The organism is Niabella digestorum, assembly GCF_036409055.1.
Lineage (GTDB): Bacteria > Bacteroidota > Bacteroidia > Chitinophagales > Chitinophagaceae > Niabella > Niabella composti.
This window is the reverse complement of record NZ_JAZGLY010000003.1, coordinates 288,357-346,027: the sequence shown is the minus strand read 5'-3', so window position 1 is coordinate 346,027 and position 57,671 is coordinate 288,357. Positions and strand designations below refer to the sequence as shown.

Here is a 57,671-nt window from a genome sequence, read left to right as displayed (position 1 = left end):
TTGTTAGAAGCCCAGCCTCCAATCATAATACCATACACGCCTAAGCTCACCACACCAAACACATATAGAATGCCGATATTGATATCTGCTACTTGTAAAGGTACCGTTCTGCCACTGATGACAGCAGGTGTACCCCAAGGAATAACGGCACTGGTAAGCAGTGCTGTAACCATAGCCAGTATCGGCCCTAGGATAAACAAAAACTTGGAGGAAGCCAGCGGAATAATTTCTTCTTTAAAGAACAACTTACCACCGTCGGCTAAAGGTTGCAATAATCCAAAGGGACCGGCACGGTTAGGCCCAATACGATCCTGAATAAACGCGGCTACTTTTCTTTCGGCATATGTTGCATACATGGCAACAATCATGGAAAGCGTCACCACAAGTGCAATCAGAATCAGCTTTTCCAATATAAAAATCCAGTCTATTGCGAGTAAGTACATATTGCGTTATAATAATTTGATTTCAGGTTCTGCTTAAGAACTGCTGTCGATTATTTACTATTATTCCTGCTCTTTCTTTCCGTTTCCCAGATGCTTTTGATTAAATACGGCACCTGTGGCCGGTCCGGGAATTTTGCTTAAATCCACTCCGGGTTGGTTTACATCGCTTACCTCGTGAATATCCATCAGCAATTTGGGTTGACGACCAATTACAGCCGGAATAGTTTCTTTGGGTTGTTCTAATCGCTGATAATGATTTACGCCAATAACCGAATGACGTGGCACAGCAGTAGGTCCTTCAATCACCCAATCGCTTACATTCTTCTTTTCAAAGCGACATTCATTACAAATCCAACCAGTTTTTCCGTCGTAGGACTGAATTTCTCCCCACTGATCTTTACGAGCAGTGACACGCAACACTTCATCACCACGTCTCCACAAGGTTACTTTACCACAGCATTTGTCACAATTCCTGTGGGCGTCTACTGGTTTGGTAAACCACACACGGTTTTTGAAACGGAAGGTTTTATCAGTTAATGCACCTACCGGGCAAACATCAATGACGTTTCCAATAAAGTCGTTATCCAACGATTTTTCGATATAGGTAGCAATTTGTGCATGATCGCCACGATCTAGTACGCCATGCTGGCGCTTGTTGGTTACTTGGTCTGCAGTAAACACGCAGCGATAACAAAGTATGCAGCGTGTCATATGCAATTGGATATAGGGCCCTAAGTTATGAGGTTTAAATGTTCGTTTTTTAAACTCGTATCGTGTGCCGGCTTTGCCATGCTCATAACTCAGGTCCTGCAGATGACACTCACCAGCCTGATCGCATATAGGACAATCTAACGGATGGTTCAGCAAAAGAAACTCAACCACACCGGCGCGTGCATTGAGCACCCGATCACTGGTGATATTTTTAACTTCCATGCCATCCATTACGGTAGTGCGACAGCTGGCTACCAATTTGGGCATGGGGCGTGGATCTTTTTCTGAGCCTTTGCTTACTTCAACCAAACAGGTGCGACATTTACCGCCACTTCCCTGAAGCGGTGTATAATAACACATTGCAGGTGGGGTAACATCGCCACCAATCATTCGAGCCGCCTGTAGTATTGTGGTACCCGGATCCACCTCAATAGATATATTATCTATTGTGACTTTAAACTTTTGAGGTGCTTCCTTTTTTATTTCGTCTGCCATGATTTAGTTTCACGCAAAGCTGCTAAGAGCTGTGTTGTTTTTATTGTGTTATAGATTACTTTCTGTTCCAAATCTACAATATCCATTCGTAGGAGCTATACTGCTATCCGCGATTAGGCAGGTATAGGCTGAATGGGATCGGCATAATGAGCCAAGCCAAAGTTTCTTACCTGTGCTTCTTCTGCATGTGTAACATGCCACTCAAATTCGTCGCGGAAATGGCGAATGGCCGCAGCTACCGGCCAAGCTGCCGCATCACCCAGCGGACAAATGGTATTGCCTTCAATTTTGCTCTGGATCTCCCACAGCAAATCGATATCACTCATTTTGCCTTGTCCGTTTTCTAACCTCCATAAAAGTTTTTCCATCCATCCAGTGCCTTCTCGACAGGGAGAACATTGGCCGCAACTTTCGTGACGATAGAAGCGCGCCAGAGTATAAGTGTGTTTTACGATACACTGATCTTCGTCGAATACGATAAAGCCTCCGCTACCCATCATAGAACCTGTCTGAAATCCACCATCGGAAAGACTTTCATAGTTCATCATTCTTTGCTCGCCTTTGGCAGTTTTCAATAATAGATTGGCAGGTAAAATGGGTACCGAGGAACCTCCTGGGATGCAGGCTTTTAATCTTTTACCGTTAGGAATACCACCACAGTATTCATCGCTATAAATAAACTCCTCAACGGAGATGGTCATGTCTATTTCATATACGCCAGGTTTATTGATGTTGCCACAAGCAGAGATCAATTTAGTTCCTGTGGATTTCCCAACACCAATTTTGGCATATTCTTCTCCTCCCAGATTAATAATAGGTACTACAGCGGAAATACTTTCCACATTGTTCACCACGGTAGGGCGATCCCATGCGCCTTTTACGGCCGGGAACGGAGGTTTGATACGCGGGTTACCTCTTTTGCCCTCGAGCGATTCCAGCAAGGCGGTTTCCTCGCCACAGATATAGGCTCCGGCACCTCGTTGTACATGGATGTCACAATCGAAGCCGCTATTTAAAATGTTCTTACCCAGAAAACCATTATTCCTAGCTTCCTGTATGGCCTGCTCGAGAATGTCTACGATCCAAGCATATTCACCACGTATGTATATAAAAGAGGTATTGCTACCCAATGCATAAGATGCTACTATAATTCCTTCGATGAGCAGATGCGGAATGTGCTCCATCAAGTACCGGTCTTTAAAGGTACCTGGCTCACTTTCATCAGCATTAACGATCAGGTGGCGGGGCACACCTTCCGGTTTTGCCAGAAAGCTCCACTTCATACCTGTAGGGAATCCGGCTCCTCCGCGTCCGCGCAAACCTGACTTTTTTACTTCTTCCACTACATCGTCAGGCGACATGGTCTTCAGTACTTTTTCTACACTTCTGTACCCCCCCTCACGCCGATAGGTATCAAAATACCTAATGCCTTCTACATGTACTTTCTCTAATAATAGTTTTCTACCCATTTATTAAAGTCGATAAATATTTTTAATGATCGTTACTGTCTGCAAGTAGTCTGAAAATTATTTCAGACTTATTGAACCGCAGCCTCTTTATTTCTACATTCCTCAATAATGGCATCTACTTTTTCTTTGGTAAGATGCTCTTTATAGTATTTACCCATCTGCATCATTGGGGCATAGCCACAAGCTCCAAGGCATTCAACTGTTTTTAAAGTAAACATGCCATCTGCGGTAGTTTCGCCAGGCTTGATGTTGAGCTTTTGACTAATATATTCGATGATTTCATCACAACCTCTGAGCATGCAGGGACCCGTTTGGCAAACTTCAAATACGTATTTACCCACGGGTTTCAAATTAAACATGGTGTAAAACGTTGCCACCTCATATACTTCAATGGGTTCAATATTCAGCAACGAGGCAACATAGTCCATCGTTTCTGCACTCAGCCATCCAAACTGCTCCTGCGCCAGATGTAAGACCGGAATCAGTGCACTCTTTTGCCTGCCTTCTGGGTATCGGGCGATAATCTTATTTACCTTTTCTAAGTTTTCCTGAGAAAATTGAACCATATTGATTGTATATTAAAGTCAAAATTAAAAATCGCTACTGCATTAGCAGGCAGGTTTTAATTTATCATTTTAGTATTAAGCATCCATTTCACCGGCAATCAAATTCAGCGATGACATTACAATGATGGCATCACTGAGCATACCACCTTTTACCAGCTCTTCATACGCCTGATAGTAAATAAAACAAGGACGTCTGAAATGCAGGCGGTAAGGAGTGCGGCCTCCGTCACTAATAATATAGAATCCTAACTCCCCATTGCAAGCCTCTATGCTGTGATATAACTCGCCTTGCGGCATATTGATTTCTCCCATGATGATTTTGAAGTGCCATATCAAAGCCTCCATTTTAGTATACACATCCTGTTTGGGAGGAAGATAGTATTCCGGAACATCTGCATGATATACGGTGGCTTCTTCGCCTTTCAGTTCATTGAGTTTTTGTAATGCCTGTTCGATAATGCGCATGCTTTGCCACATTTCGGCGTTGCGCACGAGAAAGCGGTCGTAACAGTCACCGGTAGAACCTATAGGGATGTCAAACTCAAATTCTTCATAACTACAATACGGCGATACTACACGTACATCGTAGTCCACGCCGGCCGCCCGCAGGTTAGGGCCGGTGAATCCGTAGTTCAACGCGCGTTCGGCACTGATAGGCCCTGCACCAATCGTACGCTCCATGAAGATGCGGTTACGATTGAACAGGTTTTCAAACTCTTTGAGTACTTTGGGATATTCGTTTAAGAATTTTTCAATTTTTTCGAAAGCCGTATTAGAGAAATCTCTTTCAAAGCCACCGATACGGCCAATATTGGTAGTCAGGCGGGAACCGCAAACCTCTTCATAAATTTCGTAAATCAGCTCTCGGTACTGCATTACATACAGGAATCCGGAGAACGCACCACTGTCCACACCCACGATAGAGTTGCATATCAAATGGTCGGCAATTCGCGCCAACTCCATAATGATGATGCGCAGGTAATCTACGCGTTTAGGCGTTTGAATACCTAACAGCTTTTCGCAGGTAAGATGCCATCCGATATTGTTAAGGGGGGCCGAACAGTAGTTCAACCTGTCGGTAAGCGGGGTGATTTGATATAATGACCTACGCTCTGCAATTTTTTCAAATGCTCTATGAATATATCCTACTGTTTGGGTGGCTGCTACAATTTTTTCACCATCCAATTCCAGAATATTTTGAAATACACCGTGTGTAGCAGGGTGTGTAGGACCTAAGTTAAGGGTAGTGGTTTGTTTTTCGATACTACCCGCCGGCAGATTTATATTTTGATGTATATCTGACATTTCGAAAATGTTGTTCTATTTTAGGGTTACAACTACAATTTTGGCCTCAGCAAAATGCGTCGTACAACTTTATTTACAACGATTATTTTTCATTTTCGACAACTGAATCCTGTAATCTTTTTCCTAGGTCGAAATGATCCGAACCTCCACGCCCGAACATCTCATCGTCCTTATCGATACGCGACTGGTCTTCCAGCGGATATTCTTTTCGCATAGGGAAGTAATCCATTTCGTCTACATTGAGGATTCTCTTAAGATTCGGGTGGCCTATGAAAATGATGCCATAAAAGTCGTATGTTTCGCGCTCCATCCAGTTGGCAGCTTCGTAGATGCCGGTGGCGGTATACACCTCGGGTTTATTGATATCGGCAAAAACCTTAAAGCGCAATCTTACGTTCTCTTTTATATTATGTAGATGGTATACTACTGCGAGTTCGGCGCCTTTCTGATCGGGATAATGAACGCCACAGATGTCGGTAAGAAAATTGAAACCAAGTGTTTCATCTTCTTTAAGGAAGGATAAAATTTTGAGATTAATTTCCTTATCGGCATGAAAGCTTAATAGGCCAAATTGTTCTTCGAATGCGAAAACCTGGTCTCCGAATTTATCAATCAGCTTTTGTTTTATAAACTCGTTTGTTAATGCCATAGCTCAAACCCTGAAACGGGTATTTATATTGTTATAATGCTTCTATATAGGGAAGCATAAGATTATTGTATTCCGTAGCTTTCCAGTAGCCCTTTGTATCTTTCACTGTTTCTTCTACGCAAACTTTCTTTACCTACAAGGTCCTGAACCCGCATCACACCATCCAGAATAGCTTCAGGGCGGGGCGGGCATCCGGGAACGTATACATCCACCGGAATAATTTGGTCTATTCCTTGAAGTACGCTGTATGTGTCGAAAATACCGCCACTACTAGCGCAAGCACCCACGGCAATCACCCAGCGAGGTTCGGCCATCTGGAGGTACACTTGTTTTACTACCGGGGCCATTTTTTTGGCAATGGTTCCCATTACCATCAACAAGTCGCACTGGCGGGGGGAGAAGCCTACACGCTCACTTCCGAACCGTGCCAAATCATATGTTGCGGCCATGGTAGCCATGAACTCGATACCGCAGCAGGAGGTTGCAAACGGTAGCGGCCATAACGAATTTTTTCGGGCAAGTCCTATTACACTGTCAAGCGTTGTGGCAAAGAAGCCCTGTCCCTCATATCCCGGGGGCATTTCAGCCATCATGAGGCTGTCGTTTACGTCAGCCTTTTTGGGTTTTATATTAAAAGATACAGGTCTCATTGAAGTTTGAATTTGAATTTGAACCCTTGCGGATATCAAATCATAAGTTTAAAAATTAGAAACATCAAAATGTCGTTAATCTTCCCATTTAAGAGCGCCTTTCTTGATGATGTAAATGAAGCCGCATAAAAAGAAAGCAACGAACATCAATACTGCATAAAAACCATCCCAGCCCAAAGACTTAAAATTAACAGCGTAGGGGTAGAAGAAAATAACTTCTACATCAAATAAAACGAAGAGAATGGCTGTTAGAAAGTACTTGATGGCCATGGGCTGGCGGGCATCTCCGTGCGAGCGGATACCACTTGCAAAGTTTTCGAGCTTGTCTTGTGTTCTACGTTTAGGACCCAGTAAGTGAGTTACCACGGTAAGGGTAACGATGAGTCCTGCCGCAAAAATCAATTGCAATCCAATCGGCAAAAATGATTGTGCAGTATTTTCAGCAACAACGGTTTTAAGTAAATCAACCATATTTAACACACTAATAAGCAAAAATAAGACAGGTTCCTCAATTAACCTTAATATGGAGCGTAAAATAAATATTATTAAAAAAACAGCCCGCCATATAGCGGGCTATTTTTTATTTGTAGGATTTACTTATAATTTTTTAGCGCTTGGGTCCTGAGCTGGAACTATTGCGTGCAGGAGCGGTAGCTGCTCCGTTTTGGGTAGAATCGGCACCAGTACCAGGTGCTGTGGGAGCTCCTGGTGTACCACCCAATGCTTTAATGTATTGCGCAATTTGTTCTTTTGCAGTAGGATTATCTGCATTGTTGTAAGCTAATTGCAGATATTTCAAAGCACTTTCGTTGTCTTTTTTCACATTAGCGCTGTAAATAGCCAGATCTGCTGCAGTTTTGAAAATTTCGCCACGTTTTGCTGCTACTTCGGTTGTATCATCAGGTGACTGAAGGAATGCTATGTATCTATCTCCATCAGTAACCATTATATTCTGGGCATTAGTAGAGTCGAATATTTTACTGCTTGCATAAGCCAGCATGTAGCCATAGTTCCATTTAGGGAATCTGTTACGTGCCGCATCGAATATTTTCCAAGCTTTCTCGTATTCTCCGGCTTTGTAGAACCCAGTATAACCTGCGTAGAAGTAGTCATTGATGGTGTGCTTGTCTGACGGCTTTATTTCCAGAATTTTTGCATACAATTCACCGGCCAGAGCGCTCTTGCCAGCATCAGCGAACATTTTTGCTCCGTTAGATAGGATCTCTACCTTACCAGCAATACTAGTATCAGCTGCAGCTGCGTCCAGATAAGTTTGTACTACTTCTGCTTCTTTACCTGGAGTTGTAGAGTAAGCTGTTGCTTTTAAGCTATAGTCTTTCGGAACGATGTTGTCCTTAACCTGAGTTTTAAAATAATCTTCTACATAAGGAATTGCAGATGCGGTATCCTTATTTTCAATAAGGCTATAGGCCACTAATTTGTAAACCAGAGGATTGGTTTGTTCTCGGGCTTGCGCAATAATGTTTTTACCGATATTGATAGCCTCACTGTAGTTTTTATTAAAGTAAGCGGCTACACCTTTAAAGTACTCGTTATTAGGACTTGGCGGTAATAAAGACAAAATTTTATCGCCGTAAGGTTTTGCCTTATTCAAATCTCCTGCAGAGAATGCATAATATTCATATAAATCTTCCAATGCAGGAAGGAAAGATGGATTCGCTGCAATAGCTTTTTCCAGAGATTGAATGTAAAGGTCTACGTTATTCTGAGATTTAAAGATTTTAGATTTTCTGTATTCGGCCAAGGCAAAAGAAGGTTCTGTTTCCAATGCTTCTTGATAATAAGTAAAGGCAGCGCTTCCTTCGCCCGGATTGGCTTTAAGAGTAGCATCAGCCAAGTTGGTATAGATGCTGGCGATCAACTTGGGGTCTCTCTTTTTGCCTTTTAAATTCATCACTAGGTTTTTAGCCTCAGTAAGTTTTGCAACGGCAAAATTGATGTCACCCACTCTGTCAATATTATTATAGGCACGGGCGAGGGCAAAGCCTACAGCATTGAGTACCTTTGCTTTTTCTACATCGTCTTTACCTAGTGCATTTAATGCTGCATTGAACTGTTGTTGCGCCTCAGCTCCTTTTTTTTCTGCAATCAGCAACTGACCCTTGGCAGCTAGCAGATAAGGATCTGCAGGCTTGGCGGCTAGTGCTTTGCTGATTACGGCATCTGCCTGTGCATTTTTTCCTAATTCGTAATAAGACTCTGCAAGCCAGTAAGCAGCATCTGCTTTATCGGCATGTTTTTCTAAAATACTCACTGCAGAAGCATAGTTGCCATTGTAATAAGCTTTTACACCATCCTCTACGGACTGTGCATACACTCCGGCATTCACCAATACTCCAAGTGCAAGTAGACGGATTGCTTTCTTCATCATCGTTTTTTTATTGTTTATTTTAAAAGTTTAAAGCGGTTTGTTAATAAACCGTAAATATAATTTTTATTTTAAATAGAATCTTCATTTAATCGAACCGGCCGGAAGATGAAAAATCTTCTTCCCGGCATAAGATAAGCCCTCTTGAAGATCAACTGACCGATTTCTCCTCTTAAAAAACTAGCGAACCCATTTCCTAGGCCCACATGGGTTTCTTTAAGAATATAGGTGAGATCTCGGGTCATCGGATATTTCCGGTCATATAGATTAGCCTGTACTGGTAAGATATATTTTTCGTCGCTATTGTTGCCTTTGAGGTAGGCAATTTTAACTTTTTTTAAGAAACTTCTTTGCTTGCTATCTTCGGGATTGCCTATCCAGCTTACTCCAATAAATCCCACAGCATTAGGTGTTTGAGCTACATAATTGATAACAGAGTCGCTCGTTGATGCTGCTACTGCCGCAGGATTGAGTGTTTCGCCACGCAATACGGAGTCCAGTATATATCGTATAGTACTCGTGGTTTTAATACCATCAAATACCGGAATCAGCGGTCTTGAATAAGTGCCCGTAAGGATACTTTTGATTTCGTTCATGTCGAACAGAGAATCGGGAGACATCGGGTTTACAATTACCGCAATGGCATCACGGGCGATAGGCAACTGATCTACCACTACATTCATAGAATCGGCAAGTGTTGCTTTTTCCGACTCGGTGAGCGCAATGGTAGAGATAACCATTCTGATACTGTCGTTCCAAAGATCTTTTACACAATCTGATTCGGGCTTGTATTGTACATTAATTTTCGTGCCAGGATTATTCGACTCGAAAACTTTTATCTGCTCATCTATAACAGGCTTGAAAGAAATATCAGCGCTAATAGTAATACTACCGCTTGTTGGCGTATCTGTAAAATCTGGTCTCGTGCGTTTGTTAGCTTCACAGGCTGTTAATAATATTAATAAACACCAGCACAGCCAGGGGTATGCTTTTCGCACCTTCACGTTATTTAAAATAATTTTTTTTATAAGCACGGTATATACGCCAACTTCCATATAAAATAACAATTACTCCATATACCTTATCCCAGACGTCTGGTGGATATATTTTATTGAGCCGAAAGTCGAAGGCTCCTCTTGCCAGAAGAAAAACTCCGATAAACACAATTAGCGCTCCCATAATATAGTCCAGTGCAGATCTCATCTTAGATACCTGCCGGTTGCGCTGCTGTTCATAATCTTCGTTTGATTTCAGAGTCATCCTATATATGTGATGCGGCAAGATAAAATTTTTTCTTTTGAGATGCAAAATGTTTGAAAGTTCACACACGAACAATGTATATAGAATGTTAATAATAGTCAACGCAAACAAATCCTACCTTTGAGCTGTATGTATTTTGTTAAAACGCCGCGATGGCTTAAAAAAATATACGGCAATTACATTTGGGATATTAAGGCGGATACTCCTACGCTTTATCTTACTTTTGATGATGGGCCTCATCCCGAAGTCACTTATTTTGTGCTGAATGAATTGGAGAAATACAATGCAAAAGCTACATTCTTCTGCATAGGCAAAAATGTGCTATTATATCCTCACGTGTATAAAGCAATATTAGATAAAGGTCATGCAATAGGCAATCACACACATAATCATTTCAATGGCTGGAAAACGCCTTTGCAAGCTTATATAGATAATGTAGCACAATGTGAGCAGTATGTACAATCATCTTTATTCAGACCTCCCTATGGGCGCATCAAAAACAGTCAGGCCAAATACTTGCGCAATAAGGGTTTCAGCATTATCATGTGGGATGTACTTAGTGGTGATTTTGATACAAGTATTGATGGGAACAAATGTTCGTCGAATGTTATCAATAATGCTGCAAGCGGCTCCATTATTGTGTTTCACGACAGCGAAAAAGCATTTGAAAGACTGAAATATGCATTACCCGCGACTCTCGACTATTTTAGTAGGAAAGGATACAGTTTTAAACCGTTGGATATAATATAATGTTAGATGGTTATTTAATAAAAAAGGGCCTTGGGTAAACACCCTGGCCCGATTTTTAATCCGTACCCTATGAAAACTTGCGATGAAGTTAGTGTTTTTTGTGCATATCTACAAAGAAATATTTTATATTATAGAAAAAATTTAAATAAAGGGGTAATTTTTTGAAAAATGTATATCGATAGTCATTCTCACATTTATTCTAATGAATTTTTTAATGATACATTTGAGATGTTACAAAGGGCAGGGGCGGCAGGTGTGACTACCATATTAATGCCCGCCATCGATTCTGAAACCCATGAAAGAATGTTCGAATTGGAGCAAACTGCTCAGGTGCGTTGCCTGAGCATGATAGGATTACATCCTTGTTCTGTAAAAGAGGATTATGAAAAGGAGCTTAAGATTATTGAACAGCACCTGCAACAGCGGAAGTTTGTTGCTATTGGGGAAACCGGATTAGACTTTTACTGGGATGTTTCCTATAAGGAGCAGCAATACCGAGCCTTGGAAAAACAGATTCAATGGGCGTTGGAGTATCAGTTGCCATTAGTGATACATAGCCGCAATGCTACGCAGGAATGTATAGACATGGTGGCCCAATATGTTCCGGAAGGATTGCGAGGGGTATTTCACTGTTTTGGAGGTTCTATCGAAGAAGCGCAGAAAATTATGAACCTAGGTTTCTTTCTGGGCATTGGAGGGGTGGTTACTTTTAAAAAATCCGGACTGGCGGAGGTGATAAAGAATATTGGTTTGGAATATGTGATTTTGGAGACGGATGCCCCATATCTGGCTCCGGTACCACATCGCGGCAAACGTAATGAACCTGCTTACATACCGCTGATCGCTCAAAAGATTGCCGATGTACTGGAAATGCCTGTGGAAAAAGTGGCTGCAGTCACTACCGAAAATTCAAAAAAATTATTCTCTTTATAGCGAGAGAAGCCCTATTTTTGCAGCCCGTTTGGATAACGGCAAGGAGACGTGTCCGAGTGGTTGAAGGAGCACGCCTGGAAAGTGTGTATACGGGCAACCGTATCGCGAGTTCGAATCTCGCCGTCTCCGCAGAAAATGTTTAGCGGTATAAAAATTGGTAATCGATTTTTATATCGCTTTTTTGTTACACAAGTTTGCCGATGGCATTGTTGTAGGGGGTGTTTTAACACATCTTTTATCAATTTCCTGGAAGATCTGCGTCGCTACGGTACTCCTTCCCGCTTCAAATAATTACATTTGTAGATATGAATCAATCATCGGCAGGCTTCCGTTTTCGCGAAGCCATGAAAAAAGAGCATCCTTTACAAATCGTAGGCACCATCAATGCTAACCACGCACTACTTGCTACACAGGCAGGCTTTAACGCTATTTACCTATCCGGCGGCGGCGTAGCAGCAGGTTCGCTGGGCATCCCCGATTTAGGAATTACTAATCTTGAAGATGTTCTAATTGATATTCGCCGTATTACAAACGTAACGGATACGCCGCTAATGGTGGATGTAGATACGGGTTTTGGCCCTTCGGCTTTCAATATTGAGCGTACTGTAAAATCTTTAATTAAGGCAGGAGCAGCTGCGTTGCATATCGAAGACCAGGTAGGTGCCAAACGGTGTGGACACAGACCGGGAAAGGAGCTGGTGAGTAAGGAAGAAATGGTTGATCGGCTGAAAGCCGCTGTGGACGCTCGTTTTGATGAATATTTTGTAATAGGTGCCCGAACAGACGCTTTGGCCAATGAAGGATTGGAAGGGGCCTTGGAAAGGGCCGTAGCGTACAAAGAGGCCGGAGCAGATTTTATATTTGCTGAGGCTGTAAAAGATTTAAACGACTACAAAAAGTTTGTAGAGGCTACCGGATTGCCGATATTAGCCAATATTACCGAATTTGGGATGACACCTATGTACACCATCGATGAATTGCGCGACGCCGGCGTATCATTGGTATTGTATCCGCTGTCTGCCTTTAGAGCTGCAAACAAAGCAGCACAAAATGTCTATGAGCATATACGCAAAGATGGTACGCAGCAAAATGTACTGCATACTATGCAAACCAGGGAAGAATTATACGCCAGCATTAACTACCATGCGTATGAAAAAAAATTAGATCAATTATATAAAAAATAAAAGACGATGGCTGCCAATACCGAACCTACTTTTAAGCCCAAAAAAAGTGTGGCACTTTCAGGAGTGTCTGCGGGAAATACCGCCTTATGTACTGTGGGCAAGAGTGGTAATGATTTGCATTACCGTGGATATGATATTCATGACCTGGCTACAAAGGCTACATTTGAAGAAGTGGCTTATCTCCTAATACACGGGCATTTACCTATACGCCCGCAGTTAAATGCTTATCGTGAAAAACTGAAATCGTTGCGGGGGCTTCCTGAAATGGCGCAGGAAGTGCTTAAAAAAATTCCTGCTGCCGCCCACCCGATGGATGTGCTGCGTACCTACACTTCGATATTGGGAACTCTTCTTCCTGAGAAAGAAGATCATAATGTGGCCGGGGCTAGAGATATAGCCGATAAGTTATTAGCTTCTTTCGCTTCGGCATTGTTGTATTGGTACCATTATACACACAACGGTAAAGAAATTGATGTTGAAACAGACGATGAAACAATAGGGGGACATTTTTTACATCTGCTGCATGGCAAGCGTCCTACGGATATATGGATAAAAGCCATGGAAGTGTCCTTGATATTATATGCAGAACATGAGTTTAATGCTTCTACATTCACAGGAAGGGTAATTGCGGGTACGGGTTCCGATATTTATTCTGCCGTAACTGGTGCTATCGGTGCTTTGCGCGGGCCTAAGCATGGAGGTGCTAATGAAGTGGCTTATGATATTCAAAGCCGTTATGCTAATGCCGATGAAGCAGAAGCAGATATTAAGGCAAGACTGGAGCGTAAAGAAGTGATTATAGGATTTGGACATCCCGTATATACTGTAGCGGATCCCAGAAATGTTATTATCAAAAAAGTTGCGGAAGATCTTTCGAAGCATGCAGGAGATATGCTTCTTTACTCGATTGCGGAAAGGCTGGAAAGAGTAATGTGGGATGAAAAAAGAATGTTCCCGAATCTGGACTGGTATTCTGCAGTTGCGTATCACATTATGGGTGTACCTACCTTAATGTTTACGCCTCTGTTTGTGATATCTCGTATTACAGGATGGAGTGCTCACATCATTGAGCAAAGACAAGATGGAAAAATTATTCGTCCCAGTGCCAACTATGTGGGGCCAGAAAATTTAGAATTTGTACCTATTGATAATAGACAATAAATGTGGATTTATAGATATTGATACATTATTATACCAAACTTTTAAAGCGAAAGATTACACATGTCATCTCAGATTTACAATGAAAGACCACAGCCTGATAAAGTGCTGGTGGATATAGCCGATTATGTTCTCAATTATGAAATAAAAAGTGAGCTGGCGCTGCAAACGGCTCATTATTGCTTATTAGATACCTTGGGTTGTGGATTTGAAGCTTTGACTTACCCTGCTTGTACCAAGTTGCTTGGTCCTGTGGTGCCCGGAACAATTGTTCCTAATGGAGCCCGGGTTCCTGGTACGAATTATATTTTAGATCCTGTTCAAGCTGCATTTAATATAGGGGCTATGATTCGTTGGCTGGATTTTAATGATACCTGGCTGGCGGCAGAGTGGGGGCACCCTTCGGATAATTTAGGTGGTATATTGGCCACTGCAGATTGGCTTTCACGAACCAATATTGCCGAAGGTAAATCACCTCTTACGATGCTGCAGGTATTGCACGCCATGATAATGGCGCATGAAATCCAGGGGGTGCTTGCATTGGAAAATTCATTTAATAAGGTAGGATTGGATCATGTGATTCTGGTAAAAGTGGCCTCTACTGCGGTGGTTGGAAAATTATTAGGATTGAACAGAGAGGAACTGATTAATGCACTTTCTCATGCATTTCTCGATGGGCATTCATTGAGAACTTATAGGCATGCTCCTAATACCGGAAGCCGCAAATCTTGGGCGGCAGGGGATGCTACTTCGAGAGCGGTACGCCTAGCATTGATTGCTAGGACAGGGGAGATGGGGTATCCATCTGTTTTAACTGCAAAGACATGGGGATTCTATGATGTATTGTTTAGAGGCAATGAGTTTAAATTTCAGCGGGACTATGGAACATACGTAATGGAACATGTATTGTTTAAGATTTCTTATCCCGCAGAATTTCACTCTCAAACCGCAGTGGAAGCGGCCATGAAGCTGCATGATATTTTGAGAGCAAAGGGTAAGACCAGTGACGATATTAAAAAAGTTACTATTCGTACACATGAAGCAGCTATCCGTATCATTGATAAAAAAGGTCCTTTGAATAACCCCGCCGATAGGGACCATTGTATTCAATACATGGTGGCTGTTCCATTAATCTTTGGACGGCTAACAGCAATGGATTATGAAGATGACGTGGCTGCCGATAAAAGGATTGATGCGCTACGCGACAAAATCGTGTGTGTAGAAGATCCGCAGTTTACGTTGGATTATCATGATCCTGAAAAGCGCTCCATTGCAAATGCACTTACGATAGAATTGAATGATGGAGAAATATTGGATGAAGTGGTTGTAGAATATCCTATCGGGCATAAGCGAAGAAGACAAGAGGGTATTCCTAAATTGTTAGAGAAGTATAAAATCAATCTGGCTCGTATCTTCGATAAAGTGCAACAAGACCAAATATTAGAGGCTAGCTTGGATTATGACAAATTGGTAAATATGAGCGTGAATGAATATGTAGATTTGATGGTAAAACCATAGAAAAACAAGCAAGAATTACCAATCGGGTTTTCAGCATCTACGATATGCATGTAAAACCCGATTTTTGCTATTACTAAAAATCTGTTTGTGCATTGCGTATGTTTCGCATCATATTCTTGTTGGTGATGGGCATATTGGTTGGGTTGAATATGCAAGCACAACATCCTGCTCCTAATCTTCGTAGTAATTATAGAGAAAAGTTGGTTCCAGTGATTCCGGGCCAGCCTTATCAGCTTGATACGCTCAGTATTATCCCCTCTTCATTTTCTATAAACGGTGTTGATACTTCATACTATTTACTGGATTATGTGAATGCTGTTTTATATTGGAAGAAATCGCCGTCCGATTCTGCGGTGAAAGTAATGTATCGGGTATTCCCCGTATCATTAAATATAAAAACTCAGGGAAGAAATTTTGATAGTATTGTCTATTACGCTGCAGCGCCTATTCCCCCGCCTGTTTCGGAAAGGGTAGGGGGTGGTGGTTTGTTTAACTTCGGAACTATCAATGCGCAAGGAAGTTTCGGTCGGCAAATAGGTTTTGGATCTCATCAAGATGTGGTGTTGAATTCAGAATTGAACGTTCAGTTGAGTGGTATGCTAGCAGATAGCATCGAGTTGCAGGCTGCTATTACAGATAATAATATAGCCATACAACCAGAGGGGAATACGCAGCAATTGAATGAGTTTGATGAAGTGTATATACGCTTCAAAAAACGAAACTGGCAGTTGAATATTGGGGATATGGACCTGAAAGAGGAAAAAAGTTATTTTCTGAACTTTTATAAAAGATTGCAAGGGATTTCCTTTCAGACTATCAATAACATCTCGCGCAACACTCTTGCGCATACGCTTGTAAGTGCCTCTATTGCTAAAGGTAAGTTTACGCGTAATGTATTTCAAGGACTGGAAGGTAATCAAGGTCCTTACCGCCTTTCGGGGGCTAATGGCGAATTGTTTTTTATCGTACTGGCCAATACGGAGCGTGTGTTTATTGATGGCGAATTGCTGAAACGAGGAGAGGACCAGGATTATGTAATCAATTATAATACCGCTGAAATTACCTTTACGCCCCGACGTATGATTACAAAGGATTCGCGTATTCAGATAGAATTCGAGTACGCAGATCGCAATTTTTTAAATACCAATCTGTATGCCATGCAGCAGGTGAATTTTGGGGAAAAATTGCGGCTAAGTATTGGCTACTTTAATAATACAGATGCGAAAAACTCTTCTATTAATCAGGTGCTCGATGCCCAGCAAAAGCAGTTTCTGTTTAATATAGGAGATAGTGTGCATAAAGCTTATTATCCATCTGCGGTGCACGATACGCTTGGACCGGGAAAAATTTTGTATGAGTTGGTGCAGGATACAGTGGGAGGAGAGGTAAGGAGTTATTATCGTTATTCCACGGATCCCGGTAAAACACTGTACAGCCTTTCATTTACAGAAGTGGGATTAGGTAAAGGGGATTATATTCCCGATAATGGCAATGCTAATGGAAAAGTATTTACATATGTGGCTCCGGTGAATGGCGTGAAGCAAGGAAGCTACGAGCCGGTAATATTATTAATAGCACCGCGTAAGCAGGAGGTGCTTACCCTCGGTGCAGATTACAATATTTCTACCAACACACTGCTTCGGGCCGAGGTAGCGGCTAGCAATTACAACATCAATACTTTTTCTACCTTACATAAAGGAGATGATAAAGGATATGCTGCAAAAGTAGGATTGACGAATCGACATCAGCTCCGGGAGCGGGATATGTTACATCTGGAAACAGCGATCGATTATGAGTATGTGCAACAAAGGTTTCAGCCTTTGGAACGTTTGCGGAATGTGGAGTTTACCAGAGATTGGGGTTTATCTTTGACCGAAAGTCGAGCTACAGAAAGTATCATCAAAGCTTCGGCCGCTTTGCGCAATGAAAAAGGGAATGCAGTAGAGTATAAGTTTACTAATTATAAACGCAGCGATGATTACAATGGCTTTCAGAATGCCATTACGCAGTATACCCAATGGAAGAACTGGAGCTTCAATAATCAGTTAGTATTGACGAATTATAACACTACGGTGGATAAGGGGTATTTTTTACGGCCTATAATTGATGTTAGCAAAACATTGCCTTGGCTGGATAATTGGAGAATCGGTGCTCGATATACACTGGAAGAAAATCTAAGCCGTAATAAGACAACAGATACTTTAAATCTGACTGCTTTTTCATTCGATACATATACCGCATATTTAAGATCGAAGGACGGGGCAAGAAACAGATACGCAATTAATTTTTATACAAGAAGCGATAAATACCCGCTGGGCAAGGAGTTAGTTCGAGGAGATAGAAGTTATAACCTGAACTTGCAAGCTGAAATATTGTCCAGTGCTAAACGGCAGTTATACATCAATACTACTTTTAGAAAACTGAAAGTGTATAACCAAACGATAAGTCCGCAGCAAGAAGACAATACTATTCTTGCTCGTATGGAGTATCAGATGAACGAATGGAAGGGCGCTCTCACCGGAAATGTTTTATATGAAGTAGGTTCGGGACAGGAGCAAAAAAGAGAATATGCCTATCTCGAAGTGCCGGCGGGAACGGGCCAGTATACTTGGATAGATTACAATGAAGATGGCATTCAGCAATTGAACGAATTTGAATTGGCAGCATTCCCGGATCAGGCGAAGTTTATCAGGATATATATACCCACTAATGAGTATATCAAGGCTAATTATACTACACTCAATTATACACTATATTTTACTCCTAAGCAGTTCTGGCAGGGTAACGAACTTTCCTCTTTTCAGAAATTTATATCGCGATTTATTTTGAATAGTTCATTGCAGGCAGCAAAAAAGAATATGGCTACAGGATTGTTTGAGTTTAATCCCTTTGAGTATAGCTTAAGCGATAGTAATCTTATTACCCTAAATACTGTTTTTACCAACACTTTATCCTTTAATCGACAAAGTAGTAAGTGGGGGGCTGATCTGAGCAATTTGCGTAGTCACAATAAAGCTTTTCTGACATATGGGTATGAAACCCGCTTAAATAATGAATGGGGGCTGCGTGTACGCTATTTTATTTCTAGTTCATTTACCTTGAATTTGAATACTGCTACAGGAAAAAGTGGGCTGTATACGGCAGATGCTTCTTTTCAGAACAGGAACTATGAGATTGAAAGAAATAGTGGCGAAATGCTTCTGTCGTATGTGCGAAGCACCTCTTTCCGTCTTACCGGAGGATATAAATATGAGGTGAGAAACAATGCTCAGCAATACGGCGGAGAACAGTCGGTGTCTAACGCGATAACGCTTGAAACGAAATATAATCTCTTACAAAGTGCTTCTTTGATAGGAAAGTTTACATACAACGGCCTTAATTATTCTTCTGCTGATGTGCAAAGCACAGTGGGATACACAATGTTGGACGGATTATTGCCGGGCAAAAATCTGTTATGGAATGTGATGCTTACGAAAAGGCTTTTAAGTAATCTGGAGTTGAATTTTCAATACGACGGACGCAAATCAGGGAGCGCACGAACTGTACATACAGGAAGGGCTACCTTAACAGCGATCTTCTAAAAATGATGGAAATAAAAATCCCGGTTGCTCCTTACAACCGGGACTATATGCGAGTCTGTATTATGCTAAGTTTATGCTACGGCTTTCTTCACTAGTTCGGCTGCTTCGCTTAACAATATTGCAGACTGTACTTTAAGACCACTTTCGTCAATCAGCTTTTTAGCCTCTTCGGCATTAGTACCTTGCAATCTTACGATGATAGGAATATCGATATTGCCTAGGTTTTTGTAAGCCTCAATAACACCAGCTGCAACGCGGTCGCAGCGTACAATACCTCCGAAAATGTTAATCAGAATGGCTTTCACTGCAGGATCTTTCATGATGATTTTAAAGCCTGCTTCTACGGTTTGAGCGTTTGCTGTACCACCTACATCTAGGAAGTTTGCAGGTTCACCTCCGCTCAATTTAATCATGTCCATCGTAGCCATTGCGAGTCCGGCACCATTTACCATACAACCCACATTGCCATCTAGCTTCACAAAGTTTAGATTGTATTTGCCAGCCTCAACTTCGGTAGGATCTTCTTCAGTAATGTCTCTAAGTTCAGCAAGGTCTGCATGACGAATCAGGGCGTTGTCGTCCAGATTCATTTTACAGTCTACTGCAATGATTTTATCATCAGCAGCTTTAAAAAGCGGATTAATTTCCAACATGCTGCAGTCCAGACCCACGTAAGCGTTGTATAAATTAGTTACAAATTTTACGCAGTTTTTGAAAGCCTCGCCTTTCAATCCTAGGTTGAAAGCAATTTTTCGTGCTTGGAAGGGCTGAAGGCCTCCTGAAGGATGCACCCACTCTTTAAAGATTTTTTCCGGAGTTTCATGTGCTACATCTTCGATATTCATTCCTCCCTCGGTGCTGTACATAATCACGTTTTTACCTTTCGAGCGGTCTAATAATATAGAAAGATAAAACTCCTGTCTTTCGCTGGGGCCATCGTAATACATATCTTGTGCTACGAAGATTTTATTTACCACTTTTCCGGCAGGACCCGTTTGCACTGTAACCAGGGTGTTGCCCAGAATGCCTTTGGCAAAAGTTTGTATATCTTCAAGAGATTTAGCAACTTTTACTCCGTTCAAACCGGTTTCTTTAATAGTACCCTTACCACGTCCACCAGCATGGATTTGCGCCTTTACAACGGCAAACTTGCTTCCGGTTTCTGCTTGAATTTTACTGTAGGCCTCTTCTGCTTCCTCTACAGAGCTACATGCATAGCCGTTCTGAACAGGTACATTGTATTTCTTTAAGAGCTCTTTCGCCTGGTATTCATGAAGATTCATAGTCAAAAACTTTTGCCACGAAGATAAGTGAAAATGATATTTAAGAAATGATAAATATGGCCTACACAAGATAAGGGTGTAATTATAGCTTAATTACAACCTATTTTATGTATAGTATAAACAGAAATTTTTGAACTATCGCCTCCTGCAGGAGCTGCCAAAACATAGGGAAGGCTTTTGAGTATAATTTTCTAGGTCTGATTAATCTGTTAACGTTAGTGCAATCTTACCGAGGCATGTCAGCTTTCGCTATATTTGTTCACTTAAACAATCGTTCTTATGGCGGAAGCTATTGTAGAAAAAGTAAATGAAACGGCGGCTTTTTTAAAAACTCAATACGCCGAAATACCCGCAGTTGCTATTATTCTGGGAAGCGGGCTGGGAAATTTTGTACATAATATTAATGTGGAAAAAGAAGTCCCTTACAATGAAATACCCAATTTCCCTATATCTACCGTAAAAGGACATTCGGGTAAGCTGATTTTTGGAGAATTATCCGGTAAGAAGATTGTTGCTATGAGCGGCCGTTTTCACTATTATGAAGGCTATACGCCGCAGGAGGTGGTATTCCCGGTACGTGTATTGAAAATGTTGGGAGTAAAAACCCTACTACTGAGTAATGCGGCCGGAGGTGTAAATCCCGCTTTTGCTGTAGGCGATATTATGCTCATTAAAGATCATATCAGTTTTGCCATAGTGAATCCACTGCTGGGCAAAAACATTGATGAGTGGGGGACACGTTTTCCTGATATGAGCGAACCTTATAAAAAACATCTTATAGAGAAAGCAAAAGTTATTGGAAAAGAGGCAGGTATTAAGTTGCATGAAGGGGTTTATTTTGGAGTAACTGGCCCTACGTTCGAAACTCGTGCCGAGTATAAATTGATACAGATAGTGGGGGCTGATGCGGTAGGTATGAGTACGGTTCAAGAGTGCATAGTAGCAAATCATATGGGTATGGAGGTTTTTGCGGTGAGTGTTATCACCGATCTGGGGATTAGGGAGGAAGAAAACGTTATCACGCACGAAGAGGTTCTGGAGGCTGCTAATGCGGCGGAGCCTAAGCTGGCCCATCTGTTTACCGAATTAATCAAAGTAATTTAAAAATTGTCGATGAAGGGGCTGTTTGCATTTTTATTTCTTCTTATATCCGTTGCTGCATTAGCTCAGGATCCGGTAAGAGGTTTGAGTGACAGATTTCGAGGCCTGCGTAATGTGGGAACCGGTAGCGATACCCTTGCCCGCAGAAATAAATGGGAGGATTCTATTACCATCAGTTATCGTTATCTGGATACTTTAAAAAGTTATAAGCTAGATTCATCTATTCGCGATTATTCGGTGAAGTACCCCATTCCTGCAGATTATTATTATTTGGGCAATACCGGTAGTGCCGCTCAACCTTTTTTATTTGCTCCTTCGATGAAAGCCGGATGGGACGCGGGGTTTCATGCTTTTGATGTTTATAAATATACGGTAGAAAAAGCCCGCTTTTTTACATCCACTCGCCCTTACTCGGAAATTAGTTATTTGTTGGGGACCCGTAGTGAACAAACTATTGAACTGATGCATGCGCAAAATATCAGACCCCAGTGGAGCGCGCATTTTCAATACAGAATGATTAATTCGCCCGGCGTTTTCAAAAACATGAAAACTAGCCATAATAATTATTTATTGACCAACTGGATTCAATCTAAAAATAAACGTTACAATAATTATTTCATTGTAGCGGCAAATAAGTTGAAAGCAGGGGAGAGTGGTGGTATTGATACATCGCAGAACTATATAGATGATCCTGATTATTCGGATAGGTATGCCATACCTACCAAAATCGGAAACGCTTCTTACAGTACCAACTTTTTCAGTACGAATATTGAAACCGGTAATATTTATGAAGATTTCAACGCTGTTATGCGGCAGCAGTTTGATTTAGGGCGTAAAGATTCATTGGTTACAGATAGTACTGTTATCCCTTTATTCTTTCCTCGGGTACGTCTGGAGCACACTATCCGATACAGCACCTACAAGTATATGTTCCGTGATGTGAACGCAACGGCCTCCGCCAGCATTCGTCAGTTTTATCGCGATTATTATAATATTGAGGAGGTGCAATCGCCCTTCAGAAGGCAGGATTTTTGGAAAGAATTATACAACGACTTTTCTATCTACACATTCCCTGATGCAGAAAATACCCAGCAATTCATCAAAGTGGGAGCAGCTGTGCAGAATCTGAAAGGGGCATTTAGAGACGGAGTTACCCAAACCAACGATGATATTCATTACACAGATGATGTCACTACAAGCGGGTATAATATCATAGGGCACGGGGAATATCGTAATCGTACCAAAAACCAGAAGTGGAATATATTGGCTCACGGAAAATTTTATTTCGTAGGAATGAATGCCGGGGATTATGAAGCGGGAGCCAGCATTCAAAGCATACTGGGGCGTAAAATTGGTTCTCTGAAATTAGGATTTGAGAATGTCAATCGCACGCCATCGTATATTACCAACTCCAATAGCTCGTTTTTCTTAATGCCGCAGGCGGTGGATTTAAATAAAGTGAATACTACACATTTGTATGCTGATATTTATCAGCCAGTGTTGAGATTGGGATTGAGTGGGCATTACTATCTGATTAATAATTATGTTTATTACACCAATTATTACACTGTTCAACAGGCTCCTTTGTTTAATTTGTTTCAGCTGGTAGTAAACAAAGCGTTTGTTACCGGTAAAAAAGAACAATGGAAATGGTTGGCCGATGTATATTTTCAGCAAGTGATTGGAAATGGTCCTGTGAATGTTCCCTCAATATTCACTAGAAATCGTTTCATGTATGAGGGTAATTTAGGATTCAATAACCTGAAAATTGCTATGGGCTTTGATACCCGCTACAGAACAGGGTATAAGGCCAACAGGTATTCTCCTATTTTAGGACAATTTTTCTATCAGGATGAAACTACGCTCAATTATAATCTTCCTGATATTGCTGCGTTTGTCCATTTTCGTATAAACTCCTTCCGAGCTTTTGTAAGAGCGGAAAATCTTAACACTTTCAGGTCTTTGAATGGGCAGTATGGTTTTACGAACAACAACTTTGCAGCACCTGAATATCCTTATCCCGGGTTGTTGATACGTTTAGGCATCTCTTGGGGATTTGTAAATTAGTGAATGTTTGTTGGTTCAAGGACAATAAAAAAACCGCCTATCCATGAGGCGGTTTAAAGAGCTCTTGTTACTTGTTAATTGTGTTGTAATTAACCAAATAATCCTTTTCTCAAACTTCTAATTCCTTCTCCAATCTTAAACCCATTGTGATATACTTCGATTTTGTAATCACCAGGTTTAAATCCTTCATCACTTTTAATGGGGAAAGAAACACCTTTACGGGTTCCGGTTTCATATTCCACAGGAACTTTAGCTGTAAAGTTTCTATCTCCATCCTGACGGGTGGTCATAGCTCCCGATCCCAATTCAGGATTTTGAATAATCTTGCCTGAAGGATCTGTAACAATTACATACAAATCGGCAGGGCCTGATGTAGTAATGCGGTTTTCAATGTTGAATGAAATTTTCAGCTTATCCACCCTTCTAGCAAAAGAAGTTTCTTTTTCCTTGCCGTTTTTCTTTTCGTGAACGGGAGTAATAGACATTCCCGATGCCGATAAAGTGCTGGCTATATCCACAGCATTAGCCAACTCTTCATTCTCGGATGTACGAATGGCAAGGTTCTGAGTTAAAACTTCTTTTTCATTGGTGAGATGAGCTGTTCTTGCACGCAACTCCTGATTTTCGCCTTTCAGTCTGGTGACTTCAGCTTCGAGCCGACCTATCTGACCATTCAGCTCACCAATTAACTGACGGGCTTTTTTGAGATCAGCAGCCGTTGCGTTTTTATCAGTTAAGATTTTACTGATTTCGGCTTTTTTCTGATCAATTTCTTTTTGTAAAGCCGTTTTTTCTCCCTGGAGGTTATTATTGGCGCCGGTGATAGAGTCTAGACGCATTTCAGCCAGGATAAACATCTGTTTTAGAGAGTCGATTTCAGACATCGCTGTTTCTGACTGCAATGCATCGGGCGTTCCCGAGTTTGAACCAGAACGCGAACTCTTATCCCACAGCATATAGCCCCAGGTTCCCAACAATGCCGCAATAAGTAAACCAATAATTAAATTCCTGCCTCCTCCGGCACTGCTTGGTGTATTCGAATCTGTTGGATTAGAGGCAGAAGGGTAATTCGTGTTTGCCATAAAAACAATTGTTTTAAAAAATAAAATGCTACAATGATGTGTAGCAGGTTTTAATAAAAATTTGTCGTACCTAAAAAATCACTTACACAGAAAATCATAAACTATGCCAAACCAAAATAAAGCCTCCAAACTGTAATTTTTTTGGTCATATTTTAAGATTTTTGAAATTATATTGCAAATATGACGGTAGATAAAGTAATATCAGATTGGAAGAAAAAGATATATAAACCTGTATATTGGATAGAAGGTGACGAGGAGTTTTATGTAGATATGCTCGTAAATTACGCTGAGCAACATATACTTTCTGAAAGTGAAGCCTCTTTTAATCTTACCATTTTTTACGGAAAAGATGCCCAGTGGGCCGATATTGTTAATACCTGCAGAAAATATCCGATGTTTTCGGACAGGCAGGTTGTGATAGTGAAAGAAGCGCATCAGCTGAAAGATGCTGATATGTTAGCCCCCTATATTGAGTCTCCTTTAGATTCTACTATATTGATTATAGCTTGTAAGGATAAGAAACTGGACGGTCGTTCCAAGTTTGCCAAGCTTGTAAAGGACAATACGGTATATATTCTTACTAAAAAAATTTATGATAGTGCACTACCCGAGTGGGTGAATACTTACGTAAAAGGTCTGGGATACACTATTTCGCCAAAAGCCAACGCGCTGATTGTCGACCATATCGGTAATGATTTGAGCAGAATTAAAAATGAAATTGATAAAATTCTTATCAACCTCGGCGATCGTAAATCGATTACGGAAGAAGATGTGGAGAACTATGTAGGAATCAGCAAAGAGTATAATGTATTTGAATTGCAGGCAGCCATTGCTTCAAAAGATCTAGGAAAAGCCATAAGCATCATTCAATATTTTGGAGCGAACCCCAAAATGGGGCCTATACAAATGGTGCTGCCATCCCTTTATTCCTTCTTCAGTAAAGTGTATATGGTTTTTGGTGTAGGGGGAGGAGAGGATGCGGTGGCCAAGCAGATTGGCGTTTCCCCCTATTTTGTAAAAAATTATACACAAGCTGCCCGCCTGTACGGTGCTCGAAATATAGAAAAGATATTGCTCTTACTGCATCAGTACAATCTGAAAAGTGTAGGTGTTAATACTGCACCTACAGAAGATGCAGAGTTGATGAAAGAAATGGTAGTAAAGGTAATGGCTTAACGTTAAGCCTCCTGTCCCATCCACAAGGCCCCGCCTACACTATCACGATCGGCTCCTGTAACGGAACTCAGTACATTGTACTCTTCGCGCCAGCGCAGTACACCTATCAGCGCCATAATGAGGGCTTCTTTGTACTTTACCAATTGGGGATCTCCCACTACCACCTGAATGTTGAGTTCGTTCAAGTGAAAGGTTAGCCTTTCTATCAGATATGTGTTAAAAGCGCCACCACCTGTAATAAGTATTGGTTGTTCGGAGTGAAGTTCCGCAGCATGCGGTTGTAATGCCTGTTTTATTTGGATAGCTATATGTTCGGTATAGGTGTGCAAGGCATCCGAGGAGCTGAGAGCATATTTTTTAATGAGGGGGTATACAATGTCTGTACCGAATTCGTTTGCCAACGATTTTGGATGCGGTTGTTGATAATATTCCAGTGCATTCAATTCTTCCAGTAATGCAGAATGAAGTTGCCCTTGTCGGGCTAGATGGCCTCCTTCATCAAATTCCACACCCGATTCTTGAGCTAACATGTTGAGTACCCGATTCGCAGGGCATACATCAAATGCGATGTAGGGATCTTTATTAATGGATACATTCGCGATACCGCCGATATTGAGTAAATAAGGATAATTGCTAAAAAAAAGTCTTTCCCCAATGGGAACAATAGGGGCGCCCTGACCTCCGCAGGCCACATCCATTGCCCGTAAATCAGATACTACAGGTAGTTTGGTAACGGCAGCTATAGCCGCTCCGTCGCCAAGCTGAGCGGTCATCTTTTGTGCCGGAAGATGAAAAGTTGTGTGCCCATGCGATGCTACTACTGCTACTTTAAACTGTAAGTGATGGCGGGCAATAAAATCATTAACACATGCTCCAAGGTAATGCCCATAGGCGGTATGCAAAAGCTGATAGTCAAGAGCTGATAGAGATGTAGCATTTTTCAGCTTATCTACCCATTCCTGTGGGTAGGGCATACATTCGGCATGCTGAATGTCATAGCTCCATTTTCCGCCATTTTCCAATATTTCAGCAAAAACAATATCTAGTCCATCCAGAGAACTGCCGCTCATTAAACCAATTGCACGATAAATCATGTATATATGTGAGGTTTAAAATATTAAAAAAAATTAAACAACTTGTTTGTTCAAAATAGTACACATTGCGCCACCCTAAGCCGAAAAGGATATCCAAATACAATTGGATGTATTCAGGAAAAAATATAATGGCGTATGTTTGCCAAAAGTAGTGAAAACTCAAATTCTGAATAAAAACCGCACGTATAAAACCCGAATGTATGATTATAAACTTAAGCCAAAATCATAGCCTGGTGAGTAACTGGGTACGCGAATTGCGTGATGTGGACATCCAACACGATCGCATGCGTTTTCGGCGGAATTTAGAACGCATCGCCGAAGTAATTGCTTATGAAATCAGCAAGGAGCTGCCCTACATGCAGGTAGAAACTCAAACTCCACTGGGCATTTCTAATAGTCTGGTGTTAAAGGAACAACCAGTGTTAGCTACAATATTACGTGCGGGTTTGGCTATGCATCAGGGTTTTCTGAATTACTTTGATAAAGCGGACAATGCCTTCATTTCGGCATACAGAAAGCATCATAAGGACGGAACGTTTGATATTGAAATAGAATACATGAGTACCCCCGATTTAGAAGACAGAATTGTAATTATTTCTGATCCGATGCTAGCAACAGGCGCGTCCCTAGTTAAAACCGTCAGGTTTCTAAAAGAAGAGGGTAAGCCACGTATCATTCATATCGCGGCAGCTATTGCCTGTACAGAGGGGTTGGAATATGTAAGTCGTGAAATCCCTGAAGCGAAAATTTGGTGTGGAGATATTGATGAAGAGCTCACAGCGAAGGGATACATTGTACCCGGTCTCGGGGATGCCGGGGATTTAGCTTACGGCAGTAAAACGCAGTATTAAAACAGTGTTTGAACATTAAAAATAGGAACGAAATGCGGCTCTTATGTAGCCGCTTTTTTTATGCATAATTGGAGATAGAGTCGAGTTATGTAGGTTTTATGCAGATATTGCTACAATGCTGTAAATATTTACGTATTTTTCCAGGCTGAACCTCTATTGATTATTAAGGAACTAAGCAGAAAAAGTATGAACGATCCTATTCAAAATTTTATTGAGATGGTCCGTGCTAAAAACGCGGGCGAGCCAGAATTCCTGCAAGCGGTGAGCGAAGTCGCCGAGTATATTGTCCCTTATGTGGAGGAGCATCCGCGATACAAAAAGGGCAAAATCCTAGAGAGAATAGTGGAGCCGGAAAGGGTAATTATATTTCGTGTACCATGGGTGGATGATCAAGGCGAAATTCAAGTGAATCGCGGATTTAGGGTGCAGATGAACAGTGCCATTGGCCCCTATAAAGGTGGGCTGCGGTTTCATCCTTCGGTAAACCTCAGCGTACTGAAGTTTTTAGCTTTCGAGCAAATATTTAAAAATAGTCTTACAGGTCTTCCCATGGGAGGAGGAAAGGGTGGTTCTGATTTCGATCCTAAAGGTAAATCAGACAATGAAATCATGAGATTTTGCCAGAGTTTTATGACTGAGCTCTATCGCCATGTAGGGGACGATATCGATGTTCCTGCCGGGGATATCGGTGTGGGCAAGCGCGAAATCGGTTATCTCTTTGGTCAGTATAAACGCATTACTGGTACATTTAACGGTGTATTGACCGGAAAATCCTATGAGTGGGGTGGTAGCCTCATTCGTCCCGAAGCTACGGGATACGGGCTGGTATACTTTGTCGAGGAGATGTTGAAGATGCAGGATGATACTTTGCTGGGGAAGAAAATTCTTATTTCCGGCTCCGGCAATGTAGCACAGTTTGCAGCTGAAAAATGCATTCAACATGGTGCCAAAGTGCTGACGATGTCAGATTCTAACGGATTTGTATACGATCCTTCAGGAATCGATCAAGAAAAGCTGGAGTTTATCAAAGATTTGAAAAATAATCGCAGAGGAAGAATTCAAGAATACGCTGCACATTACGGCTGCGAGTATTTTGCTGATGAAAAACCTTGGAAAATTAAATGCGATATTGCCTTGCCAAATGCTACACAAAATGAGCTCGATGGCATCGATGCGGAAGTATTAATCAGCAATGGTTGTTTTTGTGTAGCAGAGGGGGCTAATATGCCTTGTACGCCCGAAGCGGTAGCTACTTTCAAGAAAAAAGGTATCTTGTATGCACCTGGTAAGGCCGCTAATGCAGGCGGGGTGGCTGTATCGGGCTTGGAGATGTCGCAAAACTCTCTTCGTTATTCTTGGAGTAGAACCAAAGTGGACAATAAACTAAAGGAGATTATGAGCGATATTCATGAGCTTTGCGTGAAGTACGGTAAAGATGAACATGGTCATGTGAATTATGAAAAAGGAGCCAATATCGGAGGTTTTGTAAAAGTTGCGGAAGCCATGTTGGCACAAGGTGTAGTATAATTGTATTGATTTTGCGGATAATAGGATGAAGCGGATTGTATCTGCAGCAACATTTCGATTCGCTTCATCTTTTTAAAGAGAAATTTTATGGCAGTTGTATACCTTATACCTACTTTTTTGCATGAAGGAGCACTTCATGTACTGCCTAGTTATATACTGGATGCGGTAGCCGACTGTCAGGTGTTGTTTGTGGAGAATGAACGTTCCGCCCGCCGCTATTTAAAACAGTTGAAGAAAGAAATAGTGATTGATCAATATGAGTGGTTTACTATAGGAAAAGCGGAGGAGGCTATGCGTGATACCTTCCGTAACAAGCTTAAGGAAGGGAAAAATATCGGTATCATTAGCGAAGCCGGCTGTCCTGGAGTGGCAGATCCGGGTCAGCTGTTGGTGGCCGCAGCGCAGGAAATGGGAGTAAAGGTGGTGCCTTTTGTGGGACCCAGTTCTATATTGCTGGCACTAATGGCCAGTGGTATGAGTGGTCAGCAATTTAACTTTGTTGGCTATCTTCCGATAGAACAACATCAACGGATAAAAGCCATTAAGGAGCTGGAGGCCGAGTCCAGAAAGAAAAACTGTACACAGATTTTTATCGAAACTCCTTATCGCAACAATCAAATGCTGGAAGCTTTGTTAAAACACTGCCAGCCAACAACCCAGTTGTGTGTTGCGGTAAACATTACCGGCTCTGATGAAAGAATACACACCCGTACCGTTGCAAAATGGAAGCAGCAAGTACCTAATTTGCACAAACAGCCTGCCATATTTCTTCTAAAAGCCTGATGGCTCAGGAGCATCCCGCATGGAAATAATACTGTCTACAATATATCGAGTGTTGCCTCTCCAAGGTATAACACCATTGTATTCCTTGTAGTGTAAATCCACACGTTTTCCCGAATTCATTTTAAGAATATCGAAGATTTTTTTGTCTTTAATAGAAAACTCAAACTCATTGGATTGGACACCACCTCCCATTACTCCGCGTATGCCCTCTTGTATTAACTTACCTTCGTAAGTTTTGAATATTTGGCCTTTTTCAACAGCAAAGTTCAGGTATCCGGATTTTACGCCATCGGAGGTATAGGGATAATAAAACTTCCAGTAAATGTATATGCCTCCACATACAAGCACCAATAAGATGGCAAAGACAAGGTACTTAAAGCAGCCGCTTCTTTTCTTCGGTTTGGGTGGGGTAACGGTTAATGGTTCTACTGGCATAGCAAAAAATTTTATTGGATAAATTTTAGGATATGAATATGAATATTGTATTATTTTTGCACGTCTAAAATACTATTTGTTTCTAAATGAACCATTGGTTTACTCATACCAAACATTTTGTGTTTCACGCAGGCATTACTACTGGCGTGTATGCGGTTGGTTTTGATGTGTTTACCTTCTCACCTCGTCCGCAGCGTTGTCCTCTTTGCTGACAGGCCTCACCTCTTGCCGAAGGTCCCTGTCAGTGAATCCCTTCTGAAAATGTAGTTGTTTTTTTCAGGGCCGGCACCCACCCATCTTATTAATTTGAACATAGTGGACAATCAGGACATTATAGTAAGAGTAGCAATCTCTGAAGATAAAAAGTATTCTACCCAGATTACCGAAGAAATGGCCGCCTCTGCCGCAGCAAGAGGTACTGGAATTGCAAAGCGCAGCCCCGAGTATATTGAAAAGAAAATAGAGGAAGGGAAAGCGGTGATCGCCGTTACTAAAACCGGGGAATGGGTAGGTTTTTGTTATATCGAGACTTGGAGCCATGGTGAATATGTCGCCAATTCCGGACTTATTGTTGCGCCTCCTTATAGAAAGAGCGGTGTAGCTAAAAGAATTAAGCATACTATCTTTAATCTAAGCCGAACAAAATATCCCGATGCCAAGATCTTTGGGCTTACAACTGGCTTGGCTGTAATGAAGATTAACAGCGAGCTTGGCTACGAACCGGTTACCTATTCCGAGCTTACACAAGACGAGGAGTTTTGGGCAGGTTGTAAAAGTTGTGTGAACTACGATATTTTGATTAGTAAGGATCGTAAGAATTGTATGTGTACAGCGATGCTATACGATCCTAAAGATCACTACGAACCGGAAGAGACTAAGGCTTTTTTCGAGGAAAACAAATCGGGACTGGAAAGATTGCTGCGGTTTAAGCAATGGAAGTTTTTGAAGTCTTTCCGTCGTAAGGAAAAGAACGGAGGTACTGGCTCAGGCATCAAAGTATTTTTGAATTCACTCTTTAAATAAATATTCAATAGGATGAGTAAAAAAGTAGTATTAGGCTTTAGCGGAGGCTTAGACACATCTTTTTGTGTGAAGTATTTGACTGAGGAGCAGGGGTATGAAGTATACAGCATTATTGTAAATACAGGTGGTTTTAGTGATGAGGAGTTGGAGAAGATTGAGCAGCATGCAAAGAATCTAGGTGTGAAATCACATAAAACCGTAAATGCTGTAAAGAACTATTATAATTCAATCATTCGTTATCTGATATACGGCAATGTATTAAAGAATAATACTTATCCGTTAAGTGTTTCGGCTGAGCGTTTGAGTCAGGCTATCCATATTGCTGAATATGCAAAGGAAATACAGGCCGATGCTGTGGCGCATGGAAGCACCGGTGCCGGTAACGATCAGGTGCGCTTCGATATGATTTTAAATATTATTGCACCGGGTACAGAAATTATTACTCCTATTCGTGATTTGAAATTAAGCCGTGAAGCTGAAATCGAATACCTAAAGAGCAAGGGTGTAGAAATGAATTTTGAGAAAGCCGTATACTCAATTAATAAAGGCTTGTGGGGCACCAGTGTGGGAGGAAAGGAAACTCTGAGTTCAAAAGGACTGCTTCCTGAAGAAGCATGGCCTACTCAGGTTACTAAAACAGGTTCTGAGGAAGTAGTGTTAACGTTTGAGAAAGGAGAGCTGGTGAAGGTAAACGATGAGGCCTTCGATCATCCTACTGAAGCTATCCAATATCTGCAGTCCATTGCCGGTCCTTATGGAGTGGGACGCGATATTCATGTGGGTGATACAATTATCGGTATTAAGGGGCGTGTAGGCTTTGAGGCGGCAGCTCCCATTCTTATTATCAAAGGTCACCATGCATTGGAAAAGCATGTGCTTACCAAATGGCAATTACAATGGAAAGACCAGATTGCCCAGTTCTATGGCATGTGGTTACATGAAGGACAGATATTAGATCCCGTAATGCGCGATATGGAAGCTTTCCTTGAGAGTTCTCAACGTAACGTAACCGGTAAGGTGTTTATCCAATTGCATCCTTATCGTTATGAAATAATCGGTATTGAGAGCGATTACGATTTAATGAATAGCGAATTTGGTAGCTATGGAGAAATGAATGCCGGTTATACTGCGGATGATGTGAAAGGATTTACGCGTATCTTCGGAAACCAGACCGGAATCTATCATCAGGTAAAAGAAAAGGCCTATCAAAAGAACGGACAAAGGTTCTAATAGGTTGAGTAAGTTGGATGTGATGCGTATTTTATAAATCTCCTCTAAAACAAAATACATCATGATTAACGTCGGAATAATTGGTGGCGCTGGATATACTGGAGGCGAATTGATAAGACTGCTTATCAATCACCCCGAAGTGGATATTAAATTTATCCATAGTCGTAGTAATGCCGATAAGTACATTCATGAAGTGCATAAAGATTTAATAGGAGATACCGATTTAAAGTTTACAAATCAGCTTTCGCAGGACATTGATTGTTTGTTTCTATGTTTAGGACACGGTGAGTCCACTAAGTTTTTGCATGAAAACGATGTGGCCCCGCACATAAAGATTATCGACCTAGCCAATGATTTTCGTTTGAAGAAAGATCGGGTACAAGCGACACTGAACCGCACTTTCATTTACGGATTGCCCGAGCTGAACAAAGAAGAAATTACTAAGGCATCCAATATCGCCAATCCGGGTTGTTTTGCCACAACCATTCAATTAGGATTGTTGCCTCTGGCTAAAGAAGGCTTATTGAAGGATATCTATACCACAGGTATTACCGGCAGCACAGGTGCCGGTCAAGCCCTTTCAGCTACCTCACATTTTAGCTGGCGGGCTAATAATATTCAGGCATATAAAACGCTTACTCATCAGCATCTGGGAGAAATAGGAGAATCGCTGAGTCAACTGCAACCTAATACCGATTTTGATTTAAGCTTTGTTCCTTGGCGTGGCGATTTTACACGGGGTATTTTTGTGAGCTCTACGATTACCACCGATCTTTCGTTGGAGGAGTTATTCCCTTTGTATGAAAGTTTTTATGAAAGCCATCCTTTTACACAGATTAGCCGCACACCTATATTTTTAAAGCAGGTAGTAAATACAAATAAAGCTATAATTCACCTAGAAAAAGCTGGGAATAAACTTGTGGTGCACTCTGCACTGGATAATCTTTTAAAAGGCGCCAGCGGTCAGGCTGTGCATAATATGAATCTATTGTTTGGCCTTGAAGAAACGACAGGTTTGAGATTGAAGCCTGCAGCTTTCTAACATAGAGCTACGTTTCGCAAAAATTATTCGAAGTATACTTTTACTGTTTGATACAGTAATTGATGCTGCATGATTACTGCAGAATTGTGGGCTTTTTCGGAATAGCCTTTTAAACCGAATAACCCTGCGGCATTTCCCTTATTGATGGCTATTTCTAGATAATCGGCGCTGTTGAAAAGCGCTAATTTTTCACCTTCGGGTACGTCGGCGTAAGACTCACTGATCTTATTGATTACCTCATCTCGTAAGAACACAATTTTAAAAGCTCGTCCCTGTCTTTGTTCTTCAAATTGTTTTTTGGTGATGTTGACCACCACATTTTCAAAATTATCAATAAAGATAATTTGCCCTTCTATGTAGTTATTGGTTTGAATAGGCATTAGCGGATTCTTTTCAATAAAGCTTACATCCGGAATGCCAATTTTTTGTATAGGTTCTCCGTTGGATAAACGGCGTATGGTGTTGGCTATTACTTCGGTGCAATACAATGTATTTTTAGTAGCCGTTTTTTCCAGAGGAATACCCATTACGATATCTGGCCGTTCTTCTAGAATCATATTGAGCAGTCCGTTGTCGGCACAGAAGATGTATTGATTTTTATGAAAAGCCAGCAACAGGTTCTGCGGTTTCTTGTCGAAGAGATTAATCAGTATAATATGATACGTGTACTCCGGAAAATTTTTAAAGGCTCCACGGCATACATAAGACGCCTGCGGATAGTTGAACGGTGCAATGTTATGCGAAATGTCTATCAGTAAAAGGTCAGGATTGGCTTGCAATAACTGGGCCTTTATCGCCCCGATAAGATAATCGTTGTTCCCAATATCGGATGTAAGTGTTACAAAGTTCATTGAGTGAGTACCAGCCTACCTTTTAATTTTGGGTGCAATTTATCTTTTTTTGCTTAATCGTGCATGTATTTACGCTGAATACAGACTTATTTCACCAGTTCTTTATTCTTGAAGTAAAATTTATGTACCAGCTTATCTGCCAGTTTGGGGAAGAATTTGTTCAGCAGCACGGTTTCTTTACCGGTCATTGTTAGTACTAGCGTGCGCTTTTTCTTCATGATAGCTTTGAGCAGATGATCTGCACATTCCTCAGCGCTCATCATTTTATTTTCGTCCATGGGATTTTCTTTTTGTTGCTCACCTTTATCGTTAAGTGCGTGATCCCTGATTTTGGATGAAGTAAATCCGGGGCAAACCCACATTACATGCACTTCGTCGTCCATCAGTTCGGTTCTGAGACATTCCAGAAAGCCCTGTAGGGCAAATTTGCTAGCAGAATAGCCTGTGCGGCCCGGAAGTCCACGGTAGCCTGCTATAGACGATACGCCTACAATAGTACCTTTGGAACTGATTAGAGCAGGCAGCGCGAATTTGGTACAATGTACTGCTCCATAAAAATTGATATCCATTACTTTTTTAATCACCGACACTTCTAGGTCTTTAAATAAAGCCCTCATGCTGATGCCCGCGTTGTTGATAAGGATATCGATTTTCCCAAAAGCTTGTAAGGTCGATTCTATGAACCTTTTACAATCGGCTTCATTGCTTACATCAGCAACCAGTGTATGTAATGGTAATGAGGGGTGTTGTGCTTGTAACTCATAGAGTTTATCATGCTTACGTCCGCAGGTGGCTACTTTGGCACCTAAATGTAATAATTTGCTCACTAGCGCACGACCGATGCCATCGGTTCCGCCGGTAACCACAACAACTTTATCTTTATAGTAATGGTTCATCTGCCCAAGGTGTTGATTATAGAGACAAACCTAATTATAAAACCTCAAAAATCAATACCATTGAGCCTTATGATTTTCGTAAATTGATGTAAAAATTTAGATTATGATTCAAAAGCATGTCCTTTGTCAGGTACTGATAACCTTATCGATGATGTTTTTGTGGGAACGCATATATGCACAGCAGGCCTGGATACGGATAAATCAGCTAGGGTACAGAGAGGCAGATGTAAAAGTGGCGGTAATGGGCAGTAAAGAGCCTATAGAGTGCACTCGATTTGAAGTAGTGGATGCCGCTACCCACAAAGTGGTATATGAGGCAAAAGCTGTAAAGTATTTTGGTAAATACGGTCCTTTTGCACATACTTGGCGATTGAATTTTTCTCCTTTCTCCCGAAAGGGAATTTATTACATCAAAGCTGGCTCCATAAAATCTCCGGAATTTAAGATAGATAATCGTGTGTACGAGGGAACGGCTGATTTTGTGTTGAAGTATATGCGTCAGCAGAGGAGCAAGTATAATCCGTTTCTAAAGGATAGTTGTCATACAAAAGATGGGTTCATCGTTTATCATCCTGATAAAAACAAAGACTCCACATATATTGATGTAGCCGGTGGTTGGCACGACGCGTCGGACTATTTGCAATATTTGCCTACCTCGGCCAATGCTACATTTCAGATGATGTTTGCTTTCATGCAGCATCCGGAGAGTTTTCAGGATAAATACGATGCTTGGGGTAATGAGGGCAGCAATAATATTCCTGATGTGATTGATGAAGCCAAATGGGGACTGGACTGGCTGGTAAAAATGAATCCGAGGAAAGGGGAGTATTATAATCAGATTGCGGACGACCGCGACCATCAGGGCATGCGCCTGCCCACACTGGACTCTGTGGTATATGCTCCCAATAAGGGATTTGCCCGCCCAGTCTATTTCATTACGGGGAAACCCCAGGGCGAAAAGTACAAGAATAAAACTGTGGGGGCTGCATCCTCAGCTGGAAAATTTGCTACAGCTTTTGCCATTGGTGCACAGGTGATGAAACCTTATTATCCGCAGTTTGCTGAAAGCCTCGTACAAAAAGCTATCGATGCCTATGAGTTTGGCAAACAGCATCCCGGCAATACACAAACCATATCTGTCGTATCGCCTTACATCTATGCAGAGGATAATTATGCGGATGATATGGAGTTGGCTGCAATCACATTATTTAAGCTTACCGGAGATAGTGTTTATTTGAAAGATGCCATACAATTTGCCCATATGGAACCTGTAACGCCGTGGATGGGAGCCGATAGTGCCAATCATTACCAATGGTATCCTTTTGTCAATCTGGGGCATTACTTCGGTGCAAAGTTGGATCATCATAATCGGGATACTTATATCCGTTACATGCGTGAAGGGATACAACGTGTGGTAAATCGGGGTAAGAATAATCCCTTCTTGATAGGAGTACCATTTATTTGGTGCTCCAACAATCTGGTGGTAGGTATGCTAACGCAGATGAGTTTGTATCGAAAGATTACGGGTGATAAAAGTTTTGAAGAAGAAGAAGCTGCCTTGCGCGACTGGCTGTTTGGCTGTAATCCTTGGGGCACCAGTATGATTTGCGATTTGCCGGAAAACGGTATTGCGCCTAAAGATCCGCATTCGGCATTTACACATTTGTATAACTATAAAATTTCTGGAGGACTGGTGGATGGTCCCGTATATGGAAGTATTTGGAACAAACTCATCGGCATTAAACTCTATGCGCCGGATGAGTTTGAAGCCTTTCAGTCAGATGTGGCGGTGTATCATGATGATTATGGCGATTACTCTACTAATGAACCTACAATGGATGGTACTGCTAGTCTGTCTTATTATTTGTCCATGCTACAAAGTGATACCTTATCTCGATTGGAATATGATAAGGAGGGTGGTGTAATAAAAATAGATAGTGATAAGAAGCATGTTTATTTATTATTCTCTGCGCACGAATTTGCAGAGGGAGGAAAGCATGTAGTAGAGACGCTCGCCAGAAATAAGGTTAAGGGGAACTTCTTTTTTACGGGAGATTTTTTACGAAATAAGAAGCATTATGCTTTACTGCAACAATTGCATCGACAGGGGCATTATATCGGTTCGCATTCTGATAAGCATTTATTATATGCCGATTGGACAAAGAGAGATTCTTTGCTAGTAAGTAAAGACTCTTTTAAAACAGATTTAGAAAAATCATTGGAACAATTGCGCAAATTGAATATTGAATCCGGGAAATGGTATTTACCGCCATATGAGTGGTATAACAAGCAGATAGTAGAATGGTGCAAGGAGTTGGGATTAACAGTTCTTAATTTTACTCCGGGCACGGGCACCAATGCCGATTATACCTGGCCTGGTTTAAAAAATTACAGGAGTAGTGGAGATCTTTTACAGCATCTTTTTAAGTTGGACGAGAAAATATTAGGGGGTAGTTTATTACTTATTCACTTGGGAACCGATCCACGCAGAAAGGACAAGTTCTACAACAAGTTAGATATTATTATAAAGCATCTGCAGAAAAATGGGTTTATGATAAAAAAATTACCAAATTGATGAAAAAAAGTTTGGAGTATTAAATTCATACTCCTATTTTTGCACTCCCAAAACGGGAATGGTGATACAAAAACAACCATTGGAGATTCCGTAGCTCAGTTGGTAGAGCACAACACTTTTAATGTTGGGGTCCTGGGTTCGAGCCCCAGCGGGATCACAAAGCGCAGCGAAAAAGCTGCGCTTTTTTAATGTCTATTCTATTGCATTTATTATTATCTGTGTAGTTCTCTCAGCAATCTCCCAAAAACTACATGTAATAATCGCATAAAAAAACGAAATGCCTAGTATTTTTAAACACAAGCATTTCGTTTTGCTCAAAAATTTACGCTTACAAGTATCTGTCTGTTTCTTTTATTTCGAGATCATTGATGCTTGCATAACGTTTTTTCATGAGACCATTTTCATCAAATTCCCAGTTTTCATTACCATAAGCCCTGAACCATTTCCCATCTTTGTTTCTGTATTCATATTCGAACCTTACCGCAATCCTATTATCGGTATGAGCCCAATATTCTTTCTTAAGTTTATAGTCCAGCTCATTTTCCCATTTTTCAGTTAGAAATTGTACAATTTCATCCCGTCCTTTGAGAAAAAGGTTGCGATTGCGCCATTCGCTATCAATGGTATAAGCCATTGATACTTTTTGAGGATTTTTAGTATTCCAGGCGTCTTCTGCCATTTGTATTTTTTGTTTAGCGGTCTCCACGGTAAATGGAGGCAGAGGGGGTCTTTGTTCCATAATATTAAATTAAAGTGTGCACAATTCTTTTCGCTTTTTCGACCAGCTCATTGGATTTAAAAAGTTGGCTTTCTATAATTGAACTTTCAAATAGCAAGTAAATATGAGCAGCCTGTAGCTTATCGTCGAGTTCTTTTTCAAAAAACTTTCTGAGATCGGTTTTATGAGCTTGTATTACAGAAAGTATAGCCTCTTGCTCTTTGGATATTTCAGACAGAATGTTTAAAAAACTGCATCCTCTGAAATGCTCCTTTGCGTTCATATATATAATAAAATCGAATGCGCTGAGTATTCTTTTTTTATGGCTTTTAGAGGTTGATACGTAGGCCATCAGTTCAGAAAACCAATATTCATGTCTCGCATTCAAGTATGCCACACATAAATCGTCTTTCGATTTGAAGTGCTGGTAAAAGCTTGCTTTGGCTACATTGGCTTCACTAATGATTTGATTGATGCCGGTACTGTTATATCCCTGTTGATGAAACAGGTACGATGCAGTTTCCAGAATGCGTTCTCTTGGACTAGTCATGTCGAGATGGATATGAAAACAAAGGTATGGAATTTTTAATGTACAGACAAGTCTGTCTATATTTTTTTATTTTATTATTGGAACATTAGAATAAGGAATTTTCTAATGGAGCTCTTATTAAAGTAGAGATGGAATTTAATGTATAAATAGGAGCATTACTTCCCGGTAAGAGTATGCCATAGGTGGTGGATGCGCTATATCTGAAATAGAAGTGGGACTAAACGGGGCTTTGGGATAAAAGGCATTATAAAGATTTTATTGTTATTCCCCTAAAATAATCTTCCTACGATGCTGCGTGCCCCATTTTTCCATCGCATTCATTACTTCGTCTAATGTTTTACTATAAGGTGTAAGCTCGTATAATACCGTAATAGGTTTGGTTTGACATACTTCACGCTTTACCAAACCATTGAGTTCTAGTTCTTGTAATTCTTTCGATAATATGCGAGGAGAAATGCCGGCTTCGCGTGATAATTGATTAAATCTTTTTTTACCACTACGTAGTACAGCAAGTAAAACCAATTTCCATTTACCTCCAACCACATCTAATGTATCTCTAATCGCCAGTCGGGCTTTGGCACAGCTTTCGGGAGTGTGAGTAACCATGTGCTATTCTTTTTGTAACTACTATCCTTTTTGTAACAGATAACAAATGTATAGCATCTATTCTGAGATTTGCTATAAAAATTAAAAGTTATGCAAACAAAATTCGCCAAAATCGCCGGATGGATCTTAACCTTCCTTTTAAGCTTTCTTTTTATTATGAGTGCTTATCTAAAGCTTTCTCAGAACGAGACGGCAATCGCACAAGCCGAATATTTCGGTATCAATGCAAAAACATATTTATTGATAGGTATCGTAGAGATGGTATCATTAATATTGTTCATTATTCCGAGAACAGGGGTGTTAGGTACCTTGATGCTGGCTGCTTATTTGGGTGGAGCTATCGCCACACACCTGCAACATCAGCAACCTATTGTTATTCCTGTGCTGACTCAAACATTGCTGTGGGTTACAGCAGTAATTCGTTTCCCCGAGGTGAAATATCGGTTGATGCGTTCTATGCTTTAAGTCGTATTACAGCTAATGCGTGTAGGATGGATCGCTGAGCTGCTTCAGATGCGCAATGTGCGAAGCCACTGCATCAATTACCCTTTTATATTCGATATAAGTGACGTTAAACTCCTGGCAAGTACTCTTAATGATCTTGTTGATTTTGGGGTAATGTATATGTGATATTTTAGGGAATAAATGATGTTCTACCTGAAAATTCAGTCCGCCCATAAACCAACATGCCAGTCTATTATTGGTAGCAAAGTTGGCTGTGGTTTTTAACTGGTGAATAGCCCATTCGTCTTCTATTTTATTTGTATGGCTATTGGGCTGTGGAAAGTGTGTATGTTCTACAGTGTGGGCTAGTTGAAATACGATGCTTAACACAAAGCCAGCAAATAGGGCATATACAGTAAATCCTATAGCCCAGGGGCCTACACCCACAAAAATGATGGGAAGTACTACAAACAAAACAAGGTGTAATATTTTAAAACCCCAGAAGATAAAGTGGTCTTTGGTGGACATCTTCTTAAGAGGAATATCACCTATTCGCCGTGTAAAATATTTCTGATAATCGGAGTAGAAAATCCAAAATAGATAAAGTAAGGAATAGATAAACCAGAAGTACAGATGTTGAAACTTGTGCACTTTGTAATGCTTCTGGGTTTCGCAAAGTCTTAAAAATGGCTTGGCATCTAGATCATCATCAATGCCGTCGATATTGGTATAAGCATGGTGAATGACATTATGCTTCATCTTCCACATGAAGGTATTTGCACCTAGAAAATTAAGAGATGATGCAGCCAGATTATTGACCCATTGTTTACTACTGAAGCTTCCATGCGCACCATCATGCATAATATTAAATCCGATAGCCGAAGTAAAAAGACTCAACAGGAGACATTCAAAGATGGCCCATGCTGCCGGCGGTGTAAAGAATACAAGATGTATATATAATGCAATAAAACCGGTAACTAAAAAGAATGCTTTGGAATAGAGCCTTATATTTCCTGTGCTCCGCAAACCTTGCGTTTTAAAGTAATCGTTGATTCGTGACTTAAGTACTGTATGAAACGAAGGGGGAGAAGGAGAGGCAAACTTAGGAACAGACATTCAATGTGATATTTTCTACTATTTTATATTGTGTGAGGCACAAAGGTAACAGATTATTACTGCTCCTACAATAAAAATATGCAAAAGTCCTCCTAAATTATGTTTCTTGCAGTATTAAGTTGTCTAAACTATGTATGCCGATATGTTTATCACTGATAAAGCCTTCGGCGTATTTCACACCGATACGTCTTCCTAGCATGCGCATGCGCGCGAGCAAACTTTCCTTGAATTCGGGAGTAGAAATATAAGTTACAGGACCATCTTCACTGGTAGGTGTATGAAATTGTGTAGTATACGCTTCTATGGCCTTCATTTTTTCATCAATTACATCACTTATATCAATCAATATGTCAGGCTCATAGAACCAGTCTTGGATATATTGCAAAAAATAACGAGGACGCCATTTTTGCTGAGGCTTGCCATTTTCGTCCATGGTTTCGATTTTCAAAAGACCTGATAAAAAGCAGGCATCATTGATGAGATCGCCGGCGCGACCATGATCCGGATGTCGGTCTTTTCGAACGTTTCCCAGGATAATATCTGGCTGATATTTTCGAATAGCCCGGATAAGTTGTAGCTGATGTTCTTCATCATTCTTAAAGAAGCCGTCGCGCATTTTCAGGTTTTCGCGTACCGCTACTCCCATAATTTGAGCAGCAGCAGTAGCTTCAGCATGACGGGTGGCTGCTGAGCCTCGTGTTCCCAACTCCCCTTGCGTAAGGTCAATAATTCCAACCTTTTTACCGTTTCTTATCTCTTTAATGATGGTGCCTGCACAACCTAGCTCCACATCGTCTGGATGCACTCCAATGGCTAATATATCCAGTTTCATACGCAAATGAACAATATTGAAAAGTAAAAGTTTGGCACATACCCATAAATATCTGGGGTATTATATTCCGATTTCCAGTTGTATCATCCCATTCACACGATTCTTAAAGGGATCGTCAAGTTCGTCCGAATCGCCCATTCTGTCATCTAATCCTAGATAACCCTGCAATTTTATTTTGTGCTTGTTAAAGTAATGCGAATAACCTATAGCTTTTGTCGCCATCCTATACTGATACAAGGCCACTTCTTTATGGGGTTTTATTTGGGTGTATCTGATCACGATTTCATCTTTTTTTGAAACCATCTTTGACCCCTGAACATTAATGGCTTTACCGGCGGGCATTTTTAAAAAGGTGACCAAGTCATCAGGGCGGTCTGAGAAATCTTTTACTGAGAAATCATCTACTTTACGATCGAAATACTCTCCCATGAATGCCCAACCATTATATTTAAACATTGCGTCAGCAATAATAGTACGAATATTGGCATATAACGCTTCTTCTTCATCATATGCACTATACATATGTTTTCCTAATTGACCACCTGTACGGTTGGCTCTGAAATTCTTAGAGTAAGTAAGCCCCAAAGAAAGCTTGGGCGTTTCTTCAAACTCTAAATCGCCCTCAAAATAGTGGCCCTTGTTTTTAAACTCACCAAAAGGTAAATATTCTATTCGGCCGGTATAGGCAAGACCTTTGTCAACACTGACCTGTCCACGGCCGTCTCCGGTAGAAATTGCAGTCTGTAATTGGATTACCTGTTTTTGTATGGCGATTTGACGATTAATAAAAATACCAAAATCCCGGTCAAGAGTAAACTTGCTATTTGCAATAGAACGATCTGGCATTTGTAATTCACCGGAAGAATTAACACGCTCTCTATTACCGGGTAGTTTGGTTTGCCCTAAACCTAGCGACCAGTATTTATTGGGGTTATAATAAAACACTGCATCTCTAACAATTTGCGGATCGCCGCTATCAAGATCCATGTCTCGTTTGGAAAAACTAAGTTGTAACTTGTATTCGAGTTTGGGAGATAATAAATGCCCTTCAAAGCGCAAGCGAAACCGGCGCACCATTCCTTCGAAACCATGTTCATCGACATCATCGGTACGACTGTAATAGCCGGCTCTTAATTGGGTGCGAAACCGAAAATTGAGTAGGAAATTATCTCCTTTCGTAAATTGAAGACCTTTATCAGTGAAATCGGTCTTCAGTTTGTTCGCATCTTCGATATCCTGAGCTAATGAAGTGCCATATAGGCCAATGGCACAAAACAGTAACCTTATTGATTTAGTAATTCTCATTTCAAAGCAAAGAAACGAAATCTTTATTTGACCATATTTTTTATTTCCTGCAGTTTCAGAAGGGCTTCAACAGGGGTAAGCCTATTAATATCAATGTTGGCAAGCAGTTGTCGTATTTCTTCAAAAGTTTGACTATGTGCGTCAAATATCGACAGCTGGTACTGGGCGGTATTGATATTTTTTATTTTTTCCGAAAGATCTTTATCGGCTCTTCGGACTGGTTGATCCGCATTTGTGTTATCATCCACATGTTGCGATTCTAAATGGGCTAATATTTCATTTGCTCGTTGAATAAGCGAAGGAGGCATCCCCGCCATTTTGGCCACATGAATACCGAAGCTATGGGTACTGCCCCCACGTGCCAGCTTGCGCAGGAAGATGATTTTATTGCCCGCTTCCTTATTTGTGATATGATAATTCTTAATGCGCGGGAATTTTTCTTCCAGTTCGTTTAATTCGTGGTAGTGTGTTGCAAATAGGGTTTTAGGCTGGTGTGGCGATTGATGCAGGTATTCGATAATGCTCCAGGCAATAGAAATTCCATCGTAAGTAGAAGTGCCTCGTCCTATTTCATCCAACAATACCAAACTCCGCGGTGTAATATTATTAATAATAGCAGCAGTCTCATTCATCTCTACCATGAATGTACTTTCTCCACCGCTTAGATTATCCGATGCTCCTACACGTGTAAATATTTTATCGGTAAGCGAAATTTTCGCTTCGGTTGCCGGCACAAAACTTCCCATATGAGCCATTAAAGTAATCAGCGCCACCTGCCGCAGCAATGCTGATTTACCGCTCATATTAGGACCGGTAAGAATGATAATCTGCTGATCGGTTTTATTCAGTTCAATATCGTTATGAATATAGCTTTCTCCCGGAGGCAGATTGCGCTCAATCACCGGGTGGCGTGCCTCTTTCACTACCCAATCGTCACCTTCATGCAGCTCAGGTTTTTTGTATTGATAATGGATGGCATTATGAGCAAAACAGCAGAGACAATCCAGTATTGCCAGTAAGTTCCCATTAGTCTGTACAGGCTGTAGATAATCCATCAGCTCACTGAGCAATTGATCGTAGAGCTGTGCTTCGATTTGCAGAATTTTTTCTTCGGCCCCGGTGATTTTTTCTTCGTACTCTTTTAGTTCGGGCGTAATGTAGCGTTCGGCATTTGCCAAGGTTTGTTTGCGTATCCAGTTTTCGGGAACACGGCTTTTATGGCTATTGGTAACTTCTAGATAATAACCGAAGACATTGTTGAACCCAATTTTAAGCGAAGTAATGCCCGTTTTTTCAGCTTCAATAGCTTGCAGTTTGGCCAAATAAGCCTTGCCGCTTTGGGAAATATCGCGCAGCTCATCCAGCTCGGGGTTAACTCCATTATTAATTACCCCTCCTTTGGCAATGGTAGCTGGCGGATTATCTATAATTTCTGTAAATATTTTTTCCGCAATCAGGGGGCAAGGATTCAAAGCATCACCGATGCGTTGCAGATACGGATTATTGTGCTTCGTACACCATTCCTTAATCTGCTGCACCTGTTTTAATCCTTTAGCCAGCTGCAATACCTCACGTGGGTTGATTTTTTTGGTAGGTATTTTCGATATCAGTCTTTCAATATCTCCACACTGTTTAATGGCGTGGGAGAGGTCGTTTCTGAGATCCGTTTCTTTAATAAAAGTTTCTACCAGTTGCAGTCTTTCATTGATTTGATTGATATCGATAAGTGGAAAGAGTAACCAGCGTTTTAAAAGACGGGCTCCCATGGGCGACACGGTATTGTCCAGTACACTTAGTAATGTATGGTTCCCCTCCGCATTGCCATAGGTAAGCTCCAGATTACGGATGGTAAAGCGATCCATCCATAGAAAATTATTCCGGTGAATGCATTGTATAGAGGTAATGTGTTGCAGATTGGGATGCTCTGTATCCTTTAGATAATGGATCACAGCACCCGCTGCCGTAATACCCTGTTTATATTCCTCTATTCCAAAGCCTTTAAGGGAATGCGTTTGAAAATGTTTCAAAAGCGTTTCTTCTGCATAGGCGGTATCAAATATCCATTCGTCCAGCGTATAAGTATACATTCTGGCATCGAAGAGTTCCCGAAAGGCTTTTTGTTTATGGCGCTCAAAAATTACCTCCGAGGGGGCAAAGCTTTGTAGTAATTTATCTGCATACTCTCTGTCCCCTTCGGCAATTAGAAATTCACCGGTGGATAAATCTAGAAAGCAGAGCCCAAACAAATTATCGCCGGCAAAATGTACACCTGCCAGAAAGTTATTGCTTTTATGCTCGAGTAGTTTATCGTTGATGGCGGTCCCGGGAGTGACCATCTCGGTTACGCCACGCTTTACAATCCCTTTGGCTTGTTTGGGGTCTTCCAGCTGGTCACAAATCGCTACTCTATAGCCGGCTTTTACCAGCTTATGTAGATAAGTGTCTAAAGCATGATGCGGAAAGCCCGCTAGGTCAAGAGAGGCAGCCGCGCCATTATTTCTTTTGGTAAGGGTAATACCTAATACCTGGGAGGCAATAATGGCGTCTTGTCCGAAAGTTTCATAGAAATCTCCTACCCGAAACAGCAAGACAGCATCAGGGTATTTCTGTTTAATAGCCCGGTGCTGCTGCATTAATGGAGTCTCTGAAGGTTTGTTTGCTTTGGACATGGTGGGCAAAAATAGCAAAATGTTATTGTTACTTTGGTATTATCAAAGTACTAAAACTTTCTTTTGAACAGGCTTTGATTTAAGGCTGGGAGGTATGATTCTCAATATATCCCTGTATTACATTTCTTATGGAGGGATAAGCTTTGGCAATATAAGCTTCCAGCTTTTCCGAAGCTACCCATTCAATCTGTTCAATGTCTTCTTCGGTCTGGGGAATTAGTTGGGAATCGGCGGGGGTGGACATCAGGTACCAGTGCGATTCCTTCAGAATATGATGGGTTCCTTGTTCATAAGTATGATAGGTAATAGTGAGCGGCTTAATAATCTCGAGCGCTTGTATGCCGGTTTCTTCCTGCACCTCCCTAATGGCACAGGCTTCTAATGTTTCGCCTTCATCAATATGACCTTTGGGTAAATCCCAGAAGCCGCGGCGGAAAATCATCAAAATCTCTTTCCGATCGTTAAGCACCAGGCCTCCCGCGGCCACATGCTTTTCAAATTTTTTAAAGAACGCTTTTTTTAGCGCTTCCAAGTCGGGATGCAAAAAAATACCGCAGTGGATTTCAGGAAGGGCTATTTCCCGGAGCATGGCTTTGATACTATGTGTACCTAGTTCATCTATGAATATGGTATCGGGCCGATGATGCAGTTGCTCCAGTTTGGAATCAAGCTGATCGCAGAGGTAAACGGGTTTATTATGGATATAAATAATAATATACATGGTTGATCTGCTTTAGAAATGGATAAATGGGTAAGATGCACCCGATGATGGTTTTACGCGGATAAGATACATGAGATTTGGAAATCTTCGTGCATTTCGTGGCTTTATTTCTATTTTCGCAGCTTAAAAGTAAATACAAGCCATGAATGATGCAAAAGTAGTTGCAGAAAAATTACTGGAGGCGAATGCGGTGAGGCTGAGCCCCGAAAATCCATTTACTTGGGCCAGCGGCTGGAAGAGCCCCATTTATTGTGATAATCGCAGTGTATTGTCTTATCCTTATATCCGCGATTTTGTAAAAAGCGAGCTGTGTAATGTATTGTTTGAGCAGTTTGGAGAAGCGGAGGCCTTAGCCGGGGTGGCTACGGCCGGAATCGCATGGGGAGCTATGGCTGCCGATCAAATTAAGTTGCCTTTTTTATACGTAAGACCTAAACCCAAAGATCATGGCTTAGGTAATCAAATTGAGGGTAGATACGAACCCGGACAAAAAGTGGTGGTGGTGGAAGACTTGGTGAGTACCGGTAAGAGTAGCCTCCAGGCTGTAGATGCCCTTGTTGCTGCCGGACTGGAAATTGTGGGCATGGTATCTATTTTTACCTATGATTTTACAGTAGCGAAGGAGGCTTTTGAAGCTAGAAATATTAGATACCAGGCTTTGACGAGCTATCCGGTACTATTGGAGCTGGCGCTGGAAAGAGGTATTATTAAACCCGAACAATCTGAATTACTCTTAAAATGGAGAGAGGATCCTGCCAATTGGACAGGCATTTAAAAGAAGGGGAGGGGAGTAGTCTCGATATGAATTAAGGCTAAATCTCATTTCACACACAACGTCGTAAGCATTCTTAAAGGATGTTTACGACGTTTTTTTATTGCCCGAAGAGAGCAGGAGATGGGTGAGGAATATGTTAAGGTAATTTTCGTAACTTATAATGGAAATTTTTTTAATGCATGAAGGGTGGTCACCATCTGGTTATAGTGAGAATGTTTACTTTGCTATAATTTTTATCTAAAATATTTAGTATTAGGAGTTAATACTGTAAGAATTTAGGATGCTAATTTATTTAGTTTTATATTATTTATTTAATTTAATGATTTATAATTGTTTAATGGTATTTAACTAATTTGTAAATTAATATTGTATTATTTGCCAGAAAGAATTATTTGGGTGAATTTTGGTATTTTGTAGAATACTTAAAATATACTTATTAAGTAATTGATTATTATGTAATTGTATTTAGTTATATAAACTATTGCTTTTTATATAGATTACATTATATATTATGACTATTTTTCTTAGTGGTCTAAGCTAATTTTGATATACTTTATGTACTGTTTTTGCAATTAGCGAGTCTCAAAAATTTTTCAAAATACCGGCTATCTACAATTAAAGTTAAGGTGATTTCTGAATATAATAAAATTTCGTATAAGGATGGTTTCATATTTTGAGGAAGCATTTTTCTCGCAGGATCGCGTACTACTCCACAAGCCATTAGACTACAAATAAAAAAGCTCGCAAACAGGAAGGGGGCTTACTATGTCAAAATGACGTGATTTTATGGATAGAAAAATTTAGTTTACATAAATGCGTACCACGGCATTTTTATCGATTGTTGAGTTTTTCCATTTGTGTTTTTTAATTTGCTCGATAACTTTTCGAGCTTGAATTGCATCCGGGCTCTCTACGATTTCAAAATCTACCGGGTCGCCATTATCGTCTACCCTAAACCGTATTTGAATGGTTTTGGTAGTGGTTCTCGTAGAATCGATATGAAGAGTATTGCCCAGCTCTTGATAAAAATGAGCCCAACCTTCTTCTGGGTACACCAATTCTTTTGATTTTAATTCTCTTGTGGATTTGAATTTTCGGAAATCTCCTATTGTTCCTATTTTCGGGTCTTGGGACGGCACTGCCACCACTACCGGTTCTGATGATGAGACCCTCTCTTTGCTTTTTACCGGGGCCATAAGTTGATTTTGAACTGTAGTGGGAATTTGGGAGGAGATGGCGGCTGTCGACTCCTGCAGGGACATAGCGATAATAATACTACTGTCTACATTGCGGCTGGAAAAAAGCTGAGCTTCCTGCTGTAAGTGTAAGGAAGCGACCGGGCTAGTCATGGATTCCGATAGTTCGATAGGCACTTGCGGAGCGGATGTGGCGGTTTTGCCAGAATGCGCTGGTGATTTCGTTTCGGATGTATAGATGCTAGCAATCCTTCTTTTCTGCTCTTGATTATCTATTTTCTCTATTGTCTTTTTTTCCTTTGGAGGATGGGGGTTTTTGGTGTCTACTACATCTTTCTGTACAGATTTCGGTGTTGTAGGTGTGGGCTCGTGGGTTGTTGATAAAGCCGGTAGGTCTGCCAATGGAGTGGATTCCGATGACACATCTTGAGTTTGCCACCAAGTACCGATACCTATTACCCCCAAAATACAGGCAGCTGCAGCCCCACGCCACCATTTTGAAGCATTTTTTTGCAATGGAACTACCAGGTGATGGCCGGTAGAGGCACCTGTAATCTCCGCCTTTATTTGATTGAAATGGAGTCGGCTCAGTTCCCAGTCTGCCTTACTGAAGCCATCAATAGCATCGGCAAGTAAAGGGTCTTTCAATGCCGCTTTTTCCAGGTCGTGCATTTCCTGAGCGCTCATATCCCCTTTTAGATATCGCTGTATTTCTTCCGGTCCGTAAAAAGTATATGTACGATTATTTTCCTGCATTTTTTTCCATACAGATTTTAAGATTACGCCTTCCATTCTGGATCAAACTCCGCACTTTATTCCAATCCATTCCCGTAGCTTCCGCGATTTCGTTATAGCATTTGTTATCGTAATAAAACAGCTTGATGCTGTTTTTCTGGTCTGTGGGTAGTTTTTCAATGCATTTTTCCAGCCTTTTGAAGGCTGCCTCTTTTTCAATCACGCTATCCAGATGCGAAAAATCCTCCGATTGCATAGGGTGCTGTTCCAGATTTATGGTAATATGCTTTCTAGCGCTACGTAATTGCATCAGGCAATAATTCTTGGTAAGAGTATATACCCAGCTTCTGAATTGCCGAATTTCGTGTCGGGGGACTTTATGCAACAACTCCTGATAAATATGCATTACAGCATCTCTAGCGTCCTCCGCATTTTCCAGATATTTCAAGCATACCCCATAGAGCATCTCACTATATCGTAGATACAGTTCGCTCAAATAATGCTGATTGCCGGTTTGGGTGAACTCCTTCAGGAGCGTTTCATCATCGGCCTGCCGTAAAGCTGTTATATGTATTACCTGTGACAAATACCGAAAGATATTTTATTAGGTAGTCCGCTACAGTACTACTATCATCGCTCTTGTGTCACTCACTTCACTTGTAGTGCATACCTGACCTTTATAAATATGATGCAAAATCCTCGCCGATTACATAATTCTTAGCTGTGTAAGAAATTTCATCCCTAATCCTCTTCAGGAGTGTCTCCCATGAGGCGGAATAGGGACAGTGTAAAGAAATTTTGTTAAAATATTTTAATTGTAAAAAATTGATTATCAGTTTTTAATAATTAAAAGTTAACATATATCCCTAGCGTAACCCTATTTTGGCATAGTATTTAACACTAATAGGGCGAAACAAAATTCATTGTATGAAAATTTTAAAGAAAACAACAGCTATGAAAAACAAATTTATTATTGGTGCATTAGCGTTATTGTTAGGAGCTGGTGCTGTTCAAGCTCAGGATTTTGCAAGACCGAAATTTGGAATTAAGGCCGGATGGAATAATTCCAACATTACTAACGGCCGTGAGGGAAATCTGGATGATAGTAAAAGACTTAATAGTTTTAATGCCGGTGTGGTGGGCGTTATTCCATTGGGATCCACATTTGAAATCAGAACCGGTTTGGATCTGCAGTCAAAAGGTACCGAATCTTCAACTTCGTTGGTAGATGGCGTAAAGAGTACCTATAAAGTAAATCCGCTTTATCTGGAGTTGCCTGTAAACTTTGCTGTGATGCTGCCTTTTAATGAAAAGGTAAAAGCTTATATTGGAGCAGGTCCTTACGCAGCTTTGGGGAATTGCCGGTAAACTGAAGACCACTATTAAAACCGACGGAACCACTACTACTTCCTCAGAAAGTATTAAATGGGGTAATGACAATCCGTTAGATGGTGATGACAGAAACGGTACTGTAGGTTCCGGTCAGTTTAAGAGATTTGACTTTGGTGCCAACATTATCGGCGGTGTAGATTTCGGCCGTTTTGGTGTACATGCTCAGTATGGAATTGGTTTGACCAATACCGCTCCTGGTGGAAGCAACGAAAATAATGCGAATAAAAATAACCAACATCGCGTATTAGGCGTGAGTGGTGTGTTCTATTTCTAAGCACTAATAATAAATAATGTAATAAGGCGCTCTCTAAAGAGCGCTTTTTTTATTGTGTGGAACAACGTTATTTTGCAGGCTATGAGTCGGTCGCAAATCATTACAGTTTTAGCTATTGTGGTAGTAATAGTGGCTTGTTTCATTCCTTGGATGCGGGTGGAGGAGCCGACCCTACTTACCATTACCGGAGTGGATACTGAGGGTACCCGTTACGGTAAGCCCGCTTATGGGCATTTTATATGGTCGGTATTGGTATTGCTTTGTACTTTTATTCCCAAAATTTGGGCAAAGCGTATCAATCTTTTATTTGCGGCTTGTAACCTAGCTTGGGCAATAAGAAATTTTGCCATTATTCCGTCCTGTGATGGAGGCATTTGTCCTATAAAGCTTACCGGCTTATACCTTATTTTGGGTGCTTCAGTAGTAATCATGATTACAGCCTTTTTTCCTAAAGAACCTCCGATGAAGCCCCTTACTCATTAAAATTTCAGCTAGATATTTATATAAAAAATCCTCCGGCGTAATAAGCTCCTACTGCTGCGGCTATACCCGATAATGCGATCAGTAGCATACCGGTTAGCGGATTCTTGTTGGAATATTTGTATTTCGTGTAACCCAAAAATCCTAATACTAGGAGGGGGAGCAATAATGCCTTGTAGTCGGGCATCTGCATGAAATAATTATTGAGTAAAATAAATAAGCTGCCGGTGATGAACCCCAAGAGCATGGATGAAGCATAACCTTGGGGGGTAAGGCTGCTGGTAACATTATCCTCATGTTGCCAAGATAATTCCCAATTTTTCTTTTCTTCTATGGTATCGGCTATCATGGCGTCTTTCAGTCGGTCGTCAATATCCAGTGCCTTATATATTTTTAAGGTTTTGCTTTCTGTATCGCTGGCATCCAGTTCTTCTTTTCGGGTATAGTAGGCCCCGCCGTACAAAAGTGCGGCGATAAATACGATGGCTATTGTTGTATATAAATATAGGTGTTGCAGGTGGGTGCCCTGCGCCTGCATAAAGCAAAAGATGGCCAATATGACGATAATCCCTTCTATCGCACCCACTATAAATACGGGTATGCGATTATGGAGTGGTTTATGGTTACTCAATTTCCTTTAATGTTTTTTGAATGATAAAAATACATTCTTTTATCTCTTCGCTGGTAATACAGAGCGGTGGGGCTAATCTTATCTTATTACCATGAGTGGGTTTGGCCAATAAGCCATTTTCTTTTAAAGCCATGCAAAGATTCCAAGCAGTATCATCCTCTATGCCACTATTGATTTCGATAGCATTTAGTAAACCTTTGCCGCGCACTTCTTTTAATAGTGCAGAAGGTGTTTTACGCAACTCCTCCCTAAAATAGGCCCCCAGCATTTCGGCATTCTCTGCCATGTTTTCTTCTTGTAGTACTTTTAAAGCCGCGATGGCTGTTACTGCGGCTAGAGGGTTTCCTCCATAAGTCGATCCATGTTCGCCGGGCTTGATTGTCAGCATGATTGCATCATTGGCCAGCACCGCGCTAATGGGCATGGTACCACCACTCAGTGCTTTACCAAGAATTAAAATATCGGGTTTTACGGCTTCGTGGTCACAGGCCAGCATTTTTCCGGTTCTGCAAAGTCCCGTCTGAATTTCGTCGGCAATAAACAGTACCCCGTGTTTTTCACAAAGCTTCTTGCAGGAGTGCAGATAGCCTTCGTCGGGTACAATCACACCGGCTTCTCCTTGAATAGGCTCAACCAGAAACCCTACAATGTTTTCTTCGGTTTCCAATACTTTTTGCAAGGACTCCACATCGTTATAGGGAATATTAATAAAGCCTGGTGTATAAGGCCCGAAGTTCTTTCGAGAAGAAATATCAGAGCTAAATGATACCACAGTAGTAGTACGGCCATGAAAATTGTCATTACATACTACAATCTTTGCCGCATTTTTTCCGATGCCTTTTACTTCGTATGCCCATTTCCGGCAAAGTTTGATAGCGGTTTCTACTGCTTCTACCCCGGTATTCATGGGCAGTACTTTATCATAGCCCATTAGTTGGGTGATATATTCTTCAAATAGTCCTAATTTATCATTGTAGAATGCTCTGCTGGTAAGGGTAAGCTGTTGGGCTTGTTCCGTAAAAGCTGCTATGATTGCCGGATGACAATGTCCCTGATTTACGGCAGAATAGCCACTTAAGAAATCAAAATATCTTTTGCCCTCAACATCCCATACATGTACGCCCTGTCCTTTACTTAATACTACCGGCAGGGGATGATAGTTATGGGCTCCATATTGTGCTTCTAATTGAATGAAATAATCGGTTGTTGCAATAGGTGTAATGGCTGACATAAGAGTATCTTTTTTTAGATGAAAGACAGATTACAAATGAAAACATGAAGTAAAAACTACCCGACAGGGTGGAGACCCGTCAGTGGTTCAGCCAATCCAAATTCTGCTTTAAAAAAGATAATATGTTTTCAGGAGTGTTGATAGTATTTGTTTTCTACAAAGAAACAACAATTATCGCAAATGGTTAGTTCGAATTTGATTCGGGGGGAGTTGAAAATATGAAGGTTGTTTATTCAAAATCATCTATCAGAGAAATCTGACCTAAATTCGCAGTATGACACCATTAGCAGAAAGGATGAGACCTCGCACATTAGATGAGGTAGTAGGACAGCAGCACTTGATAGGCCCCGGTAGCATTTTGCGGAATGCAGTGGAGAACAAAACGTTGGGCTCAGTGATTTTTTGGGGGCCTCCCGGTACCGGTAAAACTACACTGGCCAATATCATTGCTAATGAATTGTCGTTTGCGTTTTTCTCGCTCAGTGCCGTAAATGCGGGTGTTAAGGATGTACGTGAGGTGATTGAAAGAGCGCGGCAGGAAAACAACAGTATTTTATTTATCGACGAGATTCATCGGTTTAATAAAAGCCAACAAGATGCTTTGTTACACGCCGTCGAGAAAGGCATTATTACACTGATGGGTGCTACTACCGAAAATCCATCATTTGAAGTAAACAGCGCCTTGTTGAGCCGTTGTCAGGTATATATTTTGCAGGCTCTTTCCGAAAAAGATTTGGTAAGCTTATTAGAGCGTGCTATTCGTGAGGATATTGTGCTTAAAGAAAAAAATATTGAATTGAAAGAAACGCAGGCGCTCATTAATATTAGTGGGGGCGACGCGCGCAAATTGTTGAACTTGCTAGAGCTGGTATGTAATACCGTAAAGGATAATGTGATTATTACCGATAAGCTGGTAATGGAAGTAGCGCAGAAAAAAATTGCTTTGTACGATAAGAGTGGAGAGCAGCACTACGATATTATTTCTGCATTTATAAAATCCATACGTGGGAGCGATCCCAATGGCGCCGTATACTGGTTGGCACGAATGATAGAAGGAGGGGAGGATGTAAAATTTATTGCAAGGCGCCTTGTAATCTTAGCGAGTGAAGATATCGGCAATGCGAATCCTAATGCTTTGCTATTGGCTAATGCTACCTTTGATGCAGTAAACAAAATAGGCTTTCCGGAGGCGCGCATTATTTTATCGCAGTGTGCAGTATACCTCGCCTCTTCACCTAAGAGTAATGCTTCTTATATGGCCATCAACAATGCGGTGGCCGCCGTGCAGCGTTTTGGCGATTTGCCGGTTCCTTTGCACTTACGGAATGCGCCCACACAACTGATGAAGCGCATGGATTATGGCAAGGGATATAAATATGCGCACGATTATGAAAATAATTTTAGTGAGCAGGAGTATTTGCCCGAAAAACTTTCTGGAACTAAATTTTACGACCCTGGTAATAATGCTCGCGAAAACGAATTACGTAATTATTTAAAGAAATTGTGGAAGGATAAGTACGGTTACTAATTATAATTACGTGTATAAATATATATATGTAGTTGCTAAGTTTTATATTGAAAATTTTCGGTATACGAAAAAGAGAAAGACCAGAGTGTTCAATTTGCTGAAACTCTGGTCTTTCGTACCGCGTACGGGAATCGAACCCGTGATTCATCCGTGAAAGGGATGCGTCTTAACCCCTTGACCAACGCGGCTTGTTGTTTTTGGGAGTGCAAAAATAGGGGGAGGATTTTTATTCGCCAAAAACTTTCTGAAAAATCTTGAAAAAAAAATTTAGACAATCGAAAAATAAAAAATGTGATTGATACACATTTTACTTGAAAATTACTAATTTCACGCCTCCAAAAAAAGTACTTATTAAATTAAACTTCTAAAAAATCATGAGCACAGTAAAAGTAGCCATTAACGGTTTTGGTAGAATTGGTCGTCTGGCTTTTCGTCAAATCTATAATCGCGAAGGCATTGAGGTTGTAGCGATCAATGATTTGACCAGCCCCAAAGTTCTAGCACATCTTTTAAAATATGATTCTGCGCAAGGCGGATTTAAACAGGATGTAAAAAGCACTGATAACTCCATTATAGTTGATGGGCGCGAAGTAAAGATATATGCTCAAAAAGATCCTGCTCAAATTCCTTGGAAAGACCACGATGTAGATGTGGTATTGGAATGTACCGGATTCTTTACTGATAAAACAAAAGCTGAAGCGCACATCGCTGCCGGAGCTAAAAAAGTTGTAATTTCTGCTCCTGCTACAGGTGATCTGAAAACCATTGTATTCAATGTTAACCACGATATATTAGATGGTAGCGAAACGATCATTAGCTGCGCATCTTGTACCACCAACTGTTTAGCTCCAATGGCTAAAGTTTTGGATGATACTTTCGGTATTGAGTTGGGTATCATGACTACTATTCATGCTTACACTAACGACCAAAATACATTGGATGCACCTCACGCTAAAGGTGATCTGCGCCGCGCACGTGCAGCAGCAGCTAACATCGTTCCTAACAGTACCGGTGCTGCAAAAGCTATCGGATTGGTGTTACCTAAACTGAAAGGCAAACTGGATGGTAGCGCTCAACGCGTTCCTACTATCACCGGTTCTATCACCGAGCTGAACGTAATTCTGAGCAAACCTGCTACAGAACAGGAAATCAACGCTGCCATGAAAGCAGCTGCTAACGAAAGCTTCGGCTACAACGAAGATGAAATTGTAAGCAGCGACGTAATCGGAACTACTTACGGTTCTCTGTTCGATGCAACTTTAACTAAAGTAATGCACGTAGGCGACAAGCATATCGCTCGTACAGTTTCATGGTACGATAATGAAATGAGCTATGTTTCTCAGCTGGTGCGTACTTTAGAGTACTTCGCTAAGTTGATTAAAAAATAATCAGAAATAAAAAGGGCGAAACACCACCGTTTCGCCTTTTGTTTTTGCGCATTCGCGATTGGATGTAATGTCAGTAAAGAGGAACGGTACATTTCTCTCAAGTTGGATTTTTTTCAAATGAGGAGCTAAGTATCGGGGCATTCGTATTCCCTCTTTTCTGATGTTTTTGTATTTCACACTTAACTAAATTCTTATTTACATGTCAAAATTTAGCGATTATAACTTTAAAGGTCAGAAGGCATTGATTCGGGTAGACTTTAACGTACCACTGAACGAGCAACTGGAAATTACTTCCGATGCGCGTATGAAAGCGGCGGTTCCTACCATTAAAAAGATTCTGGCCGATGGAGGTAAGGTGATATTGATGTCGCACCTGGGGCGCCCGAAAAATGGTCCTGAAGATAAATTCTCTTTGAGACATTTGGTAAATCACTTGAGCCATCTGCTGGGTGGTGTTACGGTGCATTTCGCAAACGATTGCATCGGCGAGCAGGCTTATCAGTTGGCAGATGCGTTGAAAGAAGGCGAAGTGCTGCTGCTGGAAAACCTGCGTTTCTATAAGGAAGAAGAAAAAGGCGACGAGGCTTTTGCAGAAAAGCTCAGCAAGCTGGGCGATGTATATATTAATGATGCGTTCGGTACTGCACACCGTGCACATGCCTCTACTGCGATTATTGCTAAGTTCTTCCCTGCCGACAAAAAAATGTTTGGTCTGCTGATGGAAGCTGAGGTAAGCAGCGCTCAAAAAGTATTAAACGAAGCACAAAAGCCGTTTACCGCTATTTTGGGCGGAGCCAAAATCTCCGATAAAATTCTGATTATCGAGAACCTTATGGAAAAGGCTACCGACATCATTATCGGCGGTGGTATGGCTTATACTTTCTTCAAAGCCTTAGGCGGTAACATTGGTGCTTCACTTTGTGAAGAAGACAGACTGGAAACCGCAAAAGAAATTTTGGAAAAAGCTAAAGCCAAGAATGTAAATATTCATCTTCCTGTAGAC

General features: G+C 41.0%; 53 protein-coding genes and 3 tRNA genes (2 of these 56 cut by a window edge). 26 read left to right on the top strand and 30 right to left on the bottom strand.

The annotated features are described in order from the left end of the window. The 11 genes from nuoH to V2H41_RS06935 all read right to left on the bottom strand — a co-directional run. On the bottom strand, positions 1 to 443 hold the beginning of the coding sequence (gene nuoH / locus V2H41_RS06985; protein ID WP_330974420.1) for an NADH-quinone oxidoreductase subunit NuoH. It extends 607 nt beyond the left edge of the window; the window shows 443 of its 1,050 coding nt (coding positions 1-443); the start codon lies at positions 441 to 443; its stop codon lies beyond the left edge, outside the window. A 60-nt stretch (positions 444 to 503) separates the two neighbouring features. Next, a complete protein-coding gene (locus V2H41_RS06980) occupies positions 504 to 1,649 on the bottom strand; it encodes an NADH-quinone oxidoreductase subunit G (protein ID WP_330974419.1) in 1,146 nt (381 codons plus the stop codon). Positions 1,650 to 1,762: 113 nt separating this feature from the next. Beyond that, positions 1,763 to 3,118 carry an NADH-quinone oxidoreductase subunit NuoF gene (gene nuoF / locus V2H41_RS06975; RefSeq protein ID WP_330974418.1) on the bottom strand — a complete coding sequence of 452 codons (1,356 nt, stop codon included), beginning with the start codon at positions 3,116 to 3,118 and terminating at the stop codon, positions 1,763 to 1,765. Between the two features lie 68 nt (positions 3,119 to 3,186). Further along, on the bottom strand, positions 3,187 to 3,684 hold the full coding sequence (nuoE, locus tag V2H41_RS06970) for an NADH-quinone oxidoreductase subunit NuoE (RefSeq protein WP_330974417.1): 498 nt from the start codon (positions 3,682 to 3,684) through the stop codon (positions 3,187 to 3,189). Between the two features lie 75 nt (positions 3,685 to 3,759). Beyond that, positions 3,760 to 4,989 (bottom strand): NADH-quinone oxidoreductase subunit D, encoded by a 1,230-nt coding sequence (locus V2H41_RS06965; protein WP_330974416.1) that lies wholly within the window; start codon positions 4,987 to 4,989, stop codon positions 3,760 to 3,762. 82 nt (positions 4,990 to 5,071) lie between these two features. Further along, positions 5,072 to 5,638 carry an NADH-quinone oxidoreductase subunit C gene (locus tag V2H41_RS06960; RefSeq protein ID WP_330974415.1) on the bottom strand — a complete coding sequence of 189 codons (567 nt, stop codon included), beginning with the start codon at positions 5,636 to 5,638 and terminating at the stop codon, positions 5,072 to 5,074. 62 nt (positions 5,639 to 5,700) lie between these two features. Continuing rightward, entirely contained in the window at positions 5,701 to 6,288 is a 588-nt protein-coding gene (locus V2H41_RS06955; RefSeq protein ID WP_330974414.1) for an NADH-quinone oxidoreductase subunit B, read from the bottom strand. Between the two features lie 75 nt (positions 6,289 to 6,363). Beyond that, the gene (locus V2H41_RS06950) at positions 6,364 to 6,759 is read right to left on the bottom strand and encodes an NADH-quinone oxidoreductase subunit A (protein ID WP_330974413.1); all 396 of its coding nucleotides are present in this window, start codon (positions 6,757 to 6,759) and stop codon (positions 6,364 to 6,366) included. 136 nt (positions 6,760 to 6,895) lie between these two features. Then, positions 6,896 to 8,680 (bottom strand): tetratricopeptide repeat protein, encoded by a 1,785-nt coding sequence (locus tag V2H41_RS06945; protein ID WP_330974412.1) that lies wholly within the window; start codon positions 8,678 to 8,680, stop codon positions 6,896 to 6,898. A 68-nt stretch (positions 8,681 to 8,748) separates the two neighbouring features. Beyond that, on the bottom strand, positions 8,749 to 9,675 hold the full coding sequence (locus V2H41_RS06940) for a PstS family phosphate ABC transporter substrate-binding protein (protein ID WP_330974411.1): 927 nt from the start codon (positions 9,673 to 9,675) through the stop codon (positions 8,749 to 8,751). Positions 9,676 to 9,682: 7 nt separating this feature from the next. Then, on the bottom strand, positions 9,683 to 9,937 hold the full coding sequence (locus V2H41_RS06935; RefSeq protein ID WP_330974410.1) for a hypothetical protein: 255 nt from the start codon (positions 9,935 to 9,937) through the stop codon (positions 9,683 to 9,685). A 129-nt stretch (positions 9,938 to 10,066) separates the two neighbouring features. On the opposite strand from V2H41_RS06935, the gene V2H41_RS06930 reads away from it, so the two are divergent. The 7 genes from V2H41_RS06930 (at position 10,067) to V2H41_RS06900 (ending at position 19,061) form a co-directional block, all read left to right on the top strand. Further along, complete coding sequence (locus V2H41_RS06930) at positions 10,067 to 10,687, top strand: polysaccharide deacetylase family protein (protein ID WP_330974409.1); 621 nt, start codon at positions 10,067 to 10,069, stop codon at positions 10,685 to 10,687. Positions 10,688 to 10,855: 168 nt separating this feature from the next. Further along, positions 10,856 to 11,620 carry a TatD family hydrolase gene (locus tag V2H41_RS06925; protein ID WP_330974408.1) on the top strand — a complete coding sequence of 255 codons (765 nt, stop codon included), beginning with the start codon at positions 10,856 to 10,858 and terminating at the stop codon, positions 11,618 to 11,620. A 42-nt stretch (positions 11,621 to 11,662) separates the two neighbouring features. Next, a tRNA-Ser gene (locus V2H41_RS06920) sits at positions 11,663 to 11,749 on the top strand. A 176-nt stretch (positions 11,750 to 11,925) separates the two neighbouring features. After that, entirely contained in the window at positions 11,926 to 12,804 is an 879-nt protein-coding gene (gene prpB / locus V2H41_RS06915) for a methylisocitrate lyase (RefSeq protein WP_330974407.1), read from the top strand. Positions 12,805 to 12,810: 6 nt separating this feature from the next. Beyond that, on the top strand, positions 12,811 to 13,965 hold the full coding sequence (gene prpC, locus V2H41_RS06910; protein ID WP_330974406.1) for a bifunctional 2-methylcitrate synthase/citrate synthase: 1,155 nt from the start codon (positions 12,811 to 12,813) through the stop codon (positions 13,963 to 13,965). 60 nt (positions 13,966 to 14,025) lie between these two features. Further along, complete coding sequence (locus tag V2H41_RS06905) at positions 14,026 to 15,480, top strand: bifunctional 2-methylcitrate dehydratase/aconitate hydratase (RefSeq protein ID WP_330974405.1); 1,455 nt, start codon at positions 14,026 to 14,028, stop codon at positions 15,478 to 15,480. 98 nt (positions 15,481 to 15,578) lie between these two features. Then, entirely contained in the window at positions 15,579 to 19,061 is a 3,483-nt protein-coding gene (locus V2H41_RS06900) for a hypothetical protein (protein ID WP_330974404.1), read from the top strand. Positions 19,062 to 19,132: 71 nt separating this feature from the next. On the opposite strand, the gene sucC is transcribed toward V2H41_RS06900, so the two are convergent. After that, positions 19,133 to 20,344 (bottom strand): ADP-forming succinate--CoA ligase subunit beta, encoded by a 1,212-nt coding sequence (gene sucC, locus V2H41_RS06895; protein ID WP_330974403.1) that lies wholly within the window; start codon positions 20,342 to 20,344, stop codon positions 19,133 to 19,135. Between the two features lie 279 nt (positions 20,345 to 20,623). Between sucC and V2H41_RS06890 the strand changes: the two genes are divergently transcribed. Together V2H41_RS06890 and V2H41_RS06885 are read left to right on the top strand one after the other, a co-directional pair. Beyond that, complete coding sequence (locus V2H41_RS06890; RefSeq protein WP_330974402.1) at positions 20,624 to 21,448, top strand: purine-nucleoside phosphorylase; 825 nt, start codon at positions 20,624 to 20,626, stop codon at positions 21,446 to 21,448. 9 nt (positions 21,449 to 21,457) lie between these two features. After that, positions 21,458 to 23,512, top strand: coding sequence for a putative porin (locus V2H41_RS06885; RefSeq protein WP_330974401.1), 2,055 nt, complete (start codon positions 21,458 to 21,460; stop codon positions 23,510 to 23,512). 89 nt (positions 23,513 to 23,601) lie between these two features. On the opposite strand, the gene V2H41_RS06880 is transcribed toward V2H41_RS06885, so the two are convergent. Next, positions 23,602 to 24,594: a hypothetical protein gene (locus V2H41_RS06880; RefSeq protein WP_330974400.1), complete on the bottom strand. Its 993-nt coding sequence runs from the start codon at positions 24,592 to 24,594 to the stop codon at positions 23,602 to 23,604. 180 nt (positions 24,595 to 24,774) lie between these two features. Between V2H41_RS06880 and holA the strand changes: the two genes are divergently transcribed. Further along, on the top strand, positions 24,775 to 25,770 hold the full coding sequence (gene holA / locus V2H41_RS06875) for a DNA polymerase III subunit delta (protein WP_330974399.1): 996 nt from the start codon (positions 24,775 to 24,777) through the stop codon (positions 25,768 to 25,770). 2 nt (positions 25,771 to 25,772) lie between these two features. Here holA and V2H41_RS06870 read toward each other — a convergent pair whose 3' ends face one another. Continuing rightward, positions 25,773 to 26,864, bottom strand: coding sequence for an anhydro-N-acetylmuramic acid kinase (locus tag V2H41_RS06870; protein ID WP_330974398.1), 1,092 nt, complete (start codon positions 26,862 to 26,864; stop codon positions 25,773 to 25,775). Between the two features lie 200 nt (positions 26,865 to 27,064). On the opposite strand from V2H41_RS06870, the gene upp reads away from it, so the two are divergent. The 3 genes from upp (at position 27,065) to V2H41_RS06855 (ending at position 30,025) form a co-directional block, all read left to right on the top strand. Beyond that, positions 27,065 to 27,715, top strand: a complete 651-nt coding sequence (gene upp, locus V2H41_RS06865) for a uracil phosphoribosyltransferase (protein ID WP_330974397.1) — start codon at positions 27,065 to 27,067, stop codon at positions 27,713 to 27,715. A gap of 186 nt (positions 27,716 to 27,901) precedes the next feature. Then, a complete protein-coding gene (gene gdhA / locus V2H41_RS06860; RefSeq protein ID WP_330974396.1) occupies positions 27,902 to 29,242 on the top strand; it encodes an NADP-specific glutamate dehydrogenase in 1,341 nt (446 codons plus the stop codon). Positions 29,243 to 29,329: 87 nt separating this feature from the next. Continuing rightward, entirely contained in the window at positions 29,330 to 30,025 is a 696-nt protein-coding gene (locus V2H41_RS06855) for an SAM-dependent methyltransferase (RefSeq protein WP_330974395.1), read from the top strand. Here the strand turns inward: V2H41_RS06855 and V2H41_RS06850 are convergent. Further along, positions 30,014 to 30,460 (bottom strand): hypothetical protein, encoded by a 447-nt coding sequence (locus V2H41_RS06850; RefSeq protein ID WP_330974394.1) that lies wholly within the window; start codon positions 30,458 to 30,460, stop codon positions 30,014 to 30,016. The genes V2H41_RS06855 and V2H41_RS06850 overlap by 12 nt on opposite strands. Before the next feature lie 315 nt (positions 30,461 to 30,775). Between V2H41_RS06850 and V2H41_RS06845 the strand changes: the two genes are divergently transcribed. From V2H41_RS06845 to argC, 3 genes are all read left to right on the top strand, one after another. Next, the gene (locus tag V2H41_RS06845; RefSeq protein ID WP_330974393.1) at positions 30,776 to 31,483 is read left to right on the top strand and encodes a GNAT family N-acetyltransferase; all 708 of its coding nucleotides are present in this window, start codon (positions 30,776 to 30,778) and stop codon (positions 31,481 to 31,483) included. A gap of 12 nt (positions 31,484 to 31,495) precedes the next feature. After that, on the top strand, positions 31,496 to 32,713 hold the full coding sequence (gene argG, locus V2H41_RS06840) for an argininosuccinate synthase (RefSeq protein ID WP_330974392.1): 1,218 nt from the start codon (positions 31,496 to 31,498) through the stop codon (positions 32,711 to 32,713). Between the two features lie 61 nt (positions 32,714 to 32,774). Continuing rightward, positions 32,775 to 33,755: an N-acetyl-gamma-glutamyl-phosphate reductase gene (gene argC / locus V2H41_RS06835; RefSeq protein WP_330974391.1), complete on the top strand. Its 981-nt coding sequence runs from the start codon at positions 32,775 to 32,777 to the stop codon at positions 33,753 to 33,755. 23 nt (positions 33,756 to 33,778) lie between these two features. On the opposite strand, the gene V2H41_RS06830 is transcribed toward argC, so the two are convergent. Further along, positions 33,779 to 34,606 (bottom strand): SAM hydrolase/SAM-dependent halogenase family protein, encoded by an 828-nt coding sequence (locus tag V2H41_RS06830; RefSeq protein ID WP_330974390.1) that lies wholly within the window; start codon positions 34,604 to 34,606, stop codon positions 33,779 to 33,781. Positions 34,607 to 34,692: 86 nt separating this feature from the next. Further along, positions 34,693 to 35,502 (bottom strand): SDR family oxidoreductase, encoded by an 810-nt coding sequence (locus V2H41_RS06825; RefSeq protein WP_330974389.1) that lies wholly within the window; start codon positions 35,500 to 35,502, stop codon positions 34,693 to 34,695. Between the two features lie 103 nt (positions 35,503 to 35,605). On the opposite strand from V2H41_RS06825, the gene V2H41_RS06820 reads away from it, so the two are divergent. Both V2H41_RS06820 and V2H41_RS06815 read left to right on the top strand, forming a co-directional pair. Then, entirely contained in the window at positions 35,606 to 38,077 is a 2,472-nt protein-coding gene (locus V2H41_RS06820; RefSeq protein WP_330974388.1) for a bifunctional glycoside hydrolase family 9 protein/polysaccharide deacetylase, read from the top strand. Between the two features lie 84 nt (positions 38,078 to 38,161). Then, a tRNA-Lys gene (locus V2H41_RS06815) sits at positions 38,162 to 38,234 on the top strand. A gap of 171 nt (positions 38,235 to 38,405) precedes the next feature. On the opposite strand, the gene V2H41_RS06810 is transcribed toward V2H41_RS06815, so the two are convergent. The 3 genes from V2H41_RS06810 to V2H41_RS06800 all read right to left on the bottom strand — a co-directional run bounded on the left by V2H41_RS06810 (position 38,406) and on the right by V2H41_RS06800 (position 39,951). Next, a complete protein-coding gene (locus V2H41_RS06810; RefSeq protein WP_330974387.1) occupies positions 38,406 to 38,816 on the bottom strand; it encodes a nuclear transport factor 2 family protein in 411 nt (136 codons plus the stop codon). A 4-nt stretch (positions 38,817 to 38,820) separates the two neighbouring features. Continuing rightward, positions 38,821 to 39,345: a TetR/AcrR family transcriptional regulator gene (locus V2H41_RS06805; RefSeq protein WP_330974386.1), complete on the bottom strand. Its 525-nt coding sequence runs from the start codon at positions 39,343 to 39,345 to the stop codon at positions 38,821 to 38,823. 261 nt (positions 39,346 to 39,606) lie between these two features. Next, a complete protein-coding gene (locus tag V2H41_RS06800; RefSeq protein ID WP_330974385.1) occupies positions 39,607 to 39,951 on the bottom strand; it encodes a winged helix-turn-helix transcriptional regulator in 345 nt (114 codons plus the stop codon). Positions 39,952 to 40,041: 90 nt separating this feature from the next. On the opposite strand from V2H41_RS06800, the gene V2H41_RS06795 reads away from it, so the two are divergent. Further along, positions 40,042 to 40,416: a DoxX family protein gene (locus tag V2H41_RS06795; protein ID WP_330974384.1), complete on the top strand. Its 375-nt coding sequence runs from the start codon at positions 40,042 to 40,044 to the stop codon at positions 40,414 to 40,416. A 12-nt stretch (positions 40,417 to 40,428) separates the two neighbouring features. On the opposite strand, the gene V2H41_RS06790 is transcribed toward V2H41_RS06795, so the two are convergent. From V2H41_RS06790 to V2H41_RS06770, 5 genes are all read right to left on the bottom strand, one after another. Next, positions 40,429 to 41,511 carry a fatty acid desaturase family protein gene (locus V2H41_RS06790; protein WP_330974383.1) on the bottom strand — a complete coding sequence of 361 codons (1,083 nt, stop codon included), beginning with the start codon at positions 41,509 to 41,511 and terminating at the stop codon, positions 40,429 to 40,431. 97 nt (positions 41,512 to 41,608) lie between these two features. Continuing rightward, complete coding sequence (gene bshB1 / locus V2H41_RS06785; protein ID WP_330974382.1) at positions 41,609 to 42,343, bottom strand: bacillithiol biosynthesis deacetylase BshB1; 735 nt, start codon at positions 42,341 to 42,343, stop codon at positions 41,609 to 41,611. A gap of 60 nt (positions 42,344 to 42,403) precedes the next feature. Beyond that, complete coding sequence (locus V2H41_RS06780; protein ID WP_330974381.1) at positions 42,404 to 43,648, bottom strand: porin; 1,245 nt, start codon at positions 43,646 to 43,648, stop codon at positions 42,404 to 42,406. Positions 43,649 to 43,671: 23 nt separating this feature from the next. Then, a complete protein-coding gene (mutS, locus tag V2H41_RS06775) occupies positions 43,672 to 46,317 on the bottom strand; it encodes a DNA mismatch repair protein MutS (protein WP_330974380.1) in 2,646 nt (881 codons plus the stop codon). 79 nt (positions 46,318 to 46,396) lie between these two features. Further along, positions 46,397 to 47,038 carry an NUDIX hydrolase gene (locus V2H41_RS06770; protein ID WP_330974379.1) on the bottom strand — a complete coding sequence of 214 codons (642 nt, stop codon included), beginning with the start codon at positions 47,036 to 47,038 and terminating at the stop codon, positions 46,397 to 46,399. 142 nt (positions 47,039 to 47,180) lie between these two features. Between V2H41_RS06770 and pyrE the strand changes: the two genes are divergently transcribed. Beyond that, entirely contained in the window at positions 47,181 to 47,813 is a 633-nt protein-coding gene (gene pyrE, locus V2H41_RS06765; RefSeq protein ID WP_330974378.1) for an orotate phosphoribosyltransferase, read from the top strand. A gap of 800 nt (positions 47,814 to 48,613) precedes the next feature. Here pyrE and V2H41_RS06760 read toward each other — a convergent pair. Both V2H41_RS06760 and V2H41_RS06755 read right to left on the bottom strand, forming a co-directional pair. Continuing rightward, a complete protein-coding gene (locus V2H41_RS06760) occupies positions 48,614 to 49,765 on the bottom strand; it encodes a hypothetical protein (RefSeq protein ID WP_330974377.1) in 1,152 nt (383 codons plus the stop codon). Further along, on the bottom strand, positions 49,752 to 50,330 hold the full coding sequence (locus tag V2H41_RS06755) for an RNA polymerase sigma factor (protein WP_330974376.1): 579 nt from the start codon (positions 50,328 to 50,330) through the stop codon (positions 49,752 to 49,754). The genes V2H41_RS06760 and V2H41_RS06755 overlap by 14 nt, the downstream gene beginning before the upstream one ends. 341 nt (positions 50,331 to 50,671) lie before the next feature. Between V2H41_RS06755 and V2H41_RS06750 the strand changes: the two genes are divergently transcribed. The 3 genes from V2H41_RS06750 to V2H41_RS06740 all read left to right on the top strand — a co-directional run bounded on the left by V2H41_RS06750 (position 50,672) and on the right by V2H41_RS06740 (position 51,893). Further along, entirely contained in the window at positions 50,672 to 51,112 is a 441-nt protein-coding gene (locus V2H41_RS06750) for an outer membrane beta-barrel protein (RefSeq protein WP_330974375.1), read from the top strand. Continuing rightward, complete coding sequence (locus V2H41_RS06745) at positions 51,072 to 51,410, top strand: hypothetical protein (RefSeq protein WP_330974374.1); 339 nt, start codon at positions 51,072 to 51,074, stop codon at positions 51,408 to 51,410. Before V2H41_RS06750 ends, V2H41_RS06745 begins: the two co-directional genes overlap by 41 nt. An 81-nt stretch (positions 51,411 to 51,491) precedes the next feature. Further along, positions 51,492 to 51,893: a hypothetical protein gene (locus V2H41_RS06740; RefSeq protein WP_330974373.1), complete on the top strand. Its 402-nt coding sequence runs from the start codon at positions 51,492 to 51,494 to the stop codon at positions 51,891 to 51,893. A 16-nt stretch (positions 51,894 to 51,909) separates the two neighbouring features. Here the strand turns inward: V2H41_RS06740 and V2H41_RS06735 are convergent, their stop codons facing one another. Beyond that, positions 51,910 to 52,521, bottom strand: a complete 612-nt coding sequence (locus V2H41_RS06735) for a VIT1/CCC1 transporter family protein (protein WP_330974372.1) — start codon at positions 52,519 to 52,521, stop codon at positions 51,910 to 51,912. Beyond that, a complete protein-coding gene (rocD, locus tag V2H41_RS06730) occupies positions 52,514 to 53,752 on the bottom strand; it encodes an ornithine--oxo-acid transaminase (RefSeq protein ID WP_330974371.1) in 1,239 nt (412 codons plus the stop codon). The genes V2H41_RS06735 and rocD overlap by 8 nt, the downstream gene beginning before the upstream one ends. Positions 53,753 to 54,026: 274 nt before the next feature. On the opposite strand from rocD, the gene V2H41_RS06725 reads away from it, so the two are divergent. After that, positions 54,027 to 55,280 carry a replication-associated recombination protein A gene (locus V2H41_RS06725; protein ID WP_330974370.1) on the top strand — a complete coding sequence of 418 codons (1,254 nt, stop codon included), beginning with the start codon at positions 54,027 to 54,029 and terminating at the stop codon, positions 55,278 to 55,280. A gap of 116 nt (positions 55,281 to 55,396) precedes the next feature. Here V2H41_RS06725 and V2H41_RS06720 read toward each other — a convergent pair. Then, positions 55,397 to 55,468, bottom strand: a tRNA-Glu gene (locus V2H41_RS06720). A gap of 186 nt (positions 55,469 to 55,654) precedes the next feature. Here V2H41_RS06720 and gap point away from each other — a divergent pair. After that, positions 55,655 to 56,668, top strand: a complete 1,014-nt coding sequence (gene gap / locus V2H41_RS06715) for a type I glyceraldehyde-3-phosphate dehydrogenase (protein ID WP_330974369.1) — start codon at positions 55,655 to 55,657, stop codon at positions 56,666 to 56,668. A 199-nt stretch (positions 56,669 to 56,867) separates the two neighbouring features. Then, on the top strand, positions 56,868 to 57,671 hold the 5' portion of the coding sequence (locus tag V2H41_RS06710; protein WP_330974368.1) for a phosphoglycerate kinase. It continues 396 nt past the right edge of the window; only the first 804 of its 1,200 coding nucleotides appear in the window; the start codon lies at positions 56,868 to 56,870; its stop codon lies beyond the right edge, outside the window.

Coding starts and splice junctions, on each gene's coding strand:
- V2H41_RS06980 (WP_330974419.1), bottom strand. CDS start 1,649: ATGGCAGACGAAATAAAAAAGGAAGCACCTCAAAAGTTTAAAGTCACA.
- nuoF (WP_330974418.1), bottom strand. CDS start 3,118: ATGGGTAGAAAACTATTATTAGAGAAAGTACATGTAGAAGGCATTAGG.
- nuoE (WP_330974417.1), bottom strand. CDS start 3,684: ATGGTTCAATTTTCTCAGGAAAACTTAGAAAAGGTAAATAAGATTATC.
- V2H41_RS06965 (WP_330974416.1), bottom strand. CDS start 4,989: ATGTCAGATATACATCAAAATATAAATCTGCCGGCGGGTAGTATCGAA.
- V2H41_RS06960 (WP_330974415.1), bottom strand. CDS start 5,638: ATGGCATTAACAAACGAGTTTATAAAACAAAAGCTGATTGATAAATTC.
- V2H41_RS06955 (WP_330974414.1), bottom strand. CDS start 6,288: ATGAGACCTGTATCTTTTAATATAAAACCCAAAAAGGCTGACGTAAAC.
- V2H41_RS06950 (WP_330974413.1), bottom strand. CDS start 6,759: ATGGTTGATTTACTTAAAACCGTTGTTGCTGAAAATACTGCACAATCA.
- V2H41_RS06945 (WP_330974412.1), bottom strand. CDS start 8,680: ATGATGAAGAAAGCAATCCGTCTACTTGCACTTGGAGTATTGGTGAAT.
- V2H41_RS06935 (WP_330974410.1), bottom strand. CDS start 9,937: ATGACTCTGAAATCAAACGAAGATTATGAACAGCAGCGCAACCGGCAG.
- V2H41_RS06930 (WP_330974409.1), top strand. CDS start 10,067: ATGTATTTTGTTAAAACGCCGCGATGGCTTAAAAAAATATACGGCAAT.
- V2H41_RS06925 (WP_330974408.1), top strand. CDS start 10,856: ATGTATATCGATAGTCATTCTCACATTTATTCTAATGAATTTTTTAAT.
- prpB (WP_330974407.1), top strand. CDS start 11,926: ATGAATCAATCATCGGCAGGCTTCCGTTTTCGCGAAGCCATGAAAAAA.
- prpC (WP_330974406.1), top strand. CDS start 12,811: ATGGCTGCCAATACCGAACCTACTTTTAAGCCCAAAAAAAGTGTGGCA.
- V2H41_RS06905 (WP_330974405.1), top strand. CDS start 14,026: ATGTCATCTCAGATTTACAATGAAAGACCACAGCCTGATAAAGTGCTG.
- V2H41_RS06900 (WP_330974404.1), top strand. CDS start 15,579: ATGTTTCGCATCATATTCTTGTTGGTGATGGGCATATTGGTTGGGTTG.
- sucC (WP_330974403.1), bottom strand. CDS start 20,344: ATGAATCTTCATGAATACCAGGCGAAAGAGCTCTTAAAGAAATACAAT.
- V2H41_RS06890 (WP_330974402.1), top strand. CDS start 20,624: ATGGCGGAAGCTATTGTAGAAAAAGTAAATGAAACGGCGGCTTTTTTA.
- V2H41_RS06885 (WP_330974401.1), top strand. CDS start 21,458: ATGAAGGGGCTGTTTGCATTTTTATTTCTTCTTATATCCGTTGCTGCA.
- V2H41_RS06880 (WP_330974400.1), bottom strand. CDS start 24,594: ATGGCAAACACGAATTACCCTTCTGCCTCTAATCCAACAGATTCGAAT.
- holA (WP_330974399.1), top strand. CDS start 24,775: ATGACGGTAGATAAAGTAATATCAGATTGGAAGAAAAAGATATATAAA.
- V2H41_RS06870 (WP_330974398.1), bottom strand. CDS start 26,864: ATGATTTATCGTGCAATTGGTTTAATGAGCGGCAGTTCTCTGGATGGA.
- upp (WP_330974397.1), top strand. CDS start 27,065: ATGATTATAAACTTAAGCCAAAATCATAGCCTGGTGAGTAACTGGGTA.
- gdhA (WP_330974396.1), top strand. CDS start 27,902: ATGAACGATCCTATTCAAAATTTTATTGAGATGGTCCGTGCTAAAAAC.
- V2H41_RS06855 (WP_330974395.1), top strand. CDS start 29,330: ATGGCAGTTGTATACCTTATACCTACTTTTTTGCATGAAGGAGCACTT.
- V2H41_RS06850 (WP_330974394.1), bottom strand. CDS start 30,460: ATGCCAGTAGAACCATTAACCGTTACCCCACCCAAACCGAAGAAAAGA.
- argG (WP_330974392.1), top strand. CDS start 31,496: ATGAGTAAAAAAGTAGTATTAGGCTTTAGCGGAGGCTTAGACACATCT.
- argC (WP_330974391.1), top strand. CDS start 32,775: ATGATTAACGTCGGAATAATTGGTGGCGCTGGATATACTGGAGGCGAA.
- V2H41_RS06830 (WP_330974390.1), bottom strand. CDS start 34,606: ATGAACTTTGTAACACTTACATCCGATATTGGGAACAACGATTATCTT.
- V2H41_RS06825 (WP_330974389.1), bottom strand. CDS start 35,502: ATGAACCATTACTATAAAGATAAAGTTGTTGTGGTTACCGGCGGAACC.
- V2H41_RS06820 (WP_330974388.1), top strand. CDS start 35,606: ATGATTCAAAAGCATGTCCTTTGTCAGGTACTGATAACCTTATCGATG.
- V2H41_RS06810 (WP_330974387.1), bottom strand. CDS start 38,816: ATGGAACAAAGACCCCCTCTGCCTCCATTTACCGTGGAGACCGCTAAA.
- V2H41_RS06805 (WP_330974386.1), bottom strand. CDS start 39,345: ATGACTAGTCCAAGAGAACGCATTCTGGAAACTGCATCGTACCTGTTT.
- V2H41_RS06800 (WP_330974385.1), bottom strand. CDS start 39,951: ATGGTTACTCACACTCCCGAAAGCTGTGCCAAAGCCCGACTGGCGATT.
- V2H41_RS06795 (WP_330974384.1), top strand. CDS start 40,042: ATGCAAACAAAATTCGCCAAAATCGCCGGATGGATCTTAACCTTCCTT.
- V2H41_RS06790 (WP_330974383.1), bottom strand. CDS start 41,511: ATGTCTGTTCCTAAGTTTGCCTCTCCTTCTCCCCCTTCGTTTCATACA.
- bshB1 (WP_330974382.1), bottom strand. CDS start 42,343: ATGAAACTGGATATATTAGCCATTGGAGTGCATCCAGACGATGTGGAG.
- V2H41_RS06780 (WP_330974381.1), bottom strand. CDS start 43,648: ATGAGAATTACTAAATCAATAAGGTTACTGTTTTGTGCCATTGGCCTA.
- mutS (WP_330974380.1), bottom strand. CDS start 46,317: ATGTCCAAAGCAAACAAACCTTCAGAGACTCCATTAATGCAGCAGCAC.
- V2H41_RS06770 (WP_330974379.1), bottom strand. CDS start 47,038: ATGTATATTATTATTTATATCCATAATAAACCCGTTTACCTCTGCGAT.
- pyrE (WP_330974378.1), top strand. CDS start 47,181: ATGAATGATGCAAAAGTAGTTGCAGAAAAATTACTGGAGGCGAATGCG.
- V2H41_RS06760 (WP_330974377.1), bottom strand. CDS start 49,765: ATGCAGGAAAATAATCGTACATATACTTTTTACGGACCGGAAGAAATA.
- V2H41_RS06750 (WP_330974375.1), top strand. CDS start 50,672: ATGAAAATTTTAAAGAAAACAACAGCTATGAAAAACAAATTTATTATT.
- V2H41_RS06740 (WP_330974373.1), top strand. CDS start 51,492: ATGAGTCGGTCGCAAATCATTACAGTTTTAGCTATTGTGGTAGTAATA.
- rocD (WP_330974371.1), bottom strand. CDS start 53,752: ATGTCAGCCATTACACCTATTGCAACAACCGATTATTTCATTCAATTA.
- V2H41_RS06725 (WP_330974370.1), top strand. CDS start 54,027: ATGACACCATTAGCAGAAAGGATGAGACCTCGCACATTAGATGAGGTA.
- gap (WP_330974369.1), top strand. CDS start 55,655: ATGAGCACAGTAAAAGTAGCCATTAACGGTTTTGGTAGAATTGGTCGT.